The 55,581-nt window shown below is 64.5% G+C and carries 55 protein-coding genes (2 of these 55 cut by a window edge); 31 read left to right on the plus strand and 24 right to left on the minus strand.

Going from position 1 to position 55,581, the window contains the following annotated elements; all coding sequences use genetic code 11:
• The 3 genes from VOI21_RS19415 to VOI21_RS19425 form a co-directional block, all read right to left on the minus strand.
• Positions 1-1,928, minus strand: the 5' portion of a protein-coding gene (locus tag VOI21_RS19415; protein WP_323771615.1) for a TRAP transporter fused permease subunit. 172 nt of this gene lie to the left of the window's left edge; only the first 1,928 of its 2,100 coding nucleotides appear in the window; its start codon is at positions 1,926-1,928; its stop codon lies beyond the left edge, outside the window.
• A complete protein-coding gene (locus VOI21_RS19420; protein WP_323771616.1) occupies positions 1,918-3,594 on the minus strand; it encodes a sulfatase-like hydrolase/transferase in 1,677 nt (558 codons plus the stop codon). Before VOI21_RS19420 ends, VOI21_RS19415 begins: the two co-directional genes overlap by 11 nt.
• Before the next feature lie 125 nt (positions 3,595-3,719).
• On the minus strand, positions 3,720-4,619 hold the full coding sequence (locus VOI21_RS19425; RefSeq protein ID WP_323771617.1) for a LysR substrate-binding domain-containing protein: 900 nt from the start codon (positions 4,617-4,619) through the stop codon (positions 3,720-3,722).
• A gap of 175 nt (positions 4,620-4,794) precedes the next feature.
• On the opposite strand from VOI21_RS19425, the gene VOI21_RS19430 reads away from it, so the two are divergent.
• Complete coding sequence (locus tag VOI21_RS19430; protein WP_323771718.1) at positions 4,795-4,968, plus strand: SulP family inorganic anion transporter; 174 nt, start codon at positions 4,795-4,797, stop codon at positions 4,966-4,968.
• A gap of 141 nt (positions 4,969-5,109) precedes the next feature.
• Here VOI21_RS19430 and VOI21_RS19435 read toward each other — a convergent pair whose 3' ends face one another.
• The gene (locus VOI21_RS19435; RefSeq protein WP_323771618.1) at positions 5,110-5,703 is read right to left on the minus strand and encodes a LysE family translocator; all 594 of its coding nucleotides are present in this window, start codon (positions 5,701-5,703) and stop codon (positions 5,110-5,112) included.
• A gap of 72 nt (positions 5,704-5,775) precedes the next feature.
• On the opposite strand from VOI21_RS19435, the gene VOI21_RS19440 reads away from it, so the two are divergent.
• The 4 genes from VOI21_RS19440 (at position 5,776) to VOI21_RS19455 (ending at position 7,493) form a co-directional block, all read left to right on the plus strand.
• Positions 5,776-6,228 carry an Lrp/AsnC family transcriptional regulator gene (locus VOI21_RS19440; protein ID WP_323771619.1) on the plus strand — a complete coding sequence of 151 codons (453 nt, stop codon included), beginning with the start codon at positions 5,776-5,778 and terminating at the stop codon, positions 6,226-6,228.
• A gap of 79 nt (positions 6,229-6,307) precedes the next feature.
• A complete protein-coding gene (locus VOI21_RS19445; RefSeq protein WP_323771620.1) occupies positions 6,308-6,673 on the plus strand; it encodes a GerW family sporulation protein in 366 nt (121 codons plus the stop codon).
• Positions 6,670-7,236: a DUF2953 domain-containing protein gene (locus VOI21_RS19450; RefSeq protein WP_323771621.1), complete on the plus strand. Its 567-nt coding sequence runs from the start codon at positions 6,670-6,672 to the stop codon at positions 7,234-7,236. The genes VOI21_RS19445 and VOI21_RS19450 overlap by 4 nt, the downstream gene beginning before the upstream one ends.
• Positions 7,233-7,493: a hypothetical protein gene (locus VOI21_RS19455; RefSeq protein ID WP_323771622.1), complete on the plus strand. Its 261-nt coding sequence runs from the start codon at positions 7,233-7,235 to the stop codon at positions 7,491-7,493. The genes VOI21_RS19450 and VOI21_RS19455 overlap by 4 nt, the downstream gene beginning before the upstream one ends.
• Before the next feature lie 51 nt (positions 7,494-7,544).
• Here VOI21_RS19455 and VOI21_RS19460 read toward each other — a convergent pair whose 3' ends face one another.
• Both VOI21_RS19460 and VOI21_RS19465 read right to left on the minus strand, forming a co-directional pair.
• Positions 7,545-8,504, minus strand: coding sequence for an L-malyl-CoA/beta-methylmalyl-CoA lyase (locus VOI21_RS19460; protein ID WP_323771623.1), 960 nt, complete (start codon positions 8,502-8,504; stop codon positions 7,545-7,547).
• 182 nt (positions 8,505-8,686) lie between these two features.
• Positions 8,687-10,204 carry a hypothetical protein gene (locus tag VOI21_RS19465; protein WP_323771624.1) on the minus strand — a complete coding sequence of 506 codons (1,518 nt, stop codon included), beginning with the start codon at positions 10,202-10,204 and terminating at the stop codon, positions 8,687-8,689.
• A 219-nt stretch (positions 10,205-10,423) separates the two neighbouring features.
• Between VOI21_RS19465 and dgcN the strand changes: the two genes are divergently transcribed.
• The 4 genes from dgcN (at position 10,424) to VOI21_RS19485 (ending at position 15,687) form a co-directional block, all read left to right on the plus strand.
• A complete protein-coding gene (dgcN, locus tag VOI21_RS19470) occupies positions 10,424-11,425 on the plus strand; it encodes an N-acetyltransferase DgcN (RefSeq protein WP_323771625.1) in 1,002 nt (333 codons plus the stop codon).
• A 162-nt stretch (positions 11,426-11,587) separates the two neighbouring features.
• The gene (gene dgcA / locus VOI21_RS19475; protein ID WP_323771626.1) at positions 11,588-12,553 is read left to right on the plus strand and encodes an N-acetyl-D-Glu racemase DgcA; all 966 of its coding nucleotides are present in this window, start codon (positions 11,588-11,590) and stop codon (positions 12,551-12,553) included.
• 79 nt (positions 12,554-12,632) lie between these two features.
• Positions 12,633-13,496 (plus strand): D-amino-acid transaminase, encoded by an 864-nt coding sequence (locus VOI21_RS19480; protein WP_323771627.1) that lies wholly within the window; start codon positions 12,633-12,635, stop codon positions 13,494-13,496.
• A gap of 4 nt (positions 13,497-13,500) precedes the next feature.
• A complete protein-coding gene (locus VOI21_RS19485) occupies positions 13,501-15,687 on the plus strand; it encodes an OmpA family protein (protein ID WP_323771628.1) in 2,187 nt (728 codons plus the stop codon).
• Positions 15,688-15,745: 58 nt separating this feature from the next.
• Here the strand turns inward: VOI21_RS19485 and VOI21_RS19490 are convergent, their stop codons facing one another.
• Both VOI21_RS19490 and VOI21_RS19495 read right to left on the minus strand, forming a co-directional pair.
• Positions 15,746-16,957 carry a TIGR03862 family flavoprotein gene (locus VOI21_RS19490; RefSeq protein ID WP_323771629.1) on the minus strand — a complete coding sequence of 404 codons (1,212 nt, stop codon included), beginning with the start codon at positions 16,955-16,957 and terminating at the stop codon, positions 15,746-15,748.
• The gene (locus VOI21_RS19495) at positions 16,954-18,288 is read right to left on the minus strand and encodes a mechanosensitive ion channel family protein (RefSeq protein ID WP_323771630.1); all 1,335 of its coding nucleotides are present in this window, start codon (positions 18,286-18,288) and stop codon (positions 16,954-16,956) included. Before VOI21_RS19495 ends, VOI21_RS19490 begins: the two co-directional genes overlap by 4 nt.
• Before the next feature lie 183 nt (positions 18,289-18,471).
• On the opposite strand from VOI21_RS19495, the gene ybgC reads away from it, so the two are divergent.
• The 16 genes from ybgC (at position 18,472) to VOI21_RS19575 (ending at position 34,123) form a co-directional block, all read left to right on the plus strand.
• Positions 18,472-18,858 carry a tol-pal system-associated acyl-CoA thioesterase gene (gene ybgC, locus VOI21_RS19500; RefSeq protein WP_323771631.1) on the plus strand — a complete coding sequence of 129 codons (387 nt, stop codon included), beginning with the start codon at positions 18,472-18,474 and terminating at the stop codon, positions 18,856-18,858.
• Positions 18,859-18,992: 134 nt separating this feature from the next.
• Positions 18,993-19,688: a protein TolQ gene (tolQ, locus tag VOI21_RS19505; protein ID WP_323771632.1), complete on the plus strand. Its 696-nt coding sequence runs from the start codon at positions 18,993-18,995 to the stop codon at positions 19,686-19,688.
• Positions 19,689-19,691: 3 nt separating this feature from the next.
• The gene (gene tolR / locus VOI21_RS19510) at positions 19,692-20,168 is read left to right on the plus strand and encodes a protein TolR (protein WP_323771633.1); all 477 of its coding nucleotides are present in this window, start codon (positions 19,692-19,694) and stop codon (positions 20,166-20,168) included.
• Positions 20,169-20,175: 7 nt separating this feature from the next.
• Positions 20,176-21,375 (plus strand): cell envelope biogenesis protein TolA, encoded by a 1,200-nt coding sequence (locus tag VOI21_RS19515; RefSeq protein WP_323771634.1) that lies wholly within the window; start codon positions 20,176-20,178, stop codon positions 21,373-21,375.
• A 199-nt stretch (positions 21,376-21,574) separates the two neighbouring features.
• Entirely contained in the window at positions 21,575-22,900 is a 1,326-nt protein-coding gene (gene tolB / locus VOI21_RS19520) for a Tol-Pal system beta propeller repeat protein TolB (protein WP_323771635.1), read from the plus strand.
• A gap of 67 nt (positions 22,901-22,967) precedes the next feature.
• Positions 22,968-23,489, plus strand: a complete 522-nt coding sequence (gene pal, locus VOI21_RS19525) for a peptidoglycan-associated lipoprotein Pal (RefSeq protein ID WP_323771636.1) — start codon at positions 22,968-22,970, stop codon at positions 23,487-23,489.
• A gap of 3 nt (positions 23,490-23,492) precedes the next feature.
• On the plus strand, positions 23,493-24,335 hold the full coding sequence (locus VOI21_RS19530; RefSeq protein ID WP_323771637.1) for a tetratricopeptide repeat protein: 843 nt from the start codon (positions 23,493-23,495) through the stop codon (positions 24,333-24,335).
• A 16-nt stretch (positions 24,336-24,351) separates the two neighbouring features.
• Positions 24,352-25,674 carry a tRNA lysidine(34) synthetase TilS gene (gene tilS / locus VOI21_RS19535; protein WP_323771638.1) on the plus strand — a complete coding sequence of 441 codons (1,323 nt, stop codon included), beginning with the start codon at positions 24,352-24,354 and terminating at the stop codon, positions 25,672-25,674.
• Positions 25,675-25,751: 77 nt separating this feature from the next.
• Positions 25,752-27,671 carry an ATP-dependent zinc metalloprotease FtsH gene (gene ftsH / locus VOI21_RS19540; protein ID WP_323771639.1) on the plus strand — a complete coding sequence of 640 codons (1,920 nt, stop codon included), beginning with the start codon at positions 25,752-25,754 and terminating at the stop codon, positions 27,669-27,671.
• Entirely contained in the window at positions 27,668-28,483 is an 816-nt protein-coding gene (locus VOI21_RS19545; RefSeq protein ID WP_323771640.1) for a methyltransferase domain-containing protein, read from the plus strand. The genes ftsH and VOI21_RS19545 overlap by 4 nt, the downstream gene beginning before the upstream one ends.
• 12 nt (positions 28,484-28,495) lie before the next feature.
• Positions 28,496-29,080: an MOSC domain-containing protein gene (locus VOI21_RS19550; RefSeq protein ID WP_323771641.1), complete on the plus strand. Its 585-nt coding sequence runs from the start codon at positions 28,496-28,498 to the stop codon at positions 29,078-29,080.
• 246 nt (positions 29,081-29,326) lie between these two features.
• Complete coding sequence (locus tag VOI21_RS19555; RefSeq protein WP_323771642.1) at positions 29,327-31,003, plus strand: formate--tetrahydrofolate ligase; 1,677 nt, start codon at positions 29,327-29,329, stop codon at positions 31,001-31,003.
• Between the two features lie 100 nt (positions 31,004-31,103).
• The gene (locus VOI21_RS19560; protein WP_323771643.1) at positions 31,104-31,418 is read left to right on the plus strand and encodes a chorismate mutase; all 315 of its coding nucleotides are present in this window, start codon (positions 31,104-31,106) and stop codon (positions 31,416-31,418) included.
• Positions 31,415-32,317, plus strand: a complete 903-nt coding sequence (gene folD, locus VOI21_RS19565; RefSeq protein ID WP_323771644.1) for a bifunctional methylenetetrahydrofolate dehydrogenase/methenyltetrahydrofolate cyclohydrolase FolD — start codon at positions 31,415-31,417, stop codon at positions 32,315-32,317. The genes VOI21_RS19560 and folD overlap by 4 nt, the downstream gene beginning before the upstream one ends.
• A 226-nt stretch (positions 32,318-32,543) precedes the next feature.
• Positions 32,544-33,014, plus strand: coding sequence for an aminoglycoside 6'-N-acetyltransferase (aac(6'), locus tag VOI21_RS19570; RefSeq protein ID WP_323771645.1), 471 nt, complete (start codon positions 32,544-32,546; stop codon positions 33,012-33,014).
• A gap of 221 nt (positions 33,015-33,235) precedes the next feature.
• Complete coding sequence (locus tag VOI21_RS19575; protein WP_323771646.1) at positions 33,236-34,123, plus strand: NAD(P)-dependent oxidoreductase; 888 nt, start codon at positions 33,236-33,238, stop codon at positions 34,121-34,123.
• On the opposite strand, the gene VOI21_RS19580 is transcribed toward VOI21_RS19575, so the two are convergent.
• A complete protein-coding gene (locus VOI21_RS19580; protein WP_323771647.1) occupies positions 34,120-34,563 on the minus strand; it encodes a PaaI family thioesterase in 444 nt (147 codons plus the stop codon). The two genes, VOI21_RS19575 and VOI21_RS19580, sit on opposite strands and share 4 nt — an antisense overlap.
• Positions 34,564-34,693: 130 nt before the next feature.
• Between VOI21_RS19580 and VOI21_RS19585 the strand changes: the two genes are divergently transcribed.
• On the plus strand, positions 34,694-34,963 hold the full coding sequence (locus tag VOI21_RS19585) for a hypothetical protein (protein ID WP_323771648.1): 270 nt from the start codon (positions 34,694-34,696) through the stop codon (positions 34,961-34,963).
• Here VOI21_RS19585 and pdeM read toward each other — a convergent pair whose 3' ends face one another.
• From pdeM to VOI21_RS19600, 3 genes are all read right to left on the minus strand, one after another.
• On the minus strand, positions 34,964-35,644 hold the full coding sequence (gene pdeM, locus VOI21_RS19590; protein ID WP_323771649.1) for a ligase-associated DNA damage response endonuclease PdeM: 681 nt from the start codon (positions 35,642-35,644) through the stop codon (positions 34,964-34,966).
• A gap of 81 nt (positions 35,645-35,725) precedes the next feature.
• The gene (locus VOI21_RS19595; RefSeq protein ID WP_323771650.1) at positions 35,726-36,136 is read right to left on the minus strand and encodes a hypothetical protein; all 411 of its coding nucleotides are present in this window, start codon (positions 36,134-36,136) and stop codon (positions 35,726-35,728) included.
• Between the two features lie 406 nt (positions 36,137-36,542).
• Positions 36,543-38,981, minus strand: coding sequence for a ligase-associated DNA damage response DEXH box helicase (locus VOI21_RS19600; RefSeq protein WP_323771651.1), 2,439 nt, complete (start codon positions 38,979-38,981; stop codon positions 36,543-36,545).
• Positions 38,982-39,104: 123 nt separating this feature from the next.
• Between VOI21_RS19600 and VOI21_RS19605 the strand changes: the two genes are divergently transcribed.
• Both VOI21_RS19605 and VOI21_RS19610 read left to right on the plus strand, forming a co-directional pair.
• On the plus strand, positions 39,105-40,181 hold the full coding sequence (locus VOI21_RS19605; RefSeq protein ID WP_323771652.1) for a CaiB/BaiF CoA-transferase family protein: 1,077 nt from the start codon (positions 39,105-39,107) through the stop codon (positions 40,179-40,181).
• Positions 40,178-40,846 carry a nitroreductase gene (locus VOI21_RS19610; protein WP_323771653.1) on the plus strand — a complete coding sequence of 223 codons (669 nt, stop codon included), beginning with the start codon at positions 40,178-40,180 and terminating at the stop codon, positions 40,844-40,846. The genes VOI21_RS19605 and VOI21_RS19610 overlap by 4 nt, the downstream gene beginning before the upstream one ends.
• Positions 40,847-40,850: 4 nt before the next feature.
• Here the strand turns inward: VOI21_RS19610 and VOI21_RS19615 are convergent, their stop codons facing one another.
• Entirely contained in the window at positions 40,851-41,780 is a 930-nt protein-coding gene (locus tag VOI21_RS19615; protein WP_323771654.1) for an aldo/keto reductase, read from the minus strand.
• A gap of 170 nt (positions 41,781-41,950) precedes the next feature.
• On the opposite strand from VOI21_RS19615, the gene VOI21_RS19620 reads away from it, so the two are divergent.
• Together VOI21_RS19620 and VOI21_RS19625 are read left to right on the plus strand one after the other, a co-directional pair.
• On the plus strand, positions 41,951-42,706 hold the full coding sequence (locus tag VOI21_RS19620; protein ID WP_323771655.1) for a vWA domain-containing protein: 756 nt from the start codon (positions 41,951-41,953) through the stop codon (positions 42,704-42,706).
• 133 nt (positions 42,707-42,839) lie between these two features.
• Positions 42,840-43,346: a pilus assembly protein N-terminal domain-containing protein gene (locus tag VOI21_RS19625; protein ID WP_323771656.1), complete on the plus strand. Its 507-nt coding sequence runs from the start codon at positions 42,840-42,842 to the stop codon at positions 43,344-43,346.
• Between the two features lie 81 nt (positions 43,347-43,427).
• On the opposite strand, the gene VOI21_RS19630 is transcribed toward VOI21_RS19625, so the two are convergent.
• The 11 genes from VOI21_RS19630 to VOI21_RS19680 all read right to left on the minus strand — a co-directional run bounded on the left by VOI21_RS19630 (position 43,428) and on the right by VOI21_RS19680 (position 55,097).
• Positions 43,428-44,504, minus strand: coding sequence for a BMP family ABC transporter substrate-binding protein (locus tag VOI21_RS19630; protein ID WP_323771657.1), 1,077 nt, complete (start codon positions 44,502-44,504; stop codon positions 43,428-43,430).
• Between the two features lie 42 nt (positions 44,505-44,546).
• The gene (locus tag VOI21_RS19635; protein WP_323771658.1) at positions 44,547-45,470 is read right to left on the minus strand and encodes an ABC transporter permease; all 924 of its coding nucleotides are present in this window, start codon (positions 45,468-45,470) and stop codon (positions 44,547-44,549) included.
• A gap of 103 nt (positions 45,471-45,573) precedes the next feature.
• A complete protein-coding gene (locus VOI21_RS19640; protein ID WP_323771659.1) occupies positions 45,574-46,659 on the minus strand; it encodes an ABC transporter permease in 1,086 nt (361 codons plus the stop codon).
• Positions 46,660-46,728: 69 nt separating this feature from the next.
• Entirely contained in the window at positions 46,729-48,252 is a 1,524-nt protein-coding gene (locus VOI21_RS19645) for an ABC transporter ATP-binding protein (RefSeq protein ID WP_323771660.1), read from the minus strand.
• Entirely contained in the window at positions 48,219-49,172 is a 954-nt protein-coding gene (gene xdhC, locus VOI21_RS19650) for a xanthine dehydrogenase accessory protein XdhC (RefSeq protein WP_323771661.1), read from the minus strand. Before xdhC ends, VOI21_RS19645 begins: the two co-directional genes overlap by 34 nt.
• Positions 49,169-51,511, minus strand: a complete 2,343-nt coding sequence (xdhB, locus tag VOI21_RS19655; RefSeq protein ID WP_323771662.1) for a xanthine dehydrogenase molybdopterin binding subunit — start codon at positions 51,509-51,511, stop codon at positions 49,169-49,171. Before xdhB ends, xdhC begins: the two co-directional genes overlap by 4 nt.
• Entirely contained in the window at positions 51,508-52,923 is a 1,416-nt protein-coding gene (xdhA, locus tag VOI21_RS19660; protein WP_323771663.1) for a xanthine dehydrogenase small subunit, read from the minus strand. Before xdhA ends, xdhB begins: the two co-directional genes overlap by 4 nt.
• Before the next feature lie 199 nt (positions 52,924-53,122).
• Positions 53,123-53,626 carry an SRPBCC family protein gene (locus VOI21_RS19665; RefSeq protein ID WP_323771664.1) on the minus strand — a complete coding sequence of 168 codons (504 nt, stop codon included), beginning with the start codon at positions 53,624-53,626 and terminating at the stop codon, positions 53,123-53,125.
• Positions 53,627-53,661: 35 nt separating this feature from the next.
• Complete coding sequence (locus VOI21_RS19670; protein WP_323771665.1) at positions 53,662-54,111, minus strand: SRPBCC domain-containing protein; 450 nt, start codon at positions 54,109-54,111, stop codon at positions 53,662-53,664.
• A complete protein-coding gene (locus tag VOI21_RS19675) occupies positions 54,111-54,440 on the minus strand; it encodes a metalloregulator ArsR/SmtB family transcription factor (protein WP_323771666.1) in 330 nt (109 codons plus the stop codon). The genes VOI21_RS19670 and VOI21_RS19675 overlap by 1 nt, the downstream gene beginning before the upstream one ends.
• A 54-nt stretch (positions 54,441-54,494) precedes the next feature.
• Positions 54,495-55,097: a MarR family transcriptional regulator gene (locus tag VOI21_RS19680; RefSeq protein WP_323771667.1), complete on the minus strand. Its 603-nt coding sequence runs from the start codon at positions 55,095-55,097 to the stop codon at positions 54,495-54,497.
• A 180-nt stretch (positions 55,098-55,277) separates the two neighbouring features.
• Here VOI21_RS19680 and VOI21_RS19685 point away from each other — a divergent pair, with 180 nt between their 5' ends.
• Positions 55,278-55,581 carry the 5' end (the start) of an MDR family MFS transporter gene (locus tag VOI21_RS19685; RefSeq protein ID WP_323771668.1) on the plus strand. 1,205 nt of this gene lie beyond the right edge of the window, so the window shows 304 of its 1,509 coding nt (coding positions 1-304); it begins with the start codon at positions 55,278-55,280; its stop codon lies beyond the right edge, outside the window.

Below are 55,581 nucleotides of genomic sequence, written 5' to 3' on the forward strand. Positions count from 1 at the left end.
CCTGCAATCGCCGAAGCAATCAGCCACATGGCCAGCGTAAAGGCGACAATGATCCAGCCGAAGTCGAACCATGTGACGGTCGAGATGTCGATCATCGCCTTTGAGGTCACCCGCTCTTCTCCGAACCACTCAAAGATGACCTGAAGCTTGTACAGCACTGCCGGGTGATAGACGAAGACAAAGGGGATCAGGAACCCGGCCAGCGCAATCTTGGCCGCCTGGAAACCGGTCTTGATCGGGTCCGCGCCAGCGATCGGGGCAGCGGCAAAGGCTGCAAGCGCCACTGGCGGTGTCACCGTCGACATCATCGCAAAGAAGACGACGAACAGGTGTAGCGTCAGCGGTGCGATGCTGACCGTGTCGATGCCCGACGACAGCGCAATCACGATTATGAAATAGGTCGCGCCCGGCGGCAGACCCATGCCAAGGACAATCGCCCCCAGCGCCACCACGGCCAGCACGATCGGCATCGGGCCATCGGCAACCTCGGCCAGCAACAGCGACAGGCGTCCGGCAAATCCCGACGTCTGGATCAGCCCGACGATCAGGCCGATGGCTGTCACGATGACCACGATGGAGGCGGCCATGCGCCCGGCGTCCACAAAAGCGCGCCACAAATTCGCAGGTGAGCGGAACTCCCTGAACAGGATCGAGGCAGCAACCAGCGCCACGACCAACCCGTAGAACCCCGCCTTGGGCACCGAAGGCTGCGAAAACAGAAAGTAGCTGAGCGTTCCAAGGGGGGCCACAAAGACCAGACACTGGACAAATTCCTTGCGCGTCAGTTTGGGGCGCGCGCTGTCGGGAAGGGCACCGATCCCCAGCTTGCGGGCTTCGAAGTAGACCGCCAGAAAGGTGCCGAGATAGTAGAAGATCGCAGGCATGATCGCCGCAATGACGATGTAGCGATATTCAAGCCCGATCTGCCCGGCGACGAAGAAGGCGACCACGCCCATCACCGGCGGCATGATTTGTCCACCGGTTGACGCCGCCGCCTCGACCGCTCCGGCAAAGGCCGGTTTGAACCCTGATTTGCGGATCACCGGGATGGTCATCACGCCGGTGGATACCACGTTGGATATCGCCGCACCGCTCAGCGTGCCGAACAAGGCCGAGGAAGCAACGGCGGCATGGGCCGCGCCGCCGGTCAGCCCGCCGGTCAGGCGGTTGGCGATCTTCATCAGCAGATCGCCCGCTCCAGATGCCATCAACACCGCGCCGAAGACGATAAAGATCAGCACGTTGCCAGTGACCACCTGGATCGGCTGGCCAAACATGCCGCCAGTCTGCGCCCAGAATTGCAGCACCATCTGGCGCAGGTTCTGGCTGACGGTGGCCTCTGACCCGGCAAGGATGCCGGTCCATGACGGCAGGTCTCCCTTAACAAAGAAGTAGATGACCCAGAACAGGCAGAACCCGACGATAAAGCCGCCGAACAGCCTGTAGGTCAGGTACAACGTGATCGCCGTCGCCAGCGGAAACATGATGAAATCGATCGTACCGGCCGAAGGCAGAACGCCTGCGTCCGAGGCAAAAATCGCCACGATCCAACTGGAAAAGGCGGTCACGGCAAGCGCCGCCAGCGTCCAGTTCAGCCACCGCAAACCTTCCTTCCGATGCAGCGTGAGCAGCGTCACGAGGAAACTCAACACGATGGGCAGACCAATGATCAGCCCGGTCGGCAAAAGGAAACCCTGCTCAAAGGCACGGTAGCCCGCGCCTAGCCAGTGTTCGCGCAGGAACACCCGCTGATCGCGGCGGCTGAGTTCCTCAAATCCAGGCGTTGTTGTTTCTATGAACCAGCGGACAAATTCGCTGATCGGACCAGACGCGGAATAGAGCACGATCACCATGGCAAAGACGATGGCGATCACATCGGCGACGTGCTTGTCAAACAGGGGGCCCCTGTTGGGTGTTTCAGACGTCATGGCTTAGTTCCTCCGCCACGGGTTCGTCGGTGAAAAGCTGGCGGGCGCGTCCGCGATACTTTTCCGTCAATTCGGGGGGAACCTCGCTGCCATCCACAAGGAAAGGCATGATTCCGCGCCGCAACGAGCGGCCGCGCGCAGCCGCAATATCGGCGTCGGACATGGTCACGCGTTGTGCCATGCGCAGGCCCCAGTGCGTCAGGTGGCCATACAGCCGGTCGATCTGATCTGCATGCGCCGGATCGGCGCCGAGATCGGTGAATTCGTTCGGATCGATTTCGAGATCGAACAGCATCGGGCGAAAACCGCCTTCGAAGTGGATCAACTTCCAGCGACCGTCAAAGACCATGAAAATCCGCGCGTCGCGAGCGTCGAGTCCCAGTGCTGCGCAGCGTGGCGTGACCGAGAAATCGTATTCGCTGATCACCACCTCGCGCCAGTCGTCGGGCGTCTGGCCGTGCAGCCACGGCATTAGCGAGCGGCCTTCGACGATGTGACCGGGCACCGTGCCGCCCGCTGCCTCGATGAACGTGGCAGAGAGGTCAATCGCCTCGACCAGCGCATCGCAGGTGGTGCCACGCGTGGCATCGGCCACGGCGCGCGGATCATACACGATCAGCGGGATCTTGACCGCCGCCTCGTGGAAGAAGTCCTTTTCGCCCAGCCAGTGATCGCCAAGGTAGTCGCCATGGTCCGAGGTCAGAACGATCATCGTGTCGTCCATGCGGCCCGTATCTTCGAGATAATCCAGCAGGCGGCCCAGCTGGTCGTCACACTGCTTGATCAGACCCATGTAGGCTGGGATGACTTTGTTGCGCACCTCGTCCTGCTGAAAGGCTTCGGCGACGCGGGTTTCCTGATAGGCCCCCAGCACCGGGTGCGGATTGTCCAATTCCGCCTCATGGCGGACCGGCGGCAGGATGTCCTGTTGTCCGTACAGGTTGTGGTACGGCGCAGGCACGATATAGGGCCAGTGCGGCTTGATGAACGACACATGGGCGCACCAGTCGCCCTCGGCCTGCTCGATGAAGCGGATGGTTTCCGAGGTCAGCCAAGGCGTCTCGCTGTCCTGTTCGCGGATGTTGGCGGGTTTGTCGGCGTTCTGGAACATCCAGCCAGAGGCCATGTCGCCGTTCTCATCGACGCCGGCATTGGCGTAGTCGGCCCATGGATTGTCACCGTCGTAGCCCTGCGATTTCAGGTATTCGTTATAGGGCGAGCGTTTCTGGTCATAGCTCCCATCCGGGCCGCTGCCCCACAATCCGTCATCCCGCGTCCAGGCGTCAAAGCCGCAATCGGCCTGCCGTGCGCCGATTACGCTGTCCGGGGCCAGACCGAGGCGTGCCATGCCTTTGGCGTCGGCCTTCATGTGGGTCTTGCCCAACAGCCAGCACGCCATGCCGTTGTCGCGCAGGTGATCGCCCAGGGTGACCTCGCCCACCCGCAGCGGAAAGCCATTCCACTGCGCCCCGTGCGACGATGAATAACGCCCGGTATAAAAGCTCATCCGCGAGGGGCCGCAGACAGGGGATTGCACGTAGGTATTGGTAAAACGCATCCCGCGCGCCGCGACCAAGTCAAAGTTGGGGGTCTGCAAATGCGGATGACCCGCGCAGCTCAGGTAGTCAAACCGCAACTGGTCGTACATTATAAATAGAATGTTCATCGCGCGCTCCTCCTCTGGTTCCGATGGCGTGCGACAACACCGGACTTTGAACTTCTAGTTTTTTGACAAGCAGATCGGGAGTGCCGAAATGCTTATGGCTATAACCAAAAGGAATACCCGGGTGATCAGGAGAATTCGTTTTGTGCGACCTGTAGAATGCAATCGCTGAAGTACTGCAGGGCCGGGGTTGGCGGTCGTTCCGATGCAGTGGTGGCGGCGATCCGCGCAGGCAACAGCGGCGGCGACAGATCCAGACCCTGTATGCGCCAGGTCGACATGGTCTGATCCAGCAAAAGGCCCGGAAACGTGCAGAGAAAATCGCTGTCCTGCAACATCGACAGCACGCTGAAGATCGAATCCGATGTCACCATCGGCTCGGGCGGTTTGAATCCCTGAGCGATAAACCGGCGTTGCATATAGGGTAGACGCTCGCGAGAGCCGATCATCAGCCAGTCGCCATCAACCAGATCGGCCAGCGATCTTGCCCCGCTCCAGCGCGACCCAAGCCCGGTGATGACCTTGATCGGTGTTTCGACAAGGAATTGCACTGAAAGGCCCGCTGCCTCGCCGCTCTGAGGTTCCGGTCCGATCACAAGATCGACCAGCCCGTCGCGCACGGGGCCAAAGGCCATCGGTTCGTGGCCGCCGGTGATTTGAACATGAACCCCGGGGAACCGCCGTCGAAATCGCTTGATCGTCCCCGCCATCAGTCGATTGGCTGCCAGAGGCGACACGGTCACGTTTAGCCGCCCGGTGCCAAGGCCGCGCCGCTGCGCGATCTCGTCGTCCATTTTGCGCAGTTCGCTTTGAATCACGCGGGCGCGGCGCAAGACGGTCTTGCCTTCTTCGGTCACGGCGACGCCACTGGGTGCGCGTTTGAAGATCGCGGTGCCAAGTTCGGCCTCGGCCTGCCGCAATGCCTTGGTCACGGCGGGCTGGGTGCGGTTGAGCAGTTTGGACGCGGCGCGGATGCTTCCGGCCCGATCAATCGCAAGTAGCATTTCGATGTGCTGAAGTTTTATCACGCTATGACCTCTCCTCTGCGAACGTATTCCCAAAGTTTATACCCATGAGGTTTTTTGACTAGGCCACAAGGCTGGTACGGTTGGTGCCGGAATGGGAGGCCATGATCACGCCGGATGACCTGCGCGCGATGTCTTTGCCCGGTTCACCGGGGTGACGCTGGTGTTGGCACAGGGCGTGGCCTGTGCCGCCATCGCCGGGATGCCGCCGGACTTCGGGTTATACACGGCCATGATCACCGCAATTGTCGGGGCATTGTTCGGGTCCAGTTGGCACGCTGTGTCTGGTCCGACAACGGCGGTTCCGGTGCTGGTCTTCGGTGAACTCAGCGACATCTTTGCCCCCGGTTAGACGACTTTCATGACTAAGCCCGATCCTGCCCGATGCGCCATCGAGCAACGACCGCTTCCATTGATGACTCATTTTGGGATGCCCGCCGAACCGACTGGCCAGGGCGCTGACCGAAATCCATGTGCCGCTGGCGGGCTAGGCTTAGCCCAGCAACACCGGCACCATGGCGGCCAAGAGCAGCGCCGCCATGGTCCAGTTGAACAGGCGCAGGCGGCGCGGGTCGGCCAGCCAGCGGCGCAATCCGGTGCCAAGGATGGTCCACGTGGCGGCAGAGACGGTGCCGATCACCGCGTAGGTGGCCGAAACCCATGCCACGGCAGCCAGATCGCGGCTGGCGGCGTACAGCGTGATTGCCCCCAACGCCATCGACCACGCCTTGGGGTTGACCCATTGAAAGGCTGCAGCCTGCACAAAACTCAGCGGACGGGCGTTTGCGCGGGCCTCTCCCGGCGCGGCCTGATGGGCGATTTTCCACGCCAACCACAGCAGATAAGTGACCGAAACCACCTTGAGACCCATGTGCGCCGCTGGCCAGATCTCGAACACCTGCATCACGCCCAGACCCACCGGCAGGATCATCAGCGGAAAGCCGTAAGCGACGCCCGCCAAATGCGGCAGCGATCGGCGCAGGCCGAAATTCGCGCCCGAGGTCATCAGCATCAGGTTGTTCGGCCCCGGTGAAAACACCGTGGCGGCGGCAAACAGCGCAAGCGCAAGAAGGAGGTCAGGTGTCATGACACAACACTTGCCCATTTTCTGTGGCATGAAATTGCGATTTGCGGCGTGATTGGCGTATTATCACACTTAATGACCAATCTGGACACAATTGACCGCAAGATATTGCGCGAACTCTCTGCCGATGGGCGGCTGAGCAATCTGGCGCTGGCCGACCGCGTGGGCCTGTCGCCCTCTGCCTGCCTGCGCCGCACGGCGGCGTTGGAAAAGGCGGGGGTGATCCGTGGTTACCGCGCGGTCCTGAGCGCCGAGAAAACCGGCATCGGGTTTACCGCCTATATCACCGTGGGGCTGAACCAGCACACCAAACCCGCGCAGGAGGCGTTTGAGCGGGCGATGGCGGCGGCCTCGCAAGTGCGCGAGTGCCACAATGTCACCGGGCCGGTGGAATACCTGCTGAGGGTCGAGGTGACCGACTTGATCGCCTACAAACACTTTCACACAGAAATCCTCGGGGCGCTGCCGCAGGTGCATATGCTGACCTCTTATGTGGTGATGGGATCGCCCAAGGATGAAAGGGCCTGACGCATATCAATGCCGCGTTTTAGGGTTTGGATAGTCTGGCGGGCGACACCAGACGTAAACTTCAAAACCGGAGGTCCCGATGGAAGATGTGGAACGCCTGCTCAAAGGCACCGTGGAAGAACTTGAAAAACTGTTGAATGCCAAGAACGTGCTGGGTGATCCGATTGAGCGCGATGGCGCGACCGTGATCCCCATCGTCAGCTACGGATTCGGATTCGGGGCAGGGGGCGGCACGGGCTCGGACTCTGGCAAAGGGGCGGGGGCTGGCACCGGCGCGGGCGGCGGTATCAGGCCGCTGGGCGCAATCATCATTGATCAGAACGGCGCGCGGGTCGAGGCGGTCAAGGGGGCTGCCAACAGCCTTGCCGCCGCAGTTACCGAAGTCGCCGGAAAGGTGATTTCCGCCGTCGACAGGGACAGGAGCCGCAAAGACACCGAGGCGTGAGTTGGGCCCTGCCAGTGTTATGGGTCGTTCTGGGTCTGGTCACGGTGCTCTTTCTGCTGGGCGTCCTGCTGCTGGCCCTGCCTGTTCAGGTCCAGTTCCTTGCCGAATACGAGGGGCGCACACGGATGCGAATCCGGTTGGCCTTGCTGGACGGACATTTGCCGGGAATTGCGCTGGTCGACAGCTGGCGACCGCCCAAGCCAAAGCGGAAAGCAGCACAGAAAAAGCAGGATAAACCGCCAAGGGCCGGGCGTAGGCATGTTCCCCCGGCAGGTGCCATCCTGAAACTGATCATGGACATTCTGGGACGTATCCGCATCCGGCGGTTGCGGGTGCAGGGCGTCGTCGGGCTGGGGGACCCGGCGGACACGGGCCAACTGTTCGGGGCGTTGTGTCCGTTGACCTACGGGCTTCCTGCCGGGATCGCCGCGATAGACGTGGTGCCAGAGTTCTCAGGTCCGCACCTCGAGGGCCGGGCAGAGGGGGTGCTGAGCGTCACGCCGCTGGCGCTGTTGCCACCGGTGCTGCGCTTTGGCTGGAAGGTCTGGAGGCGAAAGCCATGAGCCATGTTCTGGAAGGCCCGCGGCGCGTCGGCTGCGTCTGGATTTGCGCGGTGGTCGCGACCGGGGTGCAGGTGGTGGCGCGGAACGGCGGCTATCGTGGTGTCGGTGTCAAAACGCCGGTGGCGGTGGCGGTCTTCGACGGAAAGACGCTTTTGGCCTTCGAAAAAGACGGCACGCCGATGTCTGAGACGGCCCTTGACGGGCTGTATCCCGGCAGTCCTGCCCGCCTGCGCGCGGCGGCGGTTGCCAGCGCGTGATTTCGTCGGTGACGGGCGCCGCCCGGTTAGGCGCGGCGCCCGATGGCAACCTTACTGACCGGCGATCATCTCGGACTGGCGCACGATCACCTCGGCCTGTTTGATGCTGGCGATGTCGACCAACCGGCCCTTGTAGACAGTCGCCCCTTCGCCCTTGGCCTTGGCTTCTTCCATCGCAGCCAGGATCTCGCGCGCCTCGTTCACTGCCGCCTCTGACGGGGTGAAGACCTCATTCGCCAAAGCCACCTGTTTCGGATGGATCGCCCATTTGCCGACCATGCCCAGCGTCGCCGACCGCAACGCCTGCGCGCGGAAGCCTTCGTCGTCGGAGAAATCGCCAAACGGCCCGTCGACCGGCAGCACGCCATGGGTGCGGCAGGCGGCGACAATGGCGGCCTGCGCCCAGTGCCACGGGTCGGACCAGTGTTTCTGGCCGTCCCGATACATGTAATAGTTCTCCTGCGTGCCACCGATGCCGGTGGTCGCCATCCCCATCGAGGCGGCAAAGTCCGCGGCCCCAAGGCTCATCGCCTCCAACCGGGGCGAGGCGGCGGCGATTTCCTCGACATGGGCGATACCGGCGGCAGATTCGATGATGACCTCGAACTTCAGCGCCTTCTCCCGGCCCTTGGCGCGTTCAATCGCTGTGACCAGCGCGTCAACCGCATAGAGATCCCCGGCACAGCCGACCTTGGGGATCATGATCCGGTCAAGACGTTCGCTGCCCAGTTCCAGCAGGTCCACCACGTCGCGATACCAATAGGGCGTGTCCAGCCCGTTGATGCGCACCGACAGGGTCTTTTTGCCCCAGTCGATCTCTGCCAGCGCCTTGATGACGTTCGCCCGCGCGCTGTCCTTGTCAGAAGGAGCCACCGAATCCTCGAGGTCAAGGTTGATGACATCCGCCGCGCTGGCAGCCATCTTTTCAAAGATGGCCGGGCGCGATCCGGGTCCGAACAACTGGCAGCGGTTGGGGCAGGCGGGGGCAGGGGGCTGGATGCGGAAGGACATTGCAGGGCCTTTCGGTCAGAAAATTGCGTATACCTTGGCCCACGGGTTATAAAACTGCGCGACGTCCCGCAAGGCCTTTTTGCAGGTGCAGAAAAATGCCCTGTCAGCGCCTCTGGCCGGCGGAGGGTCCAGCTTATCCGCCAAGACGCCATGTGCCCCGCCAAAGCGGGACACATGGGCGATCAATAGGCCTTCATCTCATAGCAGAATGCATTGCCGGACCGGCTGTTGCGCAGGCACTGCATGTTGTCCGATATGTCGTAGACACTCTCGATATAGGGCTTAGTCGCGCTGTTGCCGTTGACCCGGGGGCCGGTGCCGTCCATTTCGACCAGCGTGTTGGCGCCGCTGGGCCAGGTGAACTCAACCGTGACCCGCATTTTGCCATCCCCGGTAAACACGGCGGTCTCCACCGCATCGCAGGGTTCATCGTCGGTCTTCTGATCGGCGGAATTATACACAAGACAGCGCGTTGCCAGACTGCGGCGGTCGGTCCAGACCGTGGCGTCTGCGGGCAATGCGCCCGATCCGTGCCGGGCGGCAAGCTCGGCAAAGCGGGTCCACGGCGGATACAGGGCGGCCTGATCCAGCGCCATGGCATCGCCGCGCAAAAAGGAGACGCTCAGCCGCCGTGTATTGCCGCGCATGGGGGCTTCCATTGGCCAGCGTCCGCCAAAGCTGACGTTGCAATTCAACCCGTCCTCCGCCGGTTCGGGGTCACTGACAAATCGGGCATCGCCGAAATCACCGGAACTGCCCAGAGCAATCTCTGCCTCACCGCGCAAGTAATGCCGCGCCAAGACGCTGCCTGCGTAATCCCCAAGACGGCGACCCGAAAAATAATCGCGACCCGCGCCATCATGGCGGGACGCATAGGTCTGATAATAGCCGGTGGAGGGTCGCAAACCGGGCTGCGCGTTCAGGCAGGCATTGACGAAATGGCCACGCGACACCTTGGCCGGATAGGGCAGCCCGGTGACGTCGATCATCCATTGCGACGCTTCGCCCACCGTTTGCAGCACATACATGTCCTGTGGCGGCGTGGCGACCATGCGGTTCATCAGCGTGGCCGGAAAGCGCATCTGGCCTTGGCGGTCGCTCAGCTCTCCGATGGACCGCACGGCAATGGCAAAGGCGCGGTCGACCGCCTCGGCAGAGTAATTGCCGTCTTCGATGGTCAAGCCCGGCGCGTGAAACCCCAGCAACCCCTGCGCATGGAGGACACGGTTGGGCAGGCGCCCGCCAGAGCTTTCGCTTTGCGTGCCGCCCGCCATGAACAGGACCGCGCAGGCGGAATAACAGGTGGCGTCGCGCGCAACAGCGGTGCCGATTCCGCCGTAGAGATAGCCGTTGTCTCCGTCGGGATCGGCCAGCACATCCGCCATCTTGAGCGCCTCGGCCAAAGAGCCGCCGGGGCTGTCGAGGCAAATGCGCGGCACGGCAAGCCCGCCCCTTTGATCCCAACGTTCAAGGAAATCGCTTTCCCCGGCGTAGGGATTGCCGATAATTCGATCGAGCGCGGCCCGAAACCCATCGGCATCGCCGGATCGGATCGGGCCCTGAACGGTCAGGATGCAGCCCAGATCGGCATCGCCGCCATCAAGAAATTGGGCTGCGGAGGCAGGCGGGGCCAAGGCAAGTGCAAATCCGGCGGCGGTCAGCAATCCCGCTGCAAATCGGGAGAAATGGCTGTTCGACATATTCAACCTTCTGATGTTTCAAAGACAATTGGGCAGGAAGGCTAAGAGAGAATGGTTATTCGCACAACCGTATAGGCAAGGTGGCTCTGCACAGTTCTTCGGCAGAACAGACGCATTGCGCATGATTCTTCGAGAATGCCGCCCGCAAGGCAGTGGAAAACAAGCGCGTTGCAGGGCAACTCGTGCAAACTTGTCAAAAATGGGGACATGGAGACCAGAATGATCAAGACACCCTATCTGCTTTTTCTGGGCGATGCGCCCGATCCGCTGGCCGCCAAGGTGGCGCAGGGCATCCGCGACTGGCGGCCCGAGAACTGCGTCGGTCAGTTCCGGATGGAGGGCTGCAAGGCCGATCTGGGCCTGCCCGACATGACCTTGGAAGAGGCCAAGGCGGCAGGGGCCAAGACGCTGGTGATCGGCGTGGCCAATCGCGGCGGCAAGATCAGCAAGGCATGGAAAAAGGTCTTGGTGGCGGCGCTGGAAGAGGGGCTGGACCTTGCCTCTGGCCTGCACAACCTGCTGCGCGCCGAGGCGGACCTGAAGGCCGTGGCAGAGGCGACGGGCCGCGCCCTGCATGACGTGCGTGTGCCAGAGGTCGAATACCCGATCGCCGACGGCACCAAGCGCACCGGCAAGCGCGTGCTGGCGGTGGGCACCGATTGTTCGGTGGGCAAGATGTACACGACACTGGCGCTGGACAAGGCGATGCGCGCGCGCGGCATGAAAAGCACCTTTCGCGCCACCGGCCAGACCGGCATCCTGATCACCGGCGACGGCGTGCCGCTGGACGCGGTGGTGGCGGATTTCATGGCCGGGTCGATCGAATACCTGACGCCCGACAATGACCCCGACCACTGGGATGTGATCGAGGGGCAGGGCAGCCTGTTCCACGTCAGTTTTTCCGGTGTGACCTTGGCGCTGATCCACGGCGGCCAACCCGATGCGCTGATCCTGTGCCATGAGCCGACGCGCACCCATATGCGCGGTCTGCCGGGCTATGCCTTGCCCTCGCTCGAAGAGGTGCGCGATCTGTCGCTGGCGTTGTCGAAGGTGGCGAACCCGGGCTGTCAGGTTGTCGGCGTGTCGATCAACACCCAGCACATGGGAGAGGCTGAGGCGGTCCGCTATTGCGCCGAGGTCGAGGCGCGGCTTGGTCTGCCGACGGTCGATCCCTTCCGCCACGGTGCCGAACGTCTGGCAGAGGCGCTGGCCGCGCTCTAGCGGGATGGCGGGCGGTCCGGCCTTTGGCCGGACGCTGTTTCGCGCTTGCGCGCGAAAGGCGCCCCACCCACCATCCCTTGGGGCGCTGCGCGGTCTGCGGTTTCGCCCGGGGCGGGGTTGCTATTTGAGTATTTTTACCAAGAAGAAGCAGGAGCGGCAGAGATGACCATCAGCGTATCGCGGGACGTGTTCAAGCTGGCCGAAGCCTTTACCATCTCGCGCGGCAGCCGGACCGAGGCGCATGTGCTGACGGTGCGGGTGACGCGGGGGGGCGTGCGTGGCTGGGGCGAATGCGTGCCCTATGCGCGCTACGGCGAAACGCTGGACAGCGTGTCGGCAGAGATCGACGGGTTGCCCGAGGGGATATCCCGCGCGGACCTGCAAAAGGCGTTGCCCGCCGGGGCGGCGCGCAACGCCGTGGATTGCGCCCTGTGGGATCTGGAGGCCAAGGCGGCGGGGGTCCGGGTCTGGAATCTGGCCGGGCTGCCTGCGCCGGGGCCGGAACGCACCGCCTATACGCTGTCGCTGGACACACCCGACAACATGGAGGCGGCGGCGCGGCGGCACGCGGCGCGGCCCCTGCTGAAGATCAAGCTGGGCACCCCCGATGACATGCCCCGGCTGGAGGCGGTGCGGCGCGGTGCGCCCCAATCGCGGATCATCGTCGACGCCAATGAGGGCTGGAGCGCCGCCGTCTACGCCGATCTGGCCCCGCATCTGGTGCGGCTTGGGGTGGCGCTGGTGGAACAGCCCTTGCCCGCAGGCGAAGATGCCGCGCTGATCGGGATGGACCGCCCGGTGCCGGTCTGCGCCGACGAAAGCTGTCATGACCGCGCCTCCTTGCCCGCGCTGAAGGGCAAATATGACGTGGTCAACATCAAGCTGGACAAGACCGGCGGCCTGACAGAGGCGCTGGCCCTGCGCGCGGCCGCGCTGGCCGAGGGCTATGACCTCATGGTGGGTTGCATGGTGGGGTCATCGCTGGCGATGGCTCCGGCGGTGATGTTGGCCCAAGGCGCGATGGTGACCGATCTGGACGGTCCCCTGCTGCTGGCCCAGGATCGCGACACCCCCCTGCGCTACGACGCGGAGGGCGTCCACCCGCCAGAACCCGCGCTGTGGGGCTGACAGGGCGCGCGCCCAAGGCTTGCGGCGCGTCCGGTGCCTGCCTACAACACAAAAAACGCTTTGCCCGAGGACCACGCCCATGACCCGCACCGTTTACGTGAACGGAGACTACCTGCCCGAGCATGAGGCCAAGGTCTCGATCTTTGACCGCGCTTTTCTGATGGGCGACGGCGTCTATGAGGTCACCTCCGTCCTGGACGGCAAGCTGATCGATTTCGGCGGCCACGCCACGCGCCTGCAACGGTCCCTGTCCGAACTGGACATGCGCGCGCCGGTCACGATGGACGAATTGCTGGAGATCCACCGCGAACTGGTGGACATCAATGAGATCACCGATGGCCTGATCTACCTTCAGATCACCCGTGGCGCGCCGGATGATCGCGACTTTGCCTTTCCCGACCCGGACACCACCCCCTCGACCATCGTGCTGTTCACCCAGAACAAGCCCGGCCTTGCCGACAGCCCCGCCGCGCAAAAGGGCATCAAGGTCATTTCGATCGAGGATCAGCGCTGGGGCCGCCGCGACATCAAGACGGTGCAACTGCTGTACCCGTCGATGGGTAAGATGATGGCCAAAAAGGCCGGTGTCGATGACGCGTGGCTGGTCGAGGACGGCTTTGTCACCGAAGGCACCAGCAACAACGCCTATTTCATCAAGGGCAATAAGATCGTCACCCGCGCCCTGTCCAGCGACATCCTGCACGGGATCACCCGCGCCGCCGTGCTGCGCTTTGCCAAAGAGGCCCAGATGGAGGTCGAAGAGCGCAACTTTACCATCGCAGAGGCGCAAGGCGCGGATGAGGCATTCATCACCTCCGCCTCCACCTTTGTGATGCCGGTGGTCGAGATTGACGGCGTCAGCCTTGGCACCGGCACGCCGGGTCCGCGCGCGCTGCGCCTGCGCGAAATCTATCTGGACGAAAGCCGCAAGGCCGCGATCTGATCCGATGACCACCAGGACGCTTGTCGAGGCCATTGCCGCGCTGGTGATCTTTCTCACACTGGCGGGGCTTGGCCTGTTTCAGGTGCCCAGCGAAGACGCCACGATCGAGGCGGGCGTGCAGGCGCAAGCCACGGCCTTGCTGGCCGACCTGCCCAATCCGCCGACCCTGACCGTCAAAGGCCGCGACATCACGGTAGAGGGCCGGGTTGAAAGCCATGCCCTGCGGCGGCACATCGAATCCGCATTGCGCGGAATCGATGGTGTCCAGCAGGTAACAGCCCGCCTTTCCGTCCTGCCAGAGGTCGAACAGTTCTCCTTTTCCATCGTCAAGCGCGCGCAGACCGTGGCGCTGTCGGGTCATGTTCGTCGCACCGACACCGTTGAAACCCTTGCCGCGCTGGTTGGTGCGCCGGTGCCAGAGGTGGCGCTGGCCAGCGGCGGGGCCTTTGACGGCTGGGACGGTGTTGTCATGCGTCTGGCGCAGGTGGCGCTTTCACTGGATGAGGCAGAGGTTTTGGCGTCGGGCGACACGGTGCAATTTCGCGGCGTGGCACTCTGGCCTTCTGAGCTGGCGGACATCGAACAGGGGCTTGCCGACCTCCCCGATGCGCTGACAGTTACGGCACAGCTGACGGCGCGCGACGATGGCGCGCCTTTTGTTCTGCTTGCGGAAAAACACCCGGGCCTTGGGGTCAGCCTGCGCGGCAAGCTGCCGCTCACGCTGACACCGCAGGCTGTGTCAGATGTGTTTGGACGCGTGCAGCGCACCGAATTGACCGTTGGCCCGGTCGATCCGGGCTTTCCCGGCCTTGGCTCGGCGATGCTCGGCGCGGCGCGGGTTCTGTACGCCGCCGATGAGGGCGTCGCCACGGTGACGCCCGGTGCCGTGATCCTGTCCGCATTGCGGGGCGGCGACGCGATAGATCACGCGATCGACGTGTTGCGGGATGATTTGCCAGCGCAGTACGCGCTGGATATTTCGCGGAGACCGGCCACGGACCCAGAGCCGTTCTGGCTGGAATTTGAACGCCGGGACGGCGCAGTCACGGCGCGCGGCGTTGTCCCGGCTGATCTGGCACCCGACCTGCTGGCACGGGCGCTGGACGGGGCCGACACCTCGGGCCTGCGGCGCTCCCCTTATCCCGACATCACCGGCTGGGGCGCGGGGCTGGACGCCGTCAGCGCGGTCTTTGCAGAGGTCGTCGAGGGAAAGCTCCTGCTAGAGGACACCTCGGTCACGCTGGACGCACTTTTGCCTGATCCGACCAGCGCCGACCGGGCCGACAGGCTTTTGACGGCGCTCCCCCAAGGGCAGGATTTCCGGCGCACCGTCGATCTGGTCGATGACGGTCTGATCCTGAACGCGACCCTCACTTACACGCCGCAAGGGGGCGCGCGGATTGACGGCACCTTGCCCGGCAACCTGACGGCGCAAGAATTGCCGTCCCTGTTGGCTCTGCCTGCCGTCGCGGGCGGTGCAGGCAGTGACAAGGACATGCCACTGCCACGGGCAAAGTCGGTCCTGCTGGCCGTGGAACGCTGGCTGGGTGAGGCCGAAGACTTGACCCTCAGCCTGACGCCAGAGGGGATCACTCTGGACGCCGTGTTGTCGCCGGGGGTGGACAAGGCGCAGGTCGACGCGGCGATGCGCGCCGTTCTGGGCCCAGAGGACAAGATGCGCTTGCGCCTGTTGTCCAACGCGCCCCCCGACGGCACAGAGCGGCCAAATGTGGCGCTGGGCTTGGCGCAGATCTTTGTCGCGGGCTACTGGCTGCCGGTGCTGGATTTCACGCCATCGGTGGCGGAATGCGCGCGGCAAAGCCGCTTGGCCGGACGCGCGGCCCCGGTGCGGTTTCTGTCAGGGTCATCGCGGCTGGACGCCAGATCGGTGCGCGGCGTCAATGCGCTGGCCGCCGTCGCGCGGGTATGCGTGTCGGATGGCGGACTTCAGATGCAGATCGAGGGCCACACCGACTCGCTGGGCGATGGCGTGGCAAACAGGGCCATCAGCCGAGACCGCGCCGTTGTCGTGGCGGTCGAGATAACCAAACGCGGTGTCCGCTCCGAGGCGATGAACGTGGTGGGATACGGGGCGGCACGGCCCGTGGCCGACAACGACAGCGACGCAGGGCGCGCGCTCAACCGCCGAATTTCGCTCTCGTGGCGTGATCCGGGGCAGGCGGTGCAGTGAGTGCAGAGGTTAAGGCTTGGTAAATTCGTCTCTGTAAGATATTGATTTCGTTGAGGCGTTAACCTTGTCCACTGTGGCGCCCCTTTTGCTGGCCTGCCATCCACGCGGCCGCATGACGCCCGGCCCACAGCCCCGTGGCAAGGCAGGCAGTCAGCAGATACCCCCCCGTCGGCGCCTCCCAATCCAGCATCTCGCCCGCACAAAAACAGCCCGGCCTGTCCCGCAGCATCAGCCCCGCATCCAGCGCCGCAAAGGGCACGCCCCCAGCGGTCGAGATCGCCTCATCCAGAGGCCTCAACCCGGTATGCGCGACGGGCAGCGCCTTGATCCGCGCCGCCAGAACGGCGGGCTCATCGGGCAAGGGGCGGGCAAACTCCATCAGCAAAGCCTGCGCTGCCGGGGCCAGCCGCAGCGCCTTGCGGATCGCATTGGTCCGGCTCTGCTTGCCTCGGGGCCGCGACAGCCGCGCGACCAGCGCATCCTCCGAAACATCCGGCAACAGATCGACCGTCAGGGCATGGCCCGCACGCAGCGCCGGGGTCAGCGGATAGATCCCGCCGCCCTCCAGCCCCCGCGCCGAAATGACCGCCTCGCCCCGGTTCTCCAAAGCCCCGGACCGAAAGGTCACGTTCTTCAAGGGCGCGCCAAAATACTTGGCCATATGCGGCGACCAATCGACCAGAACCCCGGCATTCGACGGCGCAAAGGGGGCAACGGGCAGGCCCGCCGCCCGAAAATACTCTGCCCAGACCCCGTCCGACCCAAGTCGTGCCCAACTGGCACCGCCAAGGGCAAAGACCGTCACCGCGGGGTGCTGAACGGCTGGTCCCTCAGACGTGTCAAAAAGCAGCCCGCCATCCTCGGCCCAGCCAAGCCAGCGCCAGCCCGTGCGCCGCTCCAGCCCCATACCATCCAGTCGTTCCAGCCATGCCCGCAGCAGCGGTGAGGCCTTCATGGCCGTGGGAAACAGTCGTCCGCTGGACCCGGTGAAGGTGGGCTGCCCCAACCCCTCGGCCCATGCCTGCACCTCATCCGGCCCAAACGCGTCCAACATTTTGGCAAGTTCCGGCGCGGCCTCTGCATAGGCCGCGCGAAAATGAGCGCGGTCCTCCATCTTGGTCAGGTTCAATCCCGACTTCCCGGCCATCAACAGCTTGCGCCCGACAGAGGGTTTTGCCTCTGCGAGAACAACCCGACAGCCTGCCGACAACAGCGCATCCGCCGCCATCAACCCCGCCGGGCCGCCACCGATCACCAGCGCATGGCTCATGGTGCGGTTGACCCGGGCACCTGATGCAGTTCCACCACCCGGTGCGGATAGGGGATCTCTATCCCGTGGTCTTTCAGCGCGTTCCAGATCAGGAACAACACGTCGGATGTGTATTTGTTAGGGCCGTCGTCGATGCCATTCACCCAGAATTCCACCGCGAAATCCACGCCAGAGTCGCCAAAGCCACGCAACTCGCAATCGGGCGGAAAGGGAAGGTCCAGCACGCCGGGGTGCCGCGCCACGGCCTCTTCGACAATGGCGGGCACCAAGTTGATGTCGGTCTTGTAGCTGACCGAGAAATCCGCCTCATAGCGGTTGGCACTACCTTGGTCAGAATAGTTGATGACGCGGGTGGTGATGAAATCCTCATTCGGGACGACGATCCAGCGGCCATCGTAGGTCTCAAGGATCATTGCCCGCGCGGTTGTCTTGACGATGGTGCCGGATTCGCCGTTGTCGAGCTCGACATAGTCGCCGACGGTTGCTTGCCCTTCGAGCAGCAGAATGATGCCGGAAATATAGTTCGCAGCGATCTTTTGCAGTCCAAAACCAAGGCCGACACCAATGGCACCGCCCAGTACCGCAAGAGAGGTCAGCGGGATGCCGACGATGTTCATCAGCAGCAGGAAGGCGAGGCCAAAGATCGCGAACTCCGCCGCCTTGGCGGCAAGCTGACGGGTCGCCGGAGGCATCTCATCCTGTTTTTGGATATAGGACCCGGTCTGATCGTTGGACCAGCGCCCCAGCCAGAACAGGATCGACCCTGCGATCAGGCCCCGGATGACCGCCATGACGGTGAACTCGATATTGCCAAGGCTCACCGTCAGGTCGTTCAGGCGGTCGGTGGCGACATCCAGCAGGCCCAAGGTGTATAGCGCCATGACCGGCAAAAGGATGACGCGCCCCAACATCTTCAGAAAGCCATCCTTGATGATCTCGCGGACAAGGACGCGGGCGGCGAGCAGCAGGAAAAAGCGTTTGCCAAAGGCGATCACTGCACCGGAACCGAATATAGCGCGGGTCAGCCCCTCACCGATGCCGGTGAAGGCAAAGGCCAGCAGCGGCAGCAACAATGGCACGAAGATCAGCAGGAACCGCCGGATCGTGGCCATGATCGAGGTTCGACCCTCCTCTGGTGTCAGAATCCGTTCCAGCCATGGCCGCAGCTTGCGCGTCAGCAGCCATGCGATGACGAAGGCGGCAACCAGCAGGCCGAACTGTGACCAGGCGGCGGGCGATACCAGCCATTCGCGGGCAATGTTCCATCCCTGCAAGGCGTATGCGACGGCCTGTTGTAAGATCTCGGGCTGGGCGGCGAGGTCGAAGTTCATTTTGTTTGATCCTTGGCATCGTCGTCACATCCTCTTGCCCAAAGAGTGCGCTGGGGACAAGGGGAGCGATATGGACGACGAAGCAGACCCAACCGGCACATCCTGTCTGCGCCCAATCCCGCGGATTGCTTGCCGTGCGCGGTTCGCGCGCCTAGGGTCGCCCGGCCAGAGAGGAGCCCGCCGATGCACCGTTTCCAGATCCGCGTCTATTATGAAGACACCGACATGGCGGGGATCGTCTACCACGCCAACTACCTGAAATTCATCGAACGTGCGCGGTCCGACTGGGTCAAGGAGCAGGGGCTGGACCAGAACGCCATGCGCGAACAGGACGGGATTGTCTTTGTCGTGCGGCGGATCGAGGCGGATTATCTGATGACCGCGAAATACGACGACGCGCTGGAGGTGCGGACCACCGTGCGCAGCATGACCGGCGTGCGCCTGATCATGGGGCAGGAGGTTGTCCGGGGCGAAGAAGTGGTTTTTCGCGCCGAAGTGACGGCGGTCTGCGTCACCCGCGACGGCCATCCCGCCCGTCTGCCTGCCAAACTGCGGCAGCGGGTCCACTAAGCGATTTGCGCCGACACTTGTCCGCGCCATCCTGCGGAATGCCGCCTATTCAGTAGCGTTCCCCCTGCAAATCGGGTAAGGAACGCGGTAATCAGAGCCCCGGTCACAGGGGCCGACAGGAAATGAGCAGGTCTATGGAAGCAGGAACGCTTGCACTCGCGTCGGAGATCGACTTCTCCTTCTGGGGTCTTTTCATGCGCGCAACGCTGACGGTGAAACTCGTCATGCTAATGTTGATGGCGGGCTCGGTCTGGGCTTGGGCGATCATCATCGAGAAATTCGTAAGCTACCGCAAGGCGCGGCGCGAGGCGACGCGGTTTGACCGCGCCTTCTGGTCGGGGGAACCGCTGGATGAGTTGTTCGAGCAACTGGGGCCGGAGCCCAAGGGCCGCTCTGAACGAGTATTTGCGGCGGGCATGATGGAATGGCGGCGCAGCCACCGTGAGGACGGCGGGCTGATCGCCAACGCGCAAAGCCGGATCGACAGGTCGATGGACGTGGCGATCCAGAAAGAGGCCGATGTGTTGCAGCGCGGTCTGCCGGTGCTGGCGACGGTCGGCTCTACCGCGCCGTTCATCGGGCTGTTCGGGACGGTTTTCGGGATCATGAACGCCTTTATCGAGATTGCCGCGCAGCAGAACACCTCACTGGTGGTGGTCGCGCCCGGCATCGCAGAGGCGCTGCTGGCCACGGGTCTTGGCCTGCTGGCGGCCATCCCGGCGGTGATCTTTTACAACAAGTTCTCGGCGGATGCGGACCGGATCGTGGGCAACTACGAGGCGTTCGCCGACGAATTCGCCACCATCCTTTCCCGCCAACTGGATTCCTGAGCCATGGGGGCAGGGGTCGTCAAATCCGGTGGGGGCAAGCGGCGGCGCGGATCGCGTCGTAGCCGCGCCCAGCCGATGGCCGAAATCAACGTGACACCCTTTGTGGACGTCATGCTGGTGCTGCTGATCATCTTTATGGTGGCCGCTCCGTTGCTGACAGTGGGCGTGCCGGTGGAACTGCCCAAAACGGCAGCGCAGGCGCTGCCCGCAGAAACCGAAGAGCCGTTGACGGTGACGCTGTCGGCGGATGGTCAGGTGCTTATCCAGACCACTGTCGTCGCGCGCGAGGATCTTGTCGGTCGGTTGCGGGCGATTGCGGCGGAACGGTCGGACGACCGGGTCTACCTGCGGGCCGACGGATCGGTGACCTATGAACAAGTGGCCCAGATCATGGGTGCGCTGAACGCGGGCGGATTTTCTTCGATCGGTCTGGTGACGGATGTGGGCGGCCCGGCACTTGACGGGCCGGACGGCGGCTGAGGCGCGAATGAACCGCTATCTGTACATATCAGGCGGGGCGCATGCCCTGCTGTTCGCTTGGCTGCTGCTGGGCAATGTCTTTGCGGCGGATCCGCCGCAAATGCAGGTGGCGGACGTGACGATCCTGAGCGAGGCCGATTTCGCGGCCCTGACCGCGCCGCCAACCCCCGAGCCCGCGGCAGAGCCGGTGACGCCGGTGGTCACGCCCGAGCCTGTGCCAGAGCCGGAACCTGAGCCGACACCCGCGCCCGAGCCAGAGCCAGAGCCCTTGCCGGAGCCTGTCCCGACACCAGAGCCGACACCTGCACCAGAGCCGACGCCCGCACCGGAACCCGCACCGGAACCCGCGCCCGTGCCGGAACCGGCTCCTGTACCTCAGCCGCTGCCAGAGCCGGACCCGGCGCCCATTCCTGCGCCATTGCCCGACCCCGAGCCGATTCCCGTGCCTGCGGCCCCGCTGCCCGCGCCGCCGCCCGCGCCACGCGCGCCCAATGCGTCGTTGCGGCCCAAGGCGCGCCCGGCGGACCGGGTTGCGAACACACCCGTGGCACCGCCGGACCCGAACACCGAACGCGCCGAAGAGCGGGTCGAGGCCGCGGACCCGGACGCCGTCAGTCCGGACGTGGCCGAGGAACGGCGTGAGGCGACCGCGCCGCCCGAAACCACGACTGAAATCGTGACCGAGGCGGACGAACGCTTTGCCCCGTCCGAGTCGATCCGGCCACAGGCCCGCCCGCAGCGCGCGGCACAGGCTGCCCGGCCCGATCCCGCACCGCAGCCCGAGGCGGCGCAGCCCGATCCGGTCAGCGGCGCGGATGACGCCATCACCTCGGCTCTGGCAGAGGCGCTGTCAGCGGCCCCCGCGCCCGCCGCCCCTGCTGGGCCGCCGATGACACGTGGCGAACGCGAGGCGCTGCGGCTGGCCGTACAGGCCTGTTGGGTGGTGGATGTCGGCTCTGAGGCGTCGGGCATCACCGTCACCGTTGGCTTTGAGATGGAACCTGACGGCCGCGTCATCTCGAACAGCCTGAAGATGGTGGAGGCCTCGCAAGGCAGCGCCGCCGCGGTCCAGACCGCCTTTCAGGTGGCGCGGCGCGCGGTTCTGCGGTGTCAGGGGGCAGAAGGGTATGCCCTGCCAGCCGACAAGTTCGACCAATGGCGCGAAATTGAGATGACCTTTAACCCAGAAACGATGCGGCAGCGGTGACGGGTGTGGAACCGTGATGCGTCGGAGGACGTTCAACTCAGAAGGAAACCGCCAGAAATGAGCGGCTTCCTGCGCAAATTCCCCATTGCGCCACATGTATTGCCTGTTTTGCGGCAGGCTAAATCAGGATAGGTTAACGCAGGGCGGGCATAGACCCGCCGCATCCGGTCCGAGCAGCGCCCGAAGGAAGGTCCCCGAGATGATCGCACGCCTCGCCGCCCTGGTTTTTGTCTGTGCCACGGCGCTCTTGCCAGTGCAGGCCATGGCCCAGTCCGGCCCACTTCGTATTGAGATCACCGAAGGTGTGATCGAACCCTTGCCGTTTGCGGTGCCGGATTTCGTCGCCGAAAGCCCGGCGGCCGAACAGTTTGCCGCCGACATCAGCCGCGTGATTGCCGCTGATCTGACCGGCACCGGCCTGTTCCGGGAGATCCCGCGCGACGCCCACATATCGCGCGTCAGCAGCTTTGGCGCGCCGGTCCAGTTCGCCGACTGGAAGGCGATCAACGCGCAGGCGCTGATCACCGGGTCGGTCGCAGCAGATTCCTCTGGCCGGGTGGTGGTCAAATTCCGCGTCTGGGACGTCTTTGCCGGGCAGGAACTGGGGCAGGGGATGCAGTTCGTCTCGGATGCCAACGGCTGGCGTCGACTGGCGCATAAGGTTGCCGATCAGGTCTATAGCAGGCTCACCGGCGAAACCCCCTATTTCGACAGCCGGGTGGTCTTTGTCTCTGAAACGGGACCCAAGGACGCGCGCCAGAAACGGCTGGCGATCATGGATTACGACGGCGCGAGCGTACAGTTCCTGACCGACGATTCCTCGCTGGTTCTGGCCCCGCGCTTTTCACCGAATGGTGAGCGGGTGCTGTATACCAGCTATGCCACCGGATTTCCGCGTATTCATGTGTTGACCGTCGGCGACGTCAACAGCCGCATCCTTCAGGTCGGAGAGGGCGTGATGAGCTTTGCGCCCCGCTTTTCGCCGGATGGACGCATGGTGGTGTTTTCTCTGACCCAAGGGTCCAACACCGACATCTTTGCCATGGACCTCGCCTCTGGCGCGACGCGCCGGTTGACCTCTACTCCTTCCATCGAAACCGCGCCCAGCTTTTCGCCTGACGGCAGCCGTATTGTGTTTGAATCCGACCGGTCGGGCAGCCAGCAGCTGTACATCATGCCCGCCATGGGCGGAGAGGCGCAGCGGATCAGCTTTGGCGAAGGGCGCTACGGCACGCCGGTCTGGTCGCCGCGCGGTGACCGCATCGCCTTTACCAAGCAGAACGCCGGGCGGTTCCACATCGGTGTGATGCGCACGGATGGTGCCGAGGAACGTCTGCTGACCGCGTCTTTCCTTGATGAGGGGCCGACATGGGCCCCAAATGGGCGCGTGATCATGTTCGCCCGTGAGACACAGGGTGCGCAGGGGTCTTCAGCGCTGTATTCGGTTGATATCTCGGGGCGCAACCTGAAACGGGTGCGCACACCCGCCGGGGCCTCGGACCCCAGCTGGGGCCCCTTGCAATAACGTCAATTCCCATATGTTGCGTGTTGTGGTAAAACAGACGCAACGACCAGAGCAGGACCGCAAGAAAATGAAACATACGACTAAGGCCATTCTGTTGGTCGCGGCGCTGGCCACCGCAGCCTGTACAAATCCCGGACGTTTTGGCGGCCCGGACGCCAGCCGTGGCGCCGGCGGCCCGGATACGTCGACGATTGTGCCGGGCAGCGTGGATGATCCAAAGTCACCGGCCTATTTCGCGGCCCGTGTCGGGGATCGCGTGCTGTTTGCCGTCGATCAGTCCTCGCTGAGCCCCGAGGCGCGTGTGGTATTGGACGGTCAGGCGACCTGGCTGCAAACCAACCCGGATTACCTTGCGATCATCGAAGGCCACGCCGATGAGCAGGGGACACGGGAATACAACCTCGCACTGGGCGCGCGCCGCGCCAATGCGGTGATGGAATACCTTGTTGCGAAAGGCATCTCGCAGAGCCGTCTGAAGTTTGTGAGCTACGGTAAGGAACGGCCGCTGGAAATCTGCTCGGAAGAGGCCTGCTATGCCAAGAACCGCCGCGCCGTGACGGTGATTTCGGCCACCGGCTTGACGGGATAAGCCATGCTGCGGGGGATGGTGTTCGGGGCCTGCCTGCTGGCAGGTGGTATGACAAGCGGTCTGGCCGTGGCGCAACAGGGGCAGACGCTGGCCGATATAAAGCAGGACCTTGCGGTTCTGACGGTCGAACTGCGCAAGCTGCGCAGTGAGTTGAACACCACCGGGTCTCCCGCGCTGGCGGTCGGCGGATCAGCACTGGACCGGATCAACACCATCGAAAGCGAATTGCAGCGCGTCACCGCCAAGGCGGAGGAACTGGAGTTCCGTCTTGGCCGCGTGGTTCAGGATGGCACCAATCGGATCGGAGACCTGAAATTCCGTATCTGCGAGTTGGAGCCGGGCTGCGACATCGGCAAGCTGGGTGAGACCGATCCGCTGGGTGGCGATGCCGTGCCAGCCGCCCCGGTCGCACAACCGGCGTCGCCGCCCGCCACCGATGCCTTGCCGTTCGACGGCGAACTGGCGATCAGCGAAGAGGCGGATTTCCGGTCTGCGCTGGACGCCTTGGATCAGGGCGACTTTGCCGGTGCCGAGTTGCTGTTTGCGCAATTCCGCGAGACCTATCCGATGGGCCCGCTAGAGGCTGCGGCGCTTGTTGGTGAAGGCCGCGCGCTAGAGGGATTGGGCGACACGCGTGAGGCCGCGCGGCGCTATCTGTCGGCCTATTCCGGGTTTCCGGATGCCTCTGTCGCACCTGAGGCGTTGTGGCGTCTGGGTGATGCCATTGCCGCGCTTGGGTCGATCGACGATGCCTGTATCACGCTGGGCGAGGTCGCCGCACGCTATCCCGGATCGGACGCTGTGGCCAAGGCCGCAGCCAGCCGCCAACAGCTTGGGTGCCAATAGGCGGGTGCTTGCTTCGGTGAGTCTGGATCAAAGGTTTGCCGACGCAATGGGCCAGCGTCTTGGCCCGAATTTTCCTTCGGACATTGGCCTTGCCGTCTCTGGCGGCGGCGACAGCATGGCGATGCTGTATCTGGCGCACAACTGGACGCGGGTCTGGGGCGTGCGCCTGTGGGTCGTCACGGTCGATCACGGGTTCCGTCCCGAAAGCGCCGATGAGGCGGCGATGGTGGCCGAAGAGTGCCGCCTGCTGGGCTGGCCCCATGCGACGCTGCGCTGGCACTGGGACGGCACGGGCAACAAGATGGACGCGGCCCGCAGGGCGCGTCTGGACCTGATCGACCAATGGCGTGGCGGCGTTGGCCATGTCCTCATGGCGCACACCCGGGATGATCTGGCCGAGACCTTTCTGATGCGTCTGAAACGCGGATCAGGCGTGGACGGTCTGGCTGCGATGGCGCCACGACGCTTTGTGACGCCTTCCGGGTGTTCCAAAGGCACAGTCGATGGCGCAGGCCCCCCGGACGATCGGCGAAGTGCCGGTTTCGAGGTGATCCGCCCCTGCCTGGAAATAACCCGCGCAGAGATGCGCCACTATCTGCGCGTGCTCAAAGGGCGCTGGGTCGAAGACCCCTCAAATGATGACCCTGCCTATGACCGGGCACGCCTGCGCCGTCTCCTGCCCCTGCTGGAAAAAGAGGGCTTGGGCCAAGAGGTCCTGGCCGCCACCGCAGAGAGGCTGCGGGAAGAGGCGACAGCCCTGCGGCTGCGCACCGCCGAGGTCTGGGATGCGGTGGGCGCGCCGCTGTTGACGGCGGATGGCGCGGATACCGGCATCCTCAGTCTGGACCCGGACTGGACCCGGCAGTGTGACCCGGCCACGCAACGGCGGCTGCTTTCGGCGATGATCCGCTATGTTTCCGGCGCGGACTACGCCCCCCGGGCAGAGGCGCTGGAGGGCCTGCGTGAGCGGATGGCCAGTGGCGGGGGCGGAACGCTGCACGGCTGCGAGGTTATCCATCACAAGGGGCGTATCCTGATCTTTCGGGAATTTGCGGCGGTGGCGGAACCGACGCAGGCAGCGGCCTTGGTTTGGGATCGCCGCTGGCAAATCTCGCCTGCGATACCCGATGGCTGCAGCGTTCGAGCGCTGGGCGAAGACGGTTGGCAGCAGGCGCGGGACCGGCCCGACGGCGCGCCGCCGTTCCGTGCCGCGCTGTCACTGCCCTCGGTCTGGCAGGGCGAAAGGCTGCTGGCCTGCGACGGGCTGGGGCTTGGTCCCGGCCAGACCGTGCGCCTGTGTCGCGCGGACGGGGTTCGCGGCTTTGTCCTGTCGCATTGAACCCGTGTCCGTGATGTCTATGTTACACACCAAATCGCTGTGCTATGACGCACCAAAGTTTTCAAAGGAGTTCCCCCTTGGGTAACGCGAGAAACATCGCCTTCTGGGTCGTCCTCTTCCTGCTGATCCTGGCGCTCTTCAACCTGTTCTCGGGTGGCGGTACAACGTTGCAAAGCCGCGAGGTCAGCTATTCTGACTTCGTGCGCGCCGTTGAATCGCAGAATGTCAGTTCCGCAACGGTCGATGGCGAACAAGTACGCTATCGGACAGAAGACGGGCAGGACTATGTGACGATCAAACCGCAGGATGCGGAATTGACCAACCTGCTGCTGGACAACAACGTCCCGATGAAGGCCGAGGCGCAGGAGCAATCCGGCTTTCAGTCGTTCCTGCTGTCGCTGTTGCCCTTCCTGCTGCTGATCGGTGTCTGGATTTATTTCATGAACCGGATGCAAGGCGGTGGCAAAGGCGGGGCGATGGGGTTTGGCAAGTCCAAGGCCAAACTCTTGACCGAAAAGCATGGTCGCGTGACGTTTGACGACGTGGCGGGCATCGATGAGGCCAAGGAAGAGCTTGAGGAAATCGTAGAATTCCTGCGCAACCCGCAGAAATTCTCGCGCCTTGGTGGCAAAATCCCCAAGGGCGCGCTGCTCGTTGGCCCTCCGGGCACCGGTAAGACGCTGCTGGCGCGTGCGATTGCGGGCGAGGCGGGTGTGCCGTTCTTCACCATCTCCGGCTCCGACTTTGTCGAGATGTTCGTGGGCGTCGGTGCATCCCGTGTCCGTGACATGTTTGAACAGGCCAAGAAAAACGCACCCTGCATCGTCTTCATCGACGAAATCGACGCCGTGGGCCGTGCCCGTGGTCAGGGCTATGGCGGTGGGAACGACGAACGCGAACAGACGCTGAACCAGTTGCTGGTCGAGATGGACGGCTTTGAGGCGAACGAAGGTGTGATCATCGTCGCCGCCACCAACCGCCGCGACGTTTTGGACCCCGCCCTGCTGCGCCCCGGTCGTTTCGACCGTCAGGTGACGGTGCCGAATCCCGACATCAAAGGCCGCGAAAAGATTCTTGGCGTGCACGCCCGCAAGACGCCGCTTGGCCCCGATGTGGACCTGCGGATCATCGCGCGCGGTACACCGGGCTTTTCCGGTGCGGACCTTGCCAACCTCGTGAACGAGGCGGCGCTGATGGCGGCGCGTATCGGGCGCCGGTTTGTCACGATGGAGGACTTCGAGCAGGCCAAGGACAAGGTCATGATGGGCGCCGAGCGACGCAGCATGGTCCTGACCGATGAGCAAAAGGAAAAGACGGCGTATCATGAGGCTGGTCACGCCGTTGTGGGCCTGGCCTTGCCGCAGTGTGATCCGGTCTACAAGGCGACGATCATCCCGCGCGGTGGTGCCTTGGGCATGGTTGTCTCGCTGCCGGAAATCGACCGTCTGAACTGGCACAAGTCCGAGTGCGAGGAAAAGATGGCGATGACCATGGCGGGCAAGGCGGCCGAGATCATCAAATACGGCGAAGAGAACGTCTCGAACGGACCGGCGGGCGACATCCAGCAGGCCAGCGCGCTGGCGCGGGCCATGGTGCTGCGCTGGGGCATGTCCGACAAGATCGGCAACATCGACTACGCCGAGGCGCACGAGGGCTATCAGGGCAACACCGCTGGACTGTCGGTGTCGGCCCACACCAAGGAGATGATCGAGGAAGAAGTGCGGCGCTTCATTCAGGAAGCCTATGAACGCGCCTTCCAGATCCTGACCGAGCGTCACGACGAATGGGAGCGCCTGGCACAGGGTCTGCTGGAATTCGAAACCCTGACCGGCGACGAGATCAAGCGCGTGATGCGTGGCGAGGATCCGCACTCGGGTGATGACGATGGTGGATCAGGTGTGGCGGACGACAAACCCTCATTGACCGCGATCCCCAAGACCAAGCCCAAGGCTAAGCCGTCGGACGATGGCGGGATGGAGCCCGAGCCCACCGCATGAACGGCAAGACGCACAACGACTGGGACCCCGGGACCTATCACAGGTTCCGGGGTCAGCGTTTGCGTCCCGCACTTGACCTGCTGTCGCGCGTCGGACCTTTGCCCAAGGGCTGCGTCGTGGACCTTGGCTGTGGCGCAGGGGATGTCGGACCGGCCCTGCGCAAGCGTTTTGACCCGTCGCAAGTGGGGCAGCTGATCGGCGTTGACCGCTCGCCTGCAATGCTGGAACAGGCCAGAGAGCTGGCGATCTACGACCGGGTTGTCGAGGCAGACATTGCTGACTGGACTCCGGACGCGCCCGCCGCGCTGATCTTTTCCAACGCGTCCCTGCATTGGGCAGACAGGCACCAGACCCTGTTGCCCCGGCTTGTCTCGACGCTGGTGCCGGGGGGCACCCTTGCGGTGCAGGTTCCGCACCAGAACAATGCTCCGTCGCACCGCCTGTGGCGGACACTGGCGGATGAACTGTGCCCGGGCCGGTTGGAAAACGTCGCGCTGCCGTCCGTCCTGCTGCCGGCGCAGTATTATCATTTGCTCGAAACCTTGGGCGAGGTCAGACTCTGGGAGACGGAATATTTCCAGAAGCTGCCGCCGTCCGACGAGGGCCACCCGGTGCGTCGTTTCACCGAGGCGACGTATGCGCGCCCGATTTTGCAGGCCATGCCGGACAGGGAACGTGACCGCCTTGTGCGGGCTTATGACGAGTTGATCCCCAAGGCCTATCCGATGGCTGCGGATGGCAGCGCGCTGTTCCCGTTCCGTCGCTTGTTCTTTACCTTGGTGCGCGCAGGCTATGATGCGCCTGCGCTCTAGAAGGGGCCTTTGATGCCTGCCTTGAAACCGACCGACTTTACCGCAACCGTGACATGGCTGGGCGTTGTGACCGGCGATGATCGCACCGAACTGCTGGCCGAGCCGCGCGAGGCGCTGGACCTGACCTTTCAGGGGATCGCCGGATCGGTGCATGGCGGCGCGACACGGAAATCGTGTTCGCGGGTGCGCAGTCAGTATGCGCGTGGCACGACGATCCGCAATGAGCGCCAATTGAGCCTCATCAGCGCCGAGGAACTGTCAGAGATCGCCGCCAAGATGGGCCTTGAGGCCATCGATCCGGCGCGGTTGGGTGCGTCCATGGTCCTTAGCGGTCTGCCGGACTTCAGCTTTGTGCCGCCCTCGTCGCGGCTGCAGGCCCCGTCGGGGGCGACGCTGACGGTGGATATGCAGAACCGCCCCTGTCAGTTCCCGGCCAAGAGCATCGACAAGATCGCCCCCGCACAGGGCAAGGGGTTCAAACCTGCCGCCGAGGGACGTCGCGGTGTGACCGCCTCTGTCGCCCGCGAGGGCCGCGTGGCCGTGGGAGACGTGCTGCGCCTTCACATCCCCGATCAACGCGTCTGGCAACCGGAGTAGGACGCCGCTTTCCGGTCGCCCCGACTGACCGCTGCGCGGCCAGCGGCCCGCCCTCCAAGCCGCGCCCGGGGCCTCCGACGGACCCGGACGTTTCCGATGGGCGGCGAATTGCGCGTGGCGCGAACGATCCGCGCCGCAACATCGCCTGAATATGTCGGATTCGCTTTCGCAGCGGGGCAAGCGGCTCTGTATGCCTTGGGTCGAGAGATCACCGCCCCAATCGCCCCCAACAGGAAGCGCAGCAGCATGGCATTCAAGTCCGACATCGAAATCGCCCGCGAGGCCAACAAGAAACCGATTCAGGAAATCGGCGATCGCCTTGGCATCCCGACCGAACATCTGCTGCCATATGGTCATGACAAGGCAAAGATCAGCCAACCCTTCATCGACAGCGTTCAGGACCGCAAGGATGGCAAGCTGATCCTTGTGACCGCAATCAACCCGACCCCGGCAGGCGAGGGCAAGACCACCACCACGGTGGGTCTGGGCGACGGTCTGAACAAGATCGGCAAAAACGCGATGATCTGCATTCGCGAAGCCTCGCTTGGGCCGAACTTTGGCATGAAGGGCGGGGCTGCGGGCGGCGGCAAGGCACAGGTTGTGCCGATGGAGGAAATGAACCTCCATTTCACCGGCGACTTCCATGCGATCACATCGGCCCATTCGCTGCTGTCGGCGATGATCGACAACCACATCTACTGGGGCAACGAATGTGACATCGACCTGCGCCGCGTGGCGTGGCGTCGGGTTGTCGATATGAACGACCGCGCGCTGCGCAACGTGACGCTGAGCCTTGGCGGCGTGGCCAATGGTTTCCCGCGTGAAGGCGGGTTTGACATCACCGTGGCCTCCGAGGTCATGGCGATCCTCTGCCTTGCCAAGAACCTCAAGGATCTGGAACAGCGTCTGGGTGACATGATCGTGGCCTATCGTCGCGACAAGAGCCCGGTTTTCTGCCGCGATATCAAAGCCGAGGGCGCGATGACCGTCCTGCTCAAGGACGCGATGCAGCCGAACCTTGTGCAGACGCTGGAAAACAACCCGGCCTTTGTGCATGGCGGTCCCTTCGCCAACATCGCCCATGGCTGCAACTCTGTCATCGCCACCTCCACCGCGCTGAAACTGGCGGACTATGTGGTGACAGAGGCCGGCTTTGGTGCTGACCTTGGTGCTGAGAAGTTCATGGACATCAAGTGCCGCAAGGCGGGCCTGCGCCCCGACGCGGTGGTGATCGTGGCCACGGTCCGCGCGATGAAGATGAACGGCGGTGTCGCCAAGGCCGACCTTGGTGCCGAGAACGTGCAGGCCGTCAAGGATGGCTGCCCGAACCTTGGCCGTCATATCGAGAACATGAAGAAATTCGGCGTGCCGGCCGTTGTGGGCATCAACCACTTTGTCACCGACACCGACGCAGAGGTGCAGGCGGTCATGGACTTCTGCGCGTCGCTGGGCGTCGAGGCGATCCTGAACAAGCATTGGGAGTTCGGCGGAGAGGGCATCACCGAGACCGCCAAAAAGGTGGTCGAACTGTGTGAGGCCGGTGAGGCGGACTACCACCCGCTTTACGGCGATGACCTGTCTCTGACGGACAAGATCGAAACTGTCTGTAAAGAGATCTACCGCGCCGACAACGTGGTGATGGACAGCAAGATCCGCGGCCAGTTGAAGGAGTGGGAAGATCAGGGCTACGGCAAGCTTCCGGTCTGCCTGGCGAAAACCCAGTATTCCTTCACCACCGATCCAACCATGCGCGGCGCGCCGACCGGTTTCGACATTCCGGTGCGTGAAGTGCGCATTTCCGCCGGGGCCGGGTTCATCGTTGTGGTTTGCGGTGAGATCATGACCATGCCGGGCCTGCCGCGCACGCCTGCGGCGGAATCGATCCGCCTGAACGAAGAAGGTCTGATCGAAGGCTTGTTCTAAGAGTTTCGCCCTCTCCCGCACAGGGGGGAGGGCGGTGCGTTGCATGCCGGGTGTGTTATCGGCTACGGCGGGCAGGACCAGACTGCGAAGAGGAAACTTTATGGCTCGTCCTGCCCCCGACACCATCGAAACCATGGCTGACCTGCGGGTTTGCATCGACGAAATCGACAGCGCGCTGGTGGCTCTGCTGGCCGAGCGGGAGCGGTATACGGACCGTGCCCCGGACCTCAAGGCGCGTGAGGGCATCGCCGCGCGGGCTCCGCGCCGGGTTGATGCGGTCTTGGGGAATGTGCGGGAAAAGGCGCAGGCACAGGGGCTGGACCCGGACCTGGCCGAGACGATGTGGCGGATCATGATCGAGACGGTGATCGCGCGCGAAGAGCGGGTGATCGGCAAGGAAGGGATAGACGGATGAGCGCGACGGTGATTGACGGCAAGGCATTTGCGGCCACGGTGCGGGAAAAGGTGGCGGTCCACGTCGCGCGTCTGAATGAAGAGCATGGCATTACGCCGGGGCTGGCCGTGGTGCTGGTGGGCGAAGATCCGGCCTCTCAGGTCTATGTCCGGTCCAAGGGCAAGATGACCGTCGAGGTCGGCATGAACTCTTACGAGCACAAGCTGGCTATCGACACGTCCGAGGCGGACCTGCTGGCGCTGATCGACACGTTGAACACTGACCCTGCGGTGCATGGCATTCTGGTGCAACTGCCGCTGCCCAAGCATCTGGATGAGGATCTGGTGATCAATTCCATCGACCCGGCGAAGGATGTGGATGGGTTCCACATTTCCAACGTGGGTCTGTTGGGGACCGGGCAGAAGTCGATGGTGCCCTGCACGCCACTGGGGTGTCTGATGATGTTGCGGGATCATCATGGGTCTTTGTCTGGCATGGATGCGGTGGTGATCGGGCGGTCGAATATCGTGGGCAAGCCGATGGCGCAGCTGCTGCTGGGCGATAGCTGTACCGTGACAATCGCTCATAGCCGCACCAAGGACCTGCCGGATGTGGTCAGGCGGGCGGATATTGTCGTGGCGGCCGTGGGGCGGCCCGAGATGGTTCCGGGCGACTGGATCAAGCCGGGGGCGACGGTGATAGATGTGGGCATCAACCGGATTGATGCGGCTGAAAAAGGTGAGGGCAAGACCCGGCTGGTGGGGGACGCCCACTATGAAAGCTGCGCCGCGGTGGCCGGGGCGATCACCCCTGTGCCGGGCGGTGTCGGGCCGATGACGATTGCCTGCCTCTTGGCCAATACGGTCACGGCCTGCTGCCGGGCGAATGGGCTGGAGGAGCCCGAGGGGCTGACCGCCTGAGGGGCTGTCCACGCGTGGACAGGTTTCGGCCCTAGTGAAATCAAGGGGTTACAGAGGCGAATTTACGTCCGCTTAACCCTTGGGGGGAGGCAGGGCATCCTCTGGACGGTTGACAGATGCATTGCGACCCAACGCCCTTGCGGACATCCGTGAGGGCGTTTCCGTCCGGAAGATCGGCAGTGCGACCTGAGCGTTTCCCCCCGCCGACGTTAGCATTGCGGAGGGTATGGAAACTCGTAAAATTCGACGCATGCCAATACGGGTCGCCACGCAGTCGGATATTCAAGGTTGGGTTCAGCTTCGTGCCCAGCTTTGGGAAGACACGTCGCTTGATCAACACATGGAGGAGGCCAAGGCGATGCTCGCCAAATCTCCTCAAGACTGCATTGTCTTTTTGGATGTTGAAGATCGTGGCGATCTCCGTGCCTTTGCCGAGGGTGCATTGCGACATGATCACGTCAACGGATGCGACACGTCACCCGTCGCCTTTCTGGAGGGGATTTTTGTGCGCCCGCACAGCCAAGGGGCGGGTATTGGCAGGCGATTAGTGACGTCAATCCAGTCTTGGGCACGGGAAAGAGGATGTTCTGAACTTGCCTCCGACGCCCATATTGGCAATCTGGCGAGCCATGCGTTTCACCGTGCGTCGGGCTTTGAAGAAACGGACCGCGTCGTTTATTTCCGAAAATTGCTTTAGGCTGGCGCCCTTTCATAAGTCGGCTTTGGCGACGCAAACAGCGCACAACAACGCGGGTATGTGCCGGTCAAAACGCCTGTTTGGCGGGGATGTCCTGCTATGTGTCACGCACATCGCCACATCTGGCCCGAGCCTGCGTCCCCTTGTCTTTTCGCCCTCGCTCTCTGGCATTCGGCGGGTCAGCGCGGCATTCTGCGCCGAAATAGGGGAGGATTTTGACCATGCGTATTCTGTTTACCGGCGGTTCGGGCAAGGCGGGGCGGCATGTGGTGGCCTATCTGCGCGATCAGGGACACCGGGTGCTGAACGTGGACCAAGTGCCGCTGGACCTGCCGGGAATCGACAACCGCATCGCCGACATCACCGACGCGGGGCAGATGTATGACGTGATGCACAGCCTAGCGGGGCTGGATGAGCTTGAACCCGGCACAGGCGTGCCGAAATTCGACGCGGTTGTGCATTTTGCCGCCGTGCCGCGCATCCTGATCACTTCGGACAATGAATGTTACCGGGTGAACACGATGGGCACCTACAACGTGATCGACGCGGCGGTGAAGTTTGGCGTGAAGAAGGTGATCTTTGCCTCGTCCGAGACCACCTATGGCGTCTGTTTCGCCGATGGTGAGCGCAAGCCAGAGTACCTGCCGATTGACGAGGATCACCCGACGGTGCCCGAGGACAGCTATGCCATGTCCAAGGTTTGCAACGAAGTGACGGCGCGGTCTTTTCAGGTGCGGACGGGCGTGGATATCTACGGGCTGCGGATCAACAACGTGATCGAGCCGCATGAATACGCGCAGAACTTTCCGGCCTATATGGACGATCCGGACCTGCGGCGGCGCAATATCTTTGCCTATATCGACGCGCGCGATCTGGGGCAGATGGTGGACCGTTGCCTGCACACAGACGGGCTGGGCTATGAGGTGTTCAACGTCTCGAATGACGATCATTCGGTGGGGTTAAGCTCTGGCGAGCTGATCGCGCGGTATTATCAGGGCGTCCCGGTGAAGGGCGAGATTGGCGAGACCGAGACGTTCTTTTCCAATGCCAAGGCCAAGCGGATGCTGGGCTATCAGCCAGCGCACAGCTGGCGTGACGTGTTGGGCTAGGGGCGTTGGGCGGGGACGCGGACCATCGTCCCGATCAGACGGGCGATGTGGCGTTCCTTGCCCTGATCCTCGGCGTAGACATCGGCCTGTGTGACCAGCATCCGTTTGCCCGGTTTGATCACCGAGCCGCGCGCAATCAGGCGCTGGCCGCTGCCGGGGGCAAGGTAGTGGATCGCCATTTCCGAGGTGACAACCTCGCTGTCGGCATCCAGCAGCGACAGGGCGGAATAGCCCGCCGCGCTGTCGCCCACGGCAAAGGCCAGCCCGCCGTGGGCAAAGCCCTGCTGCTGTGACACCTGCGGCCCGATCGGCACGCTGATTTCGACCGCGCCGGGGGTGATGCGGAGCAGGGTTGCGCCAAGGGTGACAAGCATCCCCTGACGGTCAAAGCTGTTGCGGATGCGGGTTTCCAGATCGTCCATGCGCTTAGCGTTGCCCATCTTGTGCGCCGTGTGCAAGGGCCACTTGCGCCGGTGCTGCGGCATACCGATATCCGCTATCGTCCCGACACGATGCCGCCCGAGGGCGGCGGCGCGGCTCGGGGGCATGCATCATATGGAACACCGGGTTATGCATATTCTTGAGGGGGTTGCCGCGCTGTTGGCGGCGATTGGTCTGTATGTCTGGGCCTCTGGCCTGCATCACCGCCAGACCGCGCCGCGCTGGGCGCGCGGGCAGCTGTTTGCCAGTGGCATCGGGCTGCTGCTGGTCTGCATTGCGCCTGCGGCGGCGGGGCTGATTACCTTTGGTCTGGGGGAGCCGATGACATCGGCCTCATGGGTTGGGGTTGTTGGTCTGGCGCTTGCGCCGGTGGCGCTGTGGGCGGGGACGCGCGGCTAGTCAGGCGCGATGTATCGCGCGGCGGGGCATCGGTATGGCAACGGGGCGCGTGCCGGTCAGGATGGCCTGCGCCGCTTTGCCCATGAGGTCCGAAAGGACCGGGCTGTCACAGAACAGCCCGCCGGTATAGGCCCCGTAGGCGGGCAGGATCAGCCGGTCTGTGTCGAGCAGGAAACAGGGCCGGGTCAAGCTGCGCCCGCGCGCGGCAAGGCGTGCCTTGGGGTGGTAGTGGCCAGAGATTTCGCCGCTGGCCCCCGGCGTGGCGATGTGGCGAAAGATCAGTGGGCCATCGCGATGCTCGGCCCTATGCGCGCCTGTCAGGGCGACCGGGGCGGGATCGTGGTTGCCCGCGATCCACGTCCAGTCGCGCCCCGCCTGTAGTCGCGCGATCCACAGCAGATCGTCCTCTGGCAGATGCGCGTCGATGCCCGGCGCGTCAAAGCTGTCGCCAAGGCAGATCACGCGGGTTGCGCCTGTGGTGGCCAGATCCTGATCCAGCCGTTGCAGGGTCTCGCGTGTCTCGTAGGGGGGCAATTGCGCACCGCCCACCGCCGACAGCCGCGCGGATTTTCCCAGATGCAGGTCCGACACCACCAGCAACCCGGTCGCTTTCCAGAACAGCGCGCCGGAGGGTAATGCGCTGAGGTGGGTGCCGTGGAAGGTAAAGTGGTGGGTGTTCATGACCTGTTCTTGCCATGCCCATCGGGATGCCGCAAGGGGCGGTCAGGTGGTCAGGTGGTCAGGTGGTCAGGTGGTCAGGTGTCAGGCGGCCAGGGGCATCGCCGCCTCATTCTGTTCGGACAACGGCTCTGTCGCGGCGTCGCGCTCCCACGCGTCGATCAGCGCTGTTTCGGTGTGGCCGTTCTCTGCCAGAAGGGGCAGCGTGGCAGGCCGCGCGGCGCGGCGCTCTGTGGCCCGGCGGTCTGTGTCCGGTTCCCGCTGCGAGGCGACAGGCAGCAGGATGGTGATCACCACGGCCAAGGCAATCGCCGCCGCGCCACCGCCCAGCCAGCCAACCAGCAAGGCCCATCCCCAGCCCAAGCCCGACACCCGCGCACCCAGAGTGAGACCGACAAAACACAGCGTGTTCAGCGCGGAAATCGTGAGGATGTTGAGCACGCGAGGCGAGGCATCGTCCTGGGTGACGGTATCAATGTCGAGGCGAACGGTCATTTGACTGACTTTCAAATTGGCGACTTGGCGATGCTTCATGCGCCTTGACCCCGTGATCCGGGGCCACCGTTCTGGCCTTGGAAGAGGTATAGGCGCTCCGGTTCCGTAAATCGCGTGCCCGGTGGGATCAGGACCGGTGCGAATGGAGCGGCACCCTACCCGAAAGGAGGGGGCCAGCTGCCGGGTCAGCGCCCATATGGCGCCGGGGGTGAACCCGTCGATGCGCGCCAAGACCACGGTCAGCAGCGGCAATGACTGGTCGGTCAATGTTGTCTCACCCAGTCTGACCACATGTCCCTGAATGTCCTTGGCAGCGACGGTCAGAGCCGACAGCGGAGCAACGACGCGGGTGAGCACAAGGCGGTTGACCACCCCCGTTTGACCCGGATCAAAACGGGGGGCAAGTTCACCACGGCACGCGCCTTGGCGGTTTTGTCTCGACCTGCGCCAGACCGCTTTCGTTCAGGAGGCGGGTGACTTCCTCTTCCATCAGTCGTTCGTCGGCCGAGCCGCGCACCGGCACGCGCCCCGCCTCAAGGAACAGCGGCGCGGCCAGAGGGGTGACGCGGCTGAGGCGCAGATGGTCGATGCGGCTCCCGACGCGGGCGCTCATCTCTCTGATGCGGGCGAAATCGACCAGTCCGCGCATCGCCTCTTCGCGGGTGATCTGCATCAACAGGTGATCGGGGTCGTATTTCAGCAGCGTGTCATAGAGGATGTCCGAGGACATGGTGGCCTGCCGCCCGGTCTTGCGCTGCCCACCCACCTGCCGTTCGATCAGTCCGGCGATGGTGGCAGAGGCGCGAAAGGTGCGTTTCATCACGGCGTTGCCCGCCAGCCAACCGTCGAGGCCGTTTTCCAGCGCCTCCAGATCGAACAGCGGCGTGGGGTCCGTCACCGCGTCCAGCCCCCAGATCAGCGTGGCGTAGTCGGTGGCGACAAAGCCCATGGGGGCAAGGCCCATCTCCTCCATCCGTTTGGTCAGCAGCAGGCCCAGCGTCTGCTGCGCGTTGCGGCCTGCAAAGCCGTAGACCACCAGTTGCTGCCGCCCGTCGTGCGGAAAGCTTTCGATCAGCAGGCGGCCCGGTTCCGGCAGGCGCGAGACCTGTCTTTGCAAGCGCAGCCACTGGGCCGTGTGGGGCGGCAGGTTCGGCCAGTCGTCCTGTTGAAACAGGCGCAGAATGCGGTCGGAGAGTTGCGTGGAGGTGGAGAATTTGCTGCCCATGAAGGTGGCGATCTTGGGCTTGCGGCCCGGGTCGCGCGACACCTCGACCACCAGTTCGCGCAGGCCCTCATAGCGGACGATCTGGCCGCCAATCAGAAAGGTATCGCCTTTGGTGAGGCTGGCGGCAAAGCCCTCTTCGATCTCTCCCAGCGGTTTGCCGCCGCGTCCGCGCCAGCGCACCTTGAGCGTGTCGGTGTCCTGAATGGTGCCGATGTTCTGGCGGATGCGCACGGCAGAGCGTGGGTCGCGTAGCTGCCAGAGGCCGTCGGGGCGCTGTTGCAGGCGCTTCCACTGGTCGTAGGCGCGCAGGGCGTAGCCGCCGGTGGCGCAGAAATCGAGACAGGCGTCGAACTGCGCGCGGGTCAGAGCGGCATAGGGACCGGCGCCCTGCATTTCCGCGTAAAGGCTATCGGCGTCGAAAGGGCCAGAGGCGGCGGCGATCAGGATGTGCTGGCACAGCACGTCGCGGGGGCCGGGGCCGCGCGGTTCGCCGTCCAGATCATGTGCCTTGACCGCCTCTAGGGCTGCCAGACACTCGACCACCTCAAACCGGTTGGCGGGGACAAGGATCGCCTTGGATGGCGCGTTGTAACGGTGGTTGGCGCGGCCGATGCGTTGCACCAGCCGTTTGACGTTTTTTGGCGCGCCGACCTGAATGACCAGATCCACGTCGCCCCAGTCGATGCCAAGGTCCAGTGACCCGGTGCAGACGATGGCGCGCAGGTGGCCCGCAACCATGGCCTGTTCGACCTTCTCCCGCTGGCCCCGATCGAGTGAGCCGTGGTGGATGCCGATGGGCAGCGCGTCCTCATTCGCGAGCCACAGGTTGTGGAAATAGAGTTCCGCCTGCGCACGGGTGTTGTGAAAGATCAGCGTGGTGCGGTGTTGCTTGACCTGTTTCAGCACGGCGGGAATGGAATATTTGGCCCCGCCCCCGGCCCAAGGAGGGGCCTCATCCGTGATCAGCATGGAAATGTCGGGGTCGGGGCCGGGATCGGCTTGAAGGATCTCACAAGGTTGATCGCCGTGGGCCAGCAGGCGGGCGATGGCCTGCGGGTCCTCGACGGTGGCAGACAGGCCGACGCGGCGCAGATCGGGGCAGAGCGATTGCAGCCGCGCCAATGCGAGCATGAGTTGGTCGCCGCGTTTCGACTCGCTGAGCGCGTGGATTTCATCGACCACCACCCGTTGCAGGCCCGCGAACATGCGCGGCGCGTCCTCGTATGAGGTGAGCAGGGCAAGGCTTTCGGGGGTGGTCAGCAGGATGTGGGGCGGATCGGCGCGCTGGCGTTTCTTGCGGCTGGCGGGGGTGTCGCCTGTGCGGTCCTCGACCCGGATCGGCAGGTTTGCTTCCTCTATGGGGATCAGCAGGTTGCGCCGGATGTCGGCGGCCAGCGCCTTGAGCGGCGAGATATAGAGGGTGTGCAGGCCGGTGCGTGGGGCCTCGGCCAGTTCAGACAGGGTGGGCAGGAACCCGGCCAGCGTCTTGCCGCCGCCGGTGGGGGCGATCAGCATCAGGGACGACGCATCGGCGCGCTCCAGCATGGCGCGCTGGTGCGGGTGGATCTGCCATCCGCGCGTGTCGAACCAGTGTTGCAGAGCATCGGGGAGCCTCGTCATAGCCGAGACGTAACCCGGCAGCGGCAAAAGCAAAACATGGCATCGCGGGGAAGCGGGCTTTGGCACTTTCCTTCCGGGGTGGGATGCGGTGAAGTCGCGCCGGGAATTGGGGGAGAGACCGACATGCTGGCAGGTATTCGGATTGTAGAGTTCGAGGCGCTGGGGCCTGCGCCCTTTGCCGCCATGCATCTGGCTGATCTGGGGGCCGATGTGATCGTGGTGCAGCGCAAGGGCGGTGAGGGGAACCCGGCCAAAGGCGCGTCTGACCTGCTGGACCGGGGCAAGCGGGCGATTGCGCTGGACCTCAAGGGTGCGGGCGATCTGGGGGTAGCGCGGGCCCTGATCCGCAGCGCCGACGGTTTGATCGAGGGGATGCGCCCGGGTGTGATGGAACGACTGGGGCTGGGCCCCGAAGAGATACGCGCCGAACAACCTGCGTTGGTCTACGGGCGGATGACCGGCTGGGGGCAGGAGGGCCCGCGGGCGCGGCAGGCGGGGCATGACCTCAATTACCTCGGGCTGTCGGGGGCCTTGTTCTACGGTGGGTTGCCGGGGGCGGTGCCGGGGGTGCCACCGACGATGCTGGGCGATATCGGAGCGGGGGCGCTGTACCTGACGGTGGGGATGCTGGCGGGGCTGGTGCAGGCGCGGACCAGTGGCACAGGCTGCGTGGTGGATGCGGCGATTGTCGACGGGGCGCAGCACATGATGGCGCTGTTGCGCTCGCTGGGGACGGGGTTTGATACCGGCGCGCGGGGACGGTCGCTGCTGGACGGGCCGCATTGGTCGCGGTGTTATGTCTGTGCCTGCGGTGGGCATGTGGCTGTGCAGTGTCTTGAGCCGAAGTTCTACGCGCAGTTCCTTGAGATCATGGGCCTGGCGGATGATCCCGGGTTTGCGGCGCAGTTCGATCCCGATCAATGGCCGGCGCAGGCCGCGCGGTTAAGCCGAATTTTCGCCGAAAAGTCGCGTGAGTTTTGGGCGGAACGGTTTGACGGATCGGATGCCTGCGTGGCCCCGGTGCTGAGTCCGGATGAGGCGGCGCAGGACGCGCATATGGTGGCGCGGGGGCATGCGGCGGGCAGCGTGTTGCCCGCGCCGCGCTTTGACGGGGCGGTCATGCCGGTGGGCGACCCGCCGCGCCGCGGACAGGACGGCGTGGCGATCTTGCAGGAATTGACGGAAAGGGGGCTGCTGTGAGCCAAAGTGAGACATTTGCCGAGCTGTTGGGGGCGCGGTTTTCCTGCCGGGGGTTCCTGCCGGATCCGGTCCCGCGCGAGATCGTAAATTCGGCGCTGGGGGACGCGCAAAAAGTGCCAAGCTGGTGCAATTCGCAGCCCTGGCAGGTAATTGCGCTGTCTCAGGCGGAGACGGCGGATTTTGCCTCGGCGCTGTATGCGCATGTGGCCAGCGCCGCACACCAGAGCGACATTCCGTTTCCGGCGCGGTATGAGGGCATCTACAAGGACCGGCGCAGCATTTGCGGCTGGCAGCTGTACGATGCGGTCGGGGTGCAAAAAGGGGAACGCGCCGCATCGGGCCAGCAGATGCGCGAGAACTTTCGCCTGTTCGGCGCGCCCAATTTTCTGCTGATCACCACACCCAAGGCGCTCGGCACCTATGGCGTGCTGGACTGCGGGGCCTATGTCACCGGCGTCCTGCTGGCGTTGCAGGCGCGGGGCGTGGCCAGTTGCGCGATGGCCTCGGTCGCCGGGTTCGCGCCGTTTGTGCGCGCGCGCTATGGCATCGCCGAGGACCGCGACCTGCTGTGTGGCATCGCGCTGGGCTATGCCGATCCCGACCACCCGGCGAACCAGTTCAGGACCGACCGCGCGCCGATGGATGAGGTTGTGGACTGGCGCTGAACGCCTAGGCCTCTTCCAGCCGGTCGGTGGCCGGGGGCGGCGTGGGGCTGAGCGCCGACAGGCGGGCATAAAGCGCCTCGTCCAGCGGATAGCGCATCGCCGCCAGCGAGGGGGTCAGTTGGTCGGCATTGCGGGCCGACAGGATCGGGACGGGGCCAGCGGGATGGGCAGCCACCCAAGCCACTGCCAGCGTTGCCGGATCGGTGCCCAGTTCCTTGGCCACATCGGCCAGCGCCGTGGCGGCCTGATGCATTTCTGGCCGACCATAGCGGCTGGCGTACATCTTGTCCTCGGTCAGGCGACCCGCGCCGCCGCCAGTGTATTTGCCGGTCAACAGCCCGCCACCCAGCGGCGAGTAGGGCACCGGCAGGATGCCCTCTGACGCGCACATGGGCAGGATCTCAACCTCGGCCTGACGTTTCACGAGGTTGTACATCGGCTGGATCACGTCGATCCGCGTGCCAAAGCTGGCGGCCACGGCCTGCGCCTTCATCACTTGCCACGCGGCATAGTTGGAGACGCCGATATGGCGGATGTGGCCGTCCGATTGCAGGGCGGCCAGCGTCTCGAACGTTTCTTGCAGCGGTGTGTCGCCGTCCCAGCGGTGCATGTAATAGAGGTCGATCACCTCCATGTTCATGCGGCTGCGGCTTTCGTCCAGCGAGGCGCGGATATTGGCGCTGCTGGCGCCGCCGTCGAATTTGGCCTTGGTGGCGATAAACAGCTTTTCGCGCTCTGTGGCGGCGAAGCGCCCCAGCATCTGTTCCGACTGGCCGTCGGTATAGACATAGGCCGTGTCGAAATGGCCGATTCCCGCGGCGCGGCAGGCGTCAAACATGGCGCGGCTGTCCGCCTCGGAGGCGCGGCCGCCGAATTGCATACAGCCAAAGGCGAAGGGCGCGGGCGTGTCGCCCGAAATCGTTGTCAGGGTCATGGGGGGAGCCTGCCACGGCGGAGGGGGCAGGCAAAGCCCCGTTCTGCCACCGAGGGCGATTTTCAATGCCTGCGGCTGGTGCGCTTGCGCTGTGCGGCCCGTGCCGGGACAGCACCAAGGTCGGGGGGGCGGCACGCCTCTGTTACTCGACAGACGTGCGGGTGCCTGCCATGCTGGTTGGGAAAGGAACCCTGCCGATGCGCGTGTTTCCCTGCTTTGCCAGTGCTGCTTTGGTGGCTGCCATATTTGTCGCCCCCACTGTGACGGGAGCCGGGGAAAGCTGTACCGAGGACGCGATGATCGTCTTTGACGGCTCTGGCAGCATGGCCGAGATCGGCTACAACGCCATAGGCGTGCCGCGTATATCAGAGGCGCGCACGGCGATGCGGCAGGTGATCCCCTCTATTGCGACGGTGCGGCGGCTGGGTCTGGTGATTTACGGCCCGTCCGGGGACCGGACCTGTGAAAACACCGACTTGCGGTTCTCACCGCAGTGGCAAGCGGGGCCGCGCATCATCGCCGATGTGGACGCATTGCGCCCGGCGGGCGGGACATCCCTGACGGAAAGCGTGCGGCGGGCGGCGGAAACGCTCGACTATACCCGCCAGCCGGGGACCGTAGTCCTTGTGACAGACGGCAAGGAAACCTGTGGTGGCGCGCCTTGCCTGCTGGCCGCCGAGATCGCAGCGATAGCACCGGGGCTGACGGTGCATGTCATTGGTTTCAAGGTGCGCAGTGACCATTTCGACTGGGCCAAACCGGACGATCCGGGGGCCACCACGGTGGCCCGCTGTCTGGCGGATCGGACCGGCGGGCGCTACGTGAGCGCCGAAACCGTGGATCAACTGATCGGCGCGCTGCGCACGACGCTGGGCTGTAATGTGTTGGGCGCGCTGGACATTGGCGCGGCGCGGCGGTTGCCTTAACGGGCCGTGCGCGCTGTACCCCCCAAAGTGCTGCCCGGCTTTCCATGCTTTACGACGCCACAGCCAGTCGGCATGCTGGATCTGCGCGCGCCGCCGATTGCGCGGGCGACACTGTTTTTTTCAGGAGGTTTTCATGAACAAATCGTTTTTGTCAGTTGCTTTTGGCACAATCTGCAGCCTTGGCCTGTGCGCCCCGGTGTTGGCGCAGGAGGTGTCCTTCGAGGTCAATCGGGCGGATGAGGTCGTCGAGGTCGAGGCGAGCCATGCGGTGACGCTGGACTTTGCCGCGCCGTTTTCCGAACTGTCGATCGGCGATCCGGATATTTCGGACATCAGTTCGCTGAGCGACAGGTCGGTCTATCTGCTGGGCAAATCCGTGGGCAGCACGACGCTGACGCTGATCACGGACCACAATCCGCCCGATATCAGCCATCTGGTTGTGGTGGTCTATCGCGACATCGCCCCGATGCAGGTTTTTCTGGAGAAAAGCGTCGGTGGTGTTGCGCTGGAGCGTAACGGCGTGGTGGTGACGGCGCTGGGTTGCGTGGCGGATGACCGCCAGCAAAGCGCCTTGGAGGGGGTTGTGAGCCAGCTAAAGGCATGGGGATATGTGACGCTGAGTGATGTGGGAGCCTGCTGAGCCGGACCTTTGGAGCGGCAACAAAAAAGACCCCGCCGGGAAGGCGGGGTCTGGTCTTCGGGTCCGGCTTGAAGGGGCCGGTTACTTCGGGATGTCGCCGGTGATGCCTTCGACGTAGAAATCCATGCCCAGCAGGGTGCCGTCATCGGCCACTTCGCCCTCGGCCAGCCAGACCGAGCCGTCGGCCTTGTTCAGCGGGCCGGTGAACGGGTGGTAGTCGCCCGCCGCGATGGCATCCTTGAGCGCCAGCGCCTGTTCCTTGACCTCTGCCGGAACGGCGTCGGAAATCTCACCGATGCCGACCATGCCCGGGCCGATGCCGTCCCATGTGTCGGTCGAGACCCATGAGCCGTCCATCACCGCCTGCACGCGGTCGATGTAGTAGGGGGCCCAGTTGTCGATGATCGACGAGACGCGCGGCATGGGGGCGTAGTCGCCCATGTCAGAGGCCTGACCAAAGGTGATGACATTGCCCGCCTCTGCCGCGGCGGCCTGCGGCGCGGTAGAGTCGGTGTGTTGCAGGATCACGTCCGCGCCGTTTTCGATCAGCGCGCGGGCGGCGTCGGCCTCTTTGGCCGGGTCAAACCACGTGAAGGCCCAGATGACCGAGAATTCGACATCCGGGTTCACCTTCTTGGCGTGGATGTAGGCGGAGTTGATGCCGCGAATGACCTCGGGGATCGGGTAGGAGGCGATATAGCCGATCTTGTTGGTCTTGGTCATCGAGCCCGCGATGTGGCCCTGAATCGCGCGGCCTTCGTAAAAGCGGGCCGAGTAGATCGACACGTTGTCGGCGGTCTTGTAGCCGGTGGCGTGCTCGAACTTCACGTTCGGGAATTTGGCAGCCACGGACACCGTCGGGTCCATGTAGCCGAAGGAGGTGGTAAAGATGATGTCGGCACCGGACAGCGCCATCTGGGTGATCGCGCGCTCTGAATCGGCGCCCTCGGGAACGCTTTCCTGATAGATCGTCTTGACCTTGTCGCCAAAGGCATCTTCGACGGCCAAACGGCCCTTGTCGTGCTCATAGGTCCAGCCGCCGTCGCCGATCGGGCCGACATAGATGAAGCCTGCGGTGACTTCCTGCGCGGCGGCGGCAGAGCCAAAGCCGAGGGTCAGCGCAAGGGCGGCGGTGGAGAGGAGGGTTCTTCTGTTCATGGGGGTCCCCTGTTGGAGTGGTTTTTTGAGTGAAGGTTGGCCTCAGGACGAGGCGTGGAACGGGCGGCCCAGAGAGGCGGGCGCGCCATGTGCGCCCAAGGCCGAGATGATCACCAGAACGATGATCGTGACAAGATAGGGCGAGGCTGACAAGAGGGCGACCGGCACATCTGCCCCCGCCGCCTGAAGGTTCAGTTGCAGCACGGTGACGCCGCCAAAGAGATACGCGCCGACGGCCACGCGGCCCGCGCGCCAGCTGGCAAAGACCACGATGGCCAGCGCGATCCAGCCTGCGCCGGCGGTCATGCCTTCGGTCCATTGCGGCACGCGCACAAGGCTGAGGTAGGCCCCGCCAAGACCCGCGCAGGCCCCGCCGAACAGGATGGCGATCAGGCGGATGCGCACCACCTTGTAGCCCAGCGCATGGGCGCTGTCGTGGCTTTCGCCCACCGCGCGCAGGATCAGCCCGGCGCGGGTGTATTTCAGAAAGGACCAGACGCACGCGACCAGCACAAGGCTGAGATAGACCATCAGATCGTGGCTGAACAGCATCCGCCCCACGACGGGCAGGTCCGAGAGCAGGGGGATGTCCAGTTTCGGCAGGGTGGGGCTTTTCATGCCCTCATAGGGTTTGCCGATCAGGCTGGACATGCCCAGACCCACAAGTGTCAGGCCAAGGCCGGTGGCGACCTGGTTGGACAGCAGGAACTGGGTCAGCACGCCAAAGGCCAGCGACAGCACCGCAGAGGCGACGGCGGCGGCAAGAAAGCCAGCGGCGGGTGAGGTCGAATTGACCGCCACGGCAAAGCCGACCACCGCGCCGGTGATCATCATGCCCTCGACCCCAAGGTTCAGCACGCCGGATTTTTCCACCACCATCTCACCGATGGCGGCCAGAAGGATGGGTGTGGCCGAGACCATGATCGAGGCGATCAGGAGGACGGGGTTGATCGAGCTCAGGTCCATAGGGCGTGTCCCGTGGCTGCCGGAGAAAGGGGGCGCTGCCCCCCTGCGCCTGCGGCGCAGTCCCCCCGGGATATTTTTGGACAGAAGAAACGGCTGCTGTGGGTCATGCGACCTCCCTCCGGCCGAAGCGCAGGCGGTAATTGGTGAAGACGTCGACGCCCAGCAGGAAGAACAGCAGCATCCCCTGGAACAGCTGGATCGAGGCCCCTGGCACACCCAGCATCAGTTGCGCCAGTTCGCCGCCGATATACGTCAGCGCCATCAGCAGTCCGGCCAGAAGGATGCCGACTGGGTTCAATCGTCCAAGGAAGGCAACGATGATGGCGGTGAACCCGTAGCCCGAGTTGAAGTCGATCGAGATTTGCCCCGCGGGGCCGGTGACCTCGAACAGGCCCGCCATCCCGGCCAGAAGCCCCGAGATGCCAAGGCAGATCAGCACGATGCGCGCCGGGCGCACGCCCGAGAAGCGCGCGGCGCGGGGTGCCTCGCCGGTCAGGCGGATGTTGTAGCCAAGGATATGCCGGGTCAGCAGGACGTAGGCGCCGATCACCGCGATGAAGGCAAAGACCACGCCCCAGTGCATGCCCGTGCCCGAGAAGATCTCGGCGTTATGGGCGGCGTCCCATTGTTTGAAATTGCGCGACCCGGGAAAGCCGCGGCCCTCGGGGTTGCGCAGGAGGCCGGTGGCGACCGAGCCGAGGATGGTTTCGGCCACGTAGACCAGCATCAGCGAGACGAGGATTTCATTGGTGCCAAAGCGGGTTTTCAGGACCGCCGGGATCATCGCCCAGACCCAGCCCCCCAGCGCGCCCGCGACAATCATCATCGGAAAGATCAGAAGACTGTCGGACGGGTAGAGCGCCAGACCGGCGGCGGCACCGCAGATGGCGCCCATGATGTACTGGCCCTCGGCGCCGATGTTCCAGATCCCAGCGCGAAAGCCGATGGATAGGCCAATGGCGATCAGGATCAGCGGTGCGGCCTTGACCAGCAGTTGAGGCCGCGTGAACCCGGCGAATTGCGTGTTGAAGATCGGGTCCCAAAAGATGGTGCGGATCGCCTCGAACGGGTTCGCGCCAAGGGCCGCGAACAGCAATCCGCCGACAAACATGGTCAGCAGCACGGCCAGCACCGGGGCCAGAAAGGTCCAGCGCCGCGATGGTTGGGGGCGTTTTTCCAGCCGGATCATGGGCGGCCTCCGGTGCGTGTCGGGAGAGGCGAATTTTCGGCGAAAATTCGGGCCCCGGTCGAGCGGCGGTCAGACATCCACATGCGCCACCTCCATGTCATGCGCGCCACCCATCATCAGGCCGATCTGTTCGATATTCAGGCTGGCAACGGGACGCGTGGGCGATAGGCGCCCTTCGTTCAGCGCGCCGAACCGGTCGGAAACCTCCATCAGCTCATCCAGATCCTGACTGATGACCACAACCGCCGCCCCCTTGGCGGCCAGATCGAGGACCGATTGGCGGATAAAGGCGGCGGCGGCGGCGTCCACGCCCCATGTGGGCTGGTTCAGCACCAGAACCTGCGGTCCTTGCAGGATTTCGCGCCCGACGACGAATTTTTGCAGGTTGCCGCCCGACAGCGCGCGGGCGGCCGTGCCGGGACCGGGCGTGCGCACGTCAAAGTGGCCGATCACCTCTTCGGCAAAGCGCCGCGCCTTGCCCCACGAGATAAAGCCGCGGGTCAGCATACCTTCGCTGCGCGCGGCTGTCAGCACGCCGTTTTCGATCAGGCTCATGTCCGGGGCGGCGGCATGGCCCAGCCGCTCTTCGGGACCGGACAGCACCCCCATCCCGCGCCGCGCAATCGGACCGGCGCGGCTGATATCCTTGCCGTCGAGGAGGATGCTGCCGGTGGGGGCTTCGCGTTCGCCCGAAAGCGCCGACAGCAGTTCATCCTGCCCGTTGCCCGCCACGCCACCAATGCCCAGCACCTCACCGGCGCGGACCTCAAAGCTGATGCCGCGCAGCGGGGTGCCAAAGGCGCCCGGCGCGGGCAGTTGCAGGTCGCGCACCGCCAGCAGCACCTCGCCCGCCGTGCCGCCACGGGCCTGTGGTGTGGCAAAGCTGGACCCGACCATCATCTCGGCCATTTGCCGGGCCGAGGATTGCGATGGAATGCAAGTGTCCACCTTCTTGCCCAGCCGCAGGATGGTGGCGTTGTCACACAGGGCGCGGATCTCTTCCAGCTTGTGCGAGATATAGAGGATCGAGGTGCCTTCGGCCTTCAGCTTACGCAGGGTTTCGAACAGGATGTCGACCTCTTGCGGGGTCAGCACGCTGGTCGGTTCGTCCATGATCAGCAGGCGTGGGTTCTGCAACAGGCAGCGGATGATCTCGACCCGCTGGCGTTCGCCCGCCGACAGCGTGCCGACGGTGCGCCCGGGGTCCAGCGGCAAGCCGTAGGTTTCCGACACCTCGCGGATCTGGCGGGCAAGGTCGGACATCGGCGGCGGGGTTTCCATCCCGAGGGCCACGTTCTCCGCCACGTTGAGCGCGTCGAACAGCGAGAAATGCTGGAACACCATGGCGATCCCGGCGCGGCGCGCCTCGGACGGTTTGGCCGGTTCATAGCGCGCGCCGTCCAGCTGCATCTCCCCCTTGTCGGGGGCGACCAGCCCGTAGATCATCTTGACCAGCGTCGATTTGCCGGCGCCGTTCTCGCCCAGCAGGGCGTGGATTTCACCGCGCCCGATGTCAAACGACACGGCGTCATTGGCAATCACGCCGGGATAGATCTTGGTCAGGCCCCGGAGGCTGAGGAGTGCATCGGCCACGCCTTGTCATTCCTTGTTTTTTGCAAACTGAGTAGCTGGGAGGCAGTGCCGATGGCAATGGCCTGCGGGTGTTTGCCGAGGTCTTTCTGCCCGATCGGACAGCAGATGGCGTCGATTTGGGCAGGGGTGTGGCCCAGCGCGGCCAGCCTGTTGTGAAAGCGGGCCTTTTTCGTCTCGGACCCGATCAGCCCGCAAAAGCCGAACCCGTGTCGCAGCGCCGCGTGGCACAGCGACAGGTCCAGCTCATGGCTGTAGGTCAGGATCAGATGCGCTGCGTCTTTCGGGGCCAGCGCCATGGCGCTGGCCGGCGCAGGGGTCGGCAGGATAGTCACGCCGTCCTGCGGGGGTGCGGGAAAACGCTCTGCCCCGGTGTCCACCCAGGTCAGTTTGAACCCCGGCAGCGGGGCCAGGGTTGAGATCAGGGCGCGCCCGACATGGCCCGCGCCCCAGACCCAGACATGAAGCGCGGGCGGCGCGACAGGTTCGATCATCCAGCCCTGCACCAATTGCGGCTCCGGTGCCTCACCCCGGGCGCGGGCCCGGTCAAGCACACGGTGGACGGCAAGCGGCATGTCACCGGCCCCGCGGGCGACCACGTCGCGGTCATCCAGCGCAGCGAGGGCGGCGGCATCAAACTGTTCGGTCAGCAGCGTTACTGCGCCGCCGCAACACTGACCCAGCGCTGGGCCCAGCGGATGGCGCGTCAGCCCCTTTTGGTCAAAGGCCTCGCGTGCGGCGGCAAATTCCAGCGCGCCGCCGCCGATGGTGCCGCTTTGCCCGGTGCCGCCCCGTTCCGGCCAGACCAGCATCGCAGCGCCCACCTCGCGCGGGGCAGAGCCCGCCACCTCGGCCACCACAACCCGCGCCACCCGGCCATGGGCGGCAACGGCGCGGCGCAGGGCGTCAAGGTCAAAGCTCATGCCCGCACCCGCCCGATGGCCGCCAGCACCCTCTCGGGCGTCGCGGGCGCATCCAGCGCCGGATAGACCGAGCCGCAGGCGCCCACCGCATCCGACAGCGCCATCAGGGCCGACACCCCCAGCATAAAGGGCGGCTCGCCCACCGCCTTGGAGCGATAGACCGTTTCCTCACGGTTTTCTCCGTCCCAAAGCGCGACGTTGAACACCTCCGGCGCGTCCGAGCAGGCGGGGATCTTGTAGGTCGAGGGGGCGTGGGTGCGCAGACGCCCCTTGTCGTCCCAGACCAACTCCTCGGTCGTCAGCCAGCCCGCGCCTTGCAAGAACCCGCCCTCGACCTGACCAATGTCGATGGCTGGGTTCAGGGATTTGCCGGCATCATGCAGGATATCGGTGCGCAACATCCGGTTTTCGCCGGTCAGGGTGTCGACGACCACCTCTGTGCAGGCCGCCCCATAGGCGAAATAGTAGAACGGCCGACCGTCGCCGCGCAGCCGGTCCCATGTGATGCCGGGTGTCTTGTAGAACCCGGTGGCTGACAGGCTGACGCGGCCCGCGTAGCAAAAGGCTGCCGCTTCGGCAAAGCGCATCTCCTGCGCGCCCGCCCGCACGCGCCCGCCGTCAAAGATCACCTCATCGGGGCGGCACTGGTGCATCTGGGCCAGATGCTCTGCCATGCGGGCGCGCAGCGTCTCGCAGGCGATCCTGACCGCAGCCCCGTTCAGGTCCGATCCCGAAGAGGCCGCCGTGGCCGAGGTATTGGGCACCTTGGCGGTGTCGGTGGCGGTGATGCGCACGGTCTCGACCGGCACGCCAAAGACATGGGCCGCCACCTGCGCCACCTTCTGGAACAGGCCCTGTCCCATCTCGGTGCCGCCGTGGTTCATGGCGATGGATCCGTCCTGATAGACATGCACCAAGGCACCCGCCTGATTGAGATGCGTCAGGGTAAAGGAAATCCCGAACTTGACCGGCGTCAGCGCCAGCCCCCGCTTGAGGACCGTGTTGGCGGCGTTCCATGCCGCGACATCCGCGCGCCGCACCGCATAGTCACAGGATTTCGCCAGCGCGTCGGTCATCTCGTGCAGGATGAAATCGGTCACGTCCTGTCCATAGGGCGTGACGTTTCGCGGCTTCTTCTTGGTGAAAATACCTCCGGGGGGGCTCGGCTTGTCCGAGTGGGGGGCAGCGCCCCCCTCCGACCTGTCGTAATAATTCGCCCGCCGGATCTGTAGCGGGTCGCGGCCCAGCACGTGGGCGATATGGTCCATGACCCGCTCGACCCCGACCACGCCCTGCGGCCCGCCAAAGCCGCGAAAGGCGGTGGCGCTTTGGGTGTTGGTCTTCAGGCGGTGCGACTCGATCCGCACGGCGGGCAGGAAATAGGCGTTGTCTGCGTGCAACATGGCGCGGTCCGCCACCGGCAGCGACAGATCCTGTGCCCAGCCGCAGCGGGTGTAGTGCAGGAACTCGATGCCCTCGATCACCCCGTCATTGTCCACGCCCGCGCGATAGTCGATGCGGAAATCATGCCGCTTGCCGGTGATGATCATGTCATCGTCGCGGTCATAGCGCATCTTCGCGGGCCGTCCGGTGGCCGCTGCAACCACCGCGCAGGCGATGGCCAGCGCGTTGCCCTGACTTTCCTTGCCGCCAAAACCGCCGCCCATGCGCCGGGTTTCCACCCGGACGTTGTGCATCGACAGGTTCAGCGCATCCGCGACCTTGTGCTGGATCTCGGTCGGATGCTGGGTGGACGACACCACATGCATGTCGCCGTCTTCCTGCGGGGTGACCAGCGCGGCCTGACCTTCGAGGTAGAAATGCTCTTGCCCGCCCATCTCGATGGTGCCCTCGACGCGATGGGCGGCGTTGGCGATGGCGGATTCGGTGTCGCCCCGGGACCAGATGCGGGGGCCTTCCTCAAACCGGCTGTCGGCGGCCAGCGCCTGTTCGATGGTCAGGATCGGCGAGGTCGCTTCGGTTTCGATCCCGGCCAAGGCCACCGCCTTGCGCGCGGCAAGGTGGCTGTCGGCGGCGACAAGGAACAGCGGCTGGCCCTGATAGTGGATGCTGCCGTCCGACAGCATGGGCTCATCGTGGTTCGACGGGGAACAATCGCAGTCTGACGGCAGGTCGGCGTGGGTCCAGACGCCAACCACACCGGGGGCGCTGCGCACGGCGTCAAGATCCAGCGCGGTCAGCCGTCCGGCGGCGATGGGAGAGAGGCCAAAGGCAAGGTGCAGGCAATTGGCCGGTGTCGGGATGTCATCGACGTAACGCGCGCGGCCGGTGACATGCAGGCGGGCGGCGTCATGGGGCAGGGGTGTGTTCACGCTCATGGGCGGACCTCCAGCACGCTGGTGGCGTGGCCCTGATCCTCGGCGAGCGCGCGGCGCAGCATGTTGCGTGCCGCGGTCAGGCGGTAGCCGGCGCTGGCGCGCATGTCCGACATCGGGGTGAAATCCTGCTCCCACGCGGGGGCGGCGGCGTCTACCGTGACCTCTGTCCAAGGCCGCCCGGTGATCGCGGCCTCGACCTGTGTGGCGCGTTTGGGAATGCCCGCCATACCGCCAAAGGCGATGCGGGCGCGGGTGACGATGCCGTCGGTGATGGTCAGGTTGAAAGCGCCACAGAGGGCGGAAATGTCCTGATCAAAGCGTTTCGACAGCTTGTAGACGCGCAGGGTGTCCGGGCCTTTCGGGATCGAGACGGCCTCGACAAATTCCCCTTTGGCGCGGTCCTGTTTGCCGTAGTCGAGAAAGAAGTCCTCGATCGGCAGGGCGCGCCGGGTATCGCCCCGGCGCAGGTGCAGGGTGGCCCCCAGCGCGATCAGGGCGGGCGGGTTGTCCCCGATGGGCGAGCCGTTGGCGATGTTGCCGCCGATGGTGGCGGCGTTGCGCACCTGGGTGGACCCATAGCGGCGGATCATCTCGGCGTAGCTGGGCGAGTGAACCTTCATCAGCGCGTGGACGCGGTCCATGGTGACGCCTGTGCCGATGCGGATCTCGGTGTCCGTTTCGGTGATCTCTTGCAGGTCGGCGCAGCGGTTGAGGAAGATCACGCTGTCCAGATCGCGCAATTGTTTGGTCACCCAGAGGCCGACATCCGTCGCCCCGGCCACCAGCGTGGCCTTGGGCTGCGCGGCGTAGAGGTTTGCCAATTCATCAGCGGATGCGGGGGCATGGACGTTTGGAGGGGGGCTGTCTGCCCCCCGCCCGGCTGCGCCGGACCCCCCCGAGGATATTTCGGGACAGAAGAAATCCTGATCGCCCTTGAGCCAGTCCGGTGCGGGCAAATCAGCGGCGGCGCGGGCGGCGCGCAGAATCGGCGCGTATCCGGTGCAGCGGCACAGGTTGCCAGCCAGCGCGTCGTTGTGGTTGGTGTCGCCGTTCAGATGCGCGGTGGCCATGGAGACAGCGAAACCGGGCGTGCAAAAGCCGCATTGGCTGCCATGGAAATCGACCAGCGCCTGTTGCACCGGGTGCAGTTGCCCGTCCGGACCGGACAGCCCCTCGACCGTGCGCACCGCCTTGCCGTGCAGTTGTGGCAGGAACAGGATGCAGGCGTTGAGTGCCCGCGTGCCATTTGCATCCGTCACCATGACAGAGCACGCGCCGCAATCGCCCTCATTGCAGCCCTCTTTGGTGCCGGTGAGGCCGCGCTTTTCGCGCAGCCAGTCGAGCAGCGTGAAGGTGGCCGGAACCTCTCGCAGGTCCACGCTCTCTCCGTTCAGAAGAAAGGTGATGTTCATTTGTCCAGTGACCCGCCGCCTTACCGATTGCCCCGGACTGGGCCCCCGGATCGGTCCGGGGGGCGCGCCTTCGATGCGGCGTAGAAAGCGCGCGTCCCTGATGTTCGGCGTTCAGGCTAGGCGCGGGGTGCCCGGATTGGCAAGGAAAAATCGCTGCTTTTGGTGGCAGGCGCGGGGGGCGCGGCGCTGATTTGGGCGCTCAGAGCGTCTGCGCAAGCGCCTCCATCTGTTTCGCCGCTGTGCCCCAGCCGCCTTCAAAGCCCATATCGGCGTGGGTCTTGCATCCCGCCGCGTCGGCGTGGCGGACGGTGGCGCTGTAGCGGCAGCCCTCGTTTTCCGGCGCAAGGGTGATTTCGACGGTGAAGGCAAAGCTGCCGGGTGCGTCGAGCGTCACGGGGCGAAACCCGGTGTGCATGGTGTTGGTCCAGACCAGTCGGCGGTCCGGTTCGGCCACGAGAAGGCAGCCTTCGCCGGGCATGTCGCCCATTTCGGGGATACGCATGACGGTGAAAAAGCGGCCGCCGGGGCGCGGGTCTAGCACCGCCTCGATGGTTTCGACCGGTTTGGGGGCGAACCATTGTTTGAGCAGTTCTGGCTCTGTCCAGCAGCGCCAGACGCGGGCGGGGCTGGCATGGATCAGCCGGTCAAGGCGCAGGTCGAGCGTGGGGTCAAAGTCTGTTTGCGGCGACGGGGTGGCGGTCATGTGCAGGCTCCTTGTGCGGGGCGAGGGTGTGGAGGTCAGCCGTGCGCTTCGGCGAGGTGGACAAGGTTGTCGAGCCCGCCGTTCCAGCCGATCTTGTAGTCGTCGAACAGCGCCGGGCCGCTCAGGCTGGCGATCTGGAGGGTGACGGACAGCAGGCACCCCTCAGCGGTCGCGCTGACCTGCTGCGTGATGAGCGAGACCGAGACCGGCCCGTCGCCCATATCAAGGGTTTCGGTGCAGATCAGGCGGCCGGGGGCGTCGACGACATGAAAGTCGGTGGTGACAGCGAAATGAGGGGCCTCTTTCGGGCCGCAGCGCGATACTTCGCGCCCGCCGGGGCGCATGTCGAAGATGTCTATGATCACAGTGACATCGTCATTCGGCGCGCCCCAGGTTTCGCGCGCCGCCCGGTCCGTCAGGAGGTGGAACAGGCGGTCGGGCGGACAGGCAACCTTGCGTTGCAGGGTCAGTGTTTCGAAATCCATCACTTTTCTCCGGGGTCCATGTCTTCTGCGAGGGCCGCCAACCGATCAAGGCGGCCTTCCCACAAGGCGCGTTGGCGTGAAAGCCAGTTTTCCACTTCGGCCAAGGGGGCCGCTTCGATATGGACGATGCGGGTGCGTCCGCGTTTCAGCGAGCGGATGAGGCCCGCCGCCTCCAGCCTGCCAAGGTGTTTGAGGAAAGAGGGCAAAGCCATGTCGTGATCCCGGTGCAGGTCAGAGACCGGGGCCGGGCCAGACATCAGCCGTTCGATCACCGCGCGGCGGGTCGGATCGGAGAGGGCGCCGAAGAGTGAGTCCAGATGGTTAGCCATATGGCTATCTATTCCGGCGCGCTCGCCTGCGTCAAGAGAAACTTAGCCAGTTGGCTAGGTTTTGCGCTTGGCGTCGGACAGCGTATCGCGCAGGGCGGCGATTTCTTCGGCCACCGGACCAGAGGGGCAGGCGGCGCGTTCCGACCACGCCATGAACCGTTCCAGCAAGGGCAGGAAGGTGGCGATTTCCTCGGGTGTCCAGTCCTTGAGGTAAGACCCGAGCACGAGAAACTTGTAACTGCGCACGGCTTCGATGGCGCGTTTGCCCGCGTCGGTCAATTCCAGCACGGCGCGCCGTGCGTCCTGCTGGCTGACCGCGCGGCGCAGGAAGCCGCGCTTGATCAACTGGCTGGTCAGGCGGCTGGCGCGCGAGGGGTCGATATTGAGTCGGGTGGCCACGGTCGAGACCATGGTTTCCTCACCCGAGGTATCGCGGAATTCATTGGACGGTGCCCAGACGGCCATCAGCACGTCCAGTTCGGCCAGCTCGATTTGCAGGTCCAGATCCTGCAGGGCGCGCAAGCCCAACTCACGCTTGAAGATCTTGCGGCGCCAGACCTGCAAGATCGCGTCGACGTCCAGAGCCGCCTGCGTGACGTCCGCGCCGATCCCGGCGCGTTCCAGCTGCGCCTTCAGTTTGTCATCCCGTGCGCCCATGCAAACCCCGTTGTGCGAAACCGCATGCTTTCGACAAAAGCGTGCTGTTGACATGTATTTGTCTCTGGCACATATCTAGTGCCAGTTCAGAACCGATGCAATCCTTGTGCCTGCCCGGATCATTCCGCGTGCGGGCCGGGGGGCGCTGTTTCGCAGTTTCGCTGTTTCAAGGATTTTCTCATGTCGCTCGCCGAAGCCCCTGACATTCCTACAATTGAGCGCCCTGACCCCGCGACGCTGCGCCTTGCGCTGGCCGCCATCGGGGCGACGCTGTTGTTTGCCTCGCTCGGCCAGACCATTGTTTCAACCGCCATGCCGGTCATGGTCGCCGACCTTGGCGGGATGGATCATATCACATGGGTGATCACCGCCTATCTGCTGGCCTCGACCATTGGGGCGCCGGTGGCGGGAAAACTGTCCGATCTCTATGGTCGCAAGGCGGTCTTGCAGGGCGGTATCCTGATCTTTGTGGTGGGCGCGGTGA

It is taken from the genome of Antarctobacter sp. (genome assembly GCF_034670325.1).
Lineage (GTDB): Bacteria > Pseudomonadota > Alphaproteobacteria > Rhodobacterales > Rhodobacteraceae > Antarctobacter.

What these genes read in the sequence shown, in the direction of transcription:
- VOI21_RS19625 (WP_323771656.1), top strand. Translation starts at nt 42,840, where the DNA reads ATGAACAAATCGTTTTTGTCAGTTGCTTTTGGCACAATCTGCAGCCTT.
- pal (WP_323771636.1), top strand. Translation starts at nt 22,968, where the DNA reads ATGAAACATACGACTAAGGCCATTCTGTTGGTCGCGGCGCTGGCCACC.
- VOI21_RS19485 (WP_323771628.1), top strand. Translation starts at nt 13,501, where the DNA reads ATGACCACCAGGACGCTTGTCGAGGCCATTGCCGCGCTGGTGATCTTT.
- VOI21_RS19550 (WP_323771641.1), top strand. Translation starts at nt 28,496, where the DNA reads ATGCCTGCCTTGAAACCGACCGACTTTACCGCAACCGTGACATGGCTG.
- VOI21_RS19630 (WP_323771657.1), bottom strand. Translation starts at nt 44,504, where the DNA reads ATGAACAGAAGAACCCTCCTCTCCACCGCCGCCCTTGCGCTGACCCTC.
- tolB (WP_323771635.1), top strand. Translation starts at nt 21,575, where the DNA reads ATGATCGCACGCCTCGCCGCCCTGGTTTTTGTCTGTGCCACGGCGCTC.
- VOI21_RS19575 (WP_323771646.1), top strand. Translation starts at nt 33,236, where the DNA reads ATGCGTATTCTGTTTACCGGCGGTTCGGGCAAGGCGGGGCGGCATGTG.
- VOI21_RS19555 (WP_323771642.1), top strand. Translation starts at nt 29,327, where the DNA reads ATGGCATTCAAGTCCGACATCGAAATCGCCCGCGAGGCCAACAAGAAA.
- VOI21_RS19440 (WP_323771619.1), top strand. Translation starts at nt 5,776, where the DNA reads ATGACCAATCTGGACACAATTGACCGCAAGATATTGCGCGAACTCTCT.
- VOI21_RS19435 (WP_323771618.1), bottom strand. Translation starts at nt 5,703, where the DNA reads ATGACACCTGACCTCCTTCTTGCGCTTGCGCTGTTTGCCGCCGCCACG.
- VOI21_RS19595 (WP_323771650.1), bottom strand. Translation starts at nt 36,136, where the DNA reads ATGACCGTTCGCCTCGACATTGATACCGTCACCCAGGACGATGCCTCG.
- VOI21_RS19665 (WP_323771664.1), bottom strand. Translation starts at nt 53,626, where the DNA reads ATGACCGCCACCCCGTCGCCGCAAACAGACTTTGACCCCACGCTCGAC.
- xdhB (WP_323771662.1), bottom strand. Translation starts at nt 51,511, where the DNA reads ATGAGCGTGAACACACCCCTGCCCCATGACGCCGCCCGCCTGCATGTC.
- VOI21_RS19530 (WP_323771637.1), top strand. Translation starts at nt 23,493, where the DNA reads ATGCTGCGGGGGATGGTGTTCGGGGCCTGCCTGCTGGCAGGTGGTATG.
- ybgC (WP_323771631.1), top strand. Translation starts at nt 18,472, where the DNA reads ATGCACCGTTTCCAGATCCGCGTCTATTATGAAGACACCGACATGGCG.
- VOI21_RS19680 (WP_323771667.1), bottom strand. Translation starts at nt 55,097, where the DNA reads ATGGGCGCACGGGATGACAAACTGAAGGCGCAGCTGGAACGCGCCGGG.
- VOI21_RS19670 (WP_323771665.1), bottom strand. Translation starts at nt 54,111, where the DNA reads ATGGATTTCGAAACACTGACCCTGCAACGCAAGGTTGCCTGTCCGCCC.
- folD (WP_323771644.1), top strand. Translation starts at nt 31,415, where the DNA reads ATGAGCGCGACGGTGATTGACGGCAAGGCATTTGCGGCCACGGTGCGG.
- VOI21_RS19615 (WP_323771654.1), bottom strand. Translation starts at nt 41,780, where the DNA reads ATGACCCTGACAACGATTTCGGGCGACACGCCCGCGCCCTTCGCCTTT.
- VOI21_RS19580 (WP_323771647.1), bottom strand. Translation starts at nt 34,563, where the DNA reads ATGGGCAACGCTAAGCGCATGGACGATCTGGAAACCCGCATCCGCAAC.
- VOI21_RS19490 (WP_323771629.1), bottom strand. Translation starts at nt 16,957, where the DNA reads ATGAGCCATGCGCTGGTGATCGGTGGCGGCCCGGCGGGGTTGATGGCG.
- pdeM (WP_323771649.1), bottom strand. Translation starts at nt 35,644, where the DNA reads ATGAACACCCACCACTTTACCTTCCACGGCACCCACCTCAGCGCATTA.
- VOI21_RS19515 (WP_323771634.1), top strand. Translation starts at nt 20,176, where the DNA reads ATGAACCGCTATCTGTACATATCAGGCGGGGCGCATGCCCTGCTGTTC.
- tolR (WP_323771633.1), top strand. Translation starts at nt 19,692, where the DNA reads ATGGGGGCAGGGGTCGTCAAATCCGGTGGGGGCAAGCGGCGGCGCGGA.
- VOI21_RS19560 (WP_323771643.1), top strand. Translation starts at nt 31,104, where the DNA reads ATGGCTCGTCCTGCCCCCGACACCATCGAAACCATGGCTGACCTGCGG.
- VOI21_RS19460 (WP_323771623.1), bottom strand. Translation starts at nt 8,504, where the DNA reads ATGTCCTTCCGCATCCAGCCCCCTGCCCCCGCCTGCCCCAACCGCTGC.
- VOI21_RS19495 (WP_323771630.1), bottom strand. Translation starts at nt 18,288, where the DNA reads ATGAACTTCGACCTCGCCGCCCAGCCCGAGATCTTACAACAGGCCGTC.
- xdhC (WP_323771661.1), bottom strand. Translation starts at nt 49,172, where the DNA reads ATGAGCTTTGACCTTGACGCCCTGCGCCGCGCCGTTGCCGCCCATGGC.
- VOI21_RS19640 (WP_323771659.1), bottom strand. Translation starts at nt 46,659, where the DNA reads ATGATCCGGCTGGAAAAACGCCCCCAACCATCGCGGCGCTGGACCTTT.
- VOI21_RS19455 (WP_323771622.1), top strand. Translation starts at nt 7,233, where the DNA reads ATGAGCCATGTTCTGGAAGGCCCGCGGCGCGTCGGCTGCGTCTGGATT.
- xdhA (WP_323771663.1), bottom strand. Translation starts at nt 52,923, where the DNA reads ATGAACATCACCTTTCTTCTGAACGGAGAGAGCGTGGACCTGCGAGAG.
- VOI21_RS19600 (WP_323771651.1), bottom strand. Translation starts at nt 38,981, where the DNA reads ATGACGAGGCTCCCCGATGCTCTGCAACACTGGTTCGACACGCGCGGA.
- tolQ (WP_323771632.1), top strand. Translation starts at nt 18,993, where the DNA reads ATGGAAGCAGGAACGCTTGCACTCGCGTCGGAGATCGACTTCTCCTTC.
- VOI21_RS19465 (WP_323771624.1), bottom strand. Translation starts at nt 10,204, where the DNA reads ATGTCGAACAGCCATTTCTCCCGATTTGCAGCGGGATTGCTGACCGCC.
- VOI21_RS19545 (WP_323771640.1), top strand. Translation starts at nt 27,668, where the DNA reads ATGAACGGCAAGACGCACAACGACTGGGACCCCGGGACCTATCACAGG.
- VOI21_RS19445 (WP_323771620.1), top strand. Translation starts at nt 6,308, where the DNA reads ATGGAAGATGTGGAACGCCTGCTCAAAGGCACCGTGGAAGAACTTGAA.
- dgcN (WP_323771625.1), top strand. Translation starts at nt 10,424, where the DNA reads ATGATCAAGACACCCTATCTGCTTTTTCTGGGCGATGCGCCCGATCCG.
- VOI21_RS19605 (WP_323771652.1), top strand. Translation starts at nt 39,105, where the DNA reads ATGCTGGCAGGTATTCGGATTGTAGAGTTCGAGGCGCTGGGGCCTGCG.
- dgcA (WP_323771626.1), top strand. Translation starts at nt 11,588, where the DNA reads ATGACCATCAGCGTATCGCGGGACGTGTTCAAGCTGGCCGAAGCCTTT.
- VOI21_RS19675 (WP_323771666.1), bottom strand. Translation starts at nt 54,440, where the DNA reads ATGGCTAACCATCTGGACTCACTCTTCGGCGCCCTCTCCGATCCGACC.
- VOI21_RS19420 (WP_323771616.1), bottom strand. Translation starts at nt 3,594, where the DNA reads ATGAACATTCTATTTATAATGTACGACCAGTTGCGGTTTGACTACCTG.
- VOI21_RS19585 (WP_323771648.1), top strand. Translation starts at nt 34,694, where the DNA reads ATGCATATTCTTGAGGGGGTTGCCGCGCTGTTGGCGGCGATTGGTCTG.
- VOI21_RS19480 (WP_323771627.1), top strand. Translation starts at nt 12,633, where the DNA reads ATGACCCGCACCGTTTACGTGAACGGAGACTACCTGCCCGAGCATGAG.
- VOI21_RS19620 (WP_323771655.1), top strand. Translation starts at nt 41,951, where the DNA reads ATGCTGGTTGGGAAAGGAACCCTGCCGATGCGCGTGTTTCCCTGCTTT.
- VOI21_RS19635 (WP_323771658.1), bottom strand. Translation starts at nt 45,470, where the DNA reads ATGGACCTGAGCTCGATCAACCCCGTCCTCCTGATCGCCTCGATCATG.